The sequence below is a fragment of the Pseudomonas sp. ABFPK genome, assembly GCF_001586765.1.
GTDB lineage: Bacteria > Pseudomonadota > Gammaproteobacteria > Pseudomonadales > Pseudomonadaceae > Aquipseudomonas > Aquipseudomonas asiatica.
In genome coordinates this window covers 1-57,671 of the sequence record NZ_LQXW01000026.1, presented here as the reverse complement: position 1 = coordinate 57,671, position 57,671 = coordinate 1, and the positions used below count along the sequence as shown (strand labels likewise).

The following is a 57,671-nucleotide window of genomic DNA, read 5'->3' as shown; positions in this document are numbered from 1 at the left end:
ATCGCCGTGGTGATCGGCGACCTTTGCCAGAACAGCCTCACTACGGAATCCCGCATCCGCCAGCGTCTGGGCCGGCATTTCTCCGGTGTTGGCCTGAACTGCTGCCAGCATGCCCAGCAGCGCCTGACTGTCCGCGGCGCAGTTGGTCAACTCCGCCGCCACGATGATCTGGTGCTCGGCATCGACCGCTGTGTACCCGTTGTAGCTCTGCTCGGAGCCACCACCGGCGTGTTTCATGATCCGGCTGTCCGGATCGGTGAAGCTTTCCTGATCACGGTCATCCGGCACACCAAACTCGCGTTTGTACGAGCCACCGCCCTTGTCCGAGCCATCCGGATGGCGAGGCCGGCGGCCATCGTCTTCGCTGCGCCCCCGGGCCTGGTCCGCTTCACGCTGGCGCGCTTCCAGGCGCGCCTTTGCCGCCTGGATCGCCTCCAGGCGCTTCTCGCGGCGAGAAATCTCGGCAGGAATGTCCAGCTCCGGCTCGTTACGCTCCTGGTCGTCGGTAGCCTTGGCGCGATCAAGCAGCGCCTTGATCTCGCAATGCAATTCGTCCTCGGCCGGCTTCATGCGCTTATAGCTCATCGCCTTGTGGCGGCTGGCGTTGGCTTTTACCTTGGTGCCGTCGACCGCGATCGTGCCAAGCTTCACCAGCCCACATTCGCGCGCCAGTTGCACCACCTGAACGAACAAATTCTCAAGCTCGGTCAGGTGTAGGGCACGGAAGTCACTCAGCGTGCGGTGGGCCGGGAAGTTTCCAGCGGCCAGCACACGCAACGCGACATCCTCGTACAGCTTCCTGGCTAGTTTGCGCGAAGAGAAGACGCCGCTCGCGTAACCATAGATCAGCACTTTGACCATCATCGCCGGATGAAACGGCTGATTGCCCGGACCACCGCCGGCATACCGGGCGTGGAATGCGCTCAAGTCCAGCGTATCGACAGTCTCGCTGATGAAGTAGGCAAGATGCCCTTCAGGTAGCCACTCTCCCAGAGAAGGGGGCAGCAGATAGGATTGGTCGGGTCGGTAAGGAAGGTAACTGGCAGCCATCCCCGTATCGTCCTCGATCTTCCGCCGATTTGGCTTCTGCCGCGCAGGCTCCTAGGCCACCGTAGCTAAACATACGAGAAAAACCGCTTCTTGAGCGCTCTCTGAGACCACCTTGCCGACAACGCAGAAACGGTTGCGGAAAAATCGGCGTTTCCGGCGTACGCCACCCGACCTGGACGAACTATTGCGGACCTGGAACTGGAGTAGCGGAATTCCCCGGGGTTTCAGCGTCGCGCCACAGCGCCTCAGATAGATGCGGTAGCCTTTGGCGGGTCGTCATGCCGCGGACCACCCCCCCAAAAAATTCCACAATGCGGAATGGCGGAATTTTCTGGGGTTCCCGCTTACCCCCCCTATACCTGCACCGGCCTCTTCGCGGGTGAACCCGCTCTCATAGAACAACACATGACTCATTGGTTCGGCGAGGTTCTGTAGGAGCAGCCTTGTGCTGCGAAGAGGCCGGGGCTGACAAAGCCTGTCTATTGGCTGTACCGGCCTCTTCGCAGCACAAGGCTGCTCCTACAAAGGACGCGTCAGACGAGCGATATTGGTTCTCTGCGCGAAAGCGCAGCCCAAAGGGTTGGGCAATCTCCCACAGGAATTCCACTGACCTCAGGCTTGGTGAAACCCCTGTGGGAGCGGGTTTACCCGCGAAGAAGCCAACACGGATTCTACCCTTGGCATCTGGCACACCAGTTCCACATAAAAAGAATGCATTTGATAATGATTCGTAGTAGTTTCTCGGCGCTTGCCCACCCTACCCTCAGCGCCCTACTCCAGGATCGTACCGTCGATGCGTCGCACGTTCGTTTCGCTTTGTGTGCTTCATGCTGTCTCTCCGCTGGCCTTTGCCGAGCCTGAACCGCTCAGCGAACCCACCCAGATCGAACTCCAGGCCCTGAACATCACCAGCAGCGCCGACAGCGAACGTGCCGATGGCCCGGTCGAGGGTTACAAGGCTACCCGCTCGGCCAGCGCCACCCGCACCGACACTGCCCTGCACGAAACCCCGCAATCGGTCAGCGTGGTGCCCAAGGATGTACTGGAAGACACCGGCGCCACGCGACTGCAGGACGGCCTGGACTACGCCGGCGGCGTCGGCCGCGCCAACAACTTCGGCGGCCAGGGCCTGACCACCTTCACCGTGCGTGGCTTCACCACCGGCGAGTTCTACCGCAACGGTTTCCCGATCAACCGCGGCTACCCCAACGCCCCCGACGCCAACACCGTCGAACGCCTGGAAGTGATCCGTGGCCCGGCCAGCAGCCTGTACGGCCGTGGCGACCCAGGCGGCACCTTCAACGTGGTCAGCAAGCAGCCGCTGCCAGAGTCGAAAGTTACCCTGGGCAGCCAGTTCGATGACCAGGGCATGCACCGCGCTACCCTGGACGCCACCGGGCCGCTGAATCAGGACGGCTCGCTGGCCTACCGCCTGAACCTGCTGGGTGAAGGCGGCGAAAGCTTCCGTGACGATGTGGAAAGCGAGCGCTATGACGTGGCGCCTGTAGTCAGCTGGCAGGTCAACGACAGCACGAAGATCGTCTTCGAGGGCGACTTCATGCGCAACAACCATCCGTTGGACCGTGGCCTGACCCGCCTGCCCGGCCAGCTCGGCACAGCTTCGCGCGACACCAACATCTGGGAAAAGGGCAGCGACAACCTGCTGCACAACGACAACAACATGGCCCAGTTGCGTTTCGAGCACTTGCTCAACGACAACTGGACGCTGGGCGGTGGCATGCAGTGGCTCGACGGCTCGCTCAAGGGCAACGCCGTGGAGGCCAACGCATTGCAGGCTGACGGTCGCACGCTGGGGCGCAACTTCAACTACCGCAAACTGGAGTGGACCGACCGCGACTACCAGCTCAACCTCACCGGCCACTTCGACACCGGCGGCTACGCTCATACACTGCTGACGGGCATCGAGTACGAAGACTACGACTACAACTCGATCATCCAGCGCTCGGCCAGCGGTGCCGATAAGTACCCGATTGACATCTTCGACCCGGTACTGGGCCAGCCACGCCCTGCCCTGACCCGCACCACCACCCATGACAAGGAAAACCTGAAGACCTGGGCGGCATTCATCCAGGACCAAGTGGCCCTGACCGAGCGACTGAAGGCGCTGGCGGGTGTGCGCTTCGAGCGCTTCGAGCACGATTACGACGACAAGCTGCCGACCAACCGCGACTTCAGCAAGGGCGAAAACGGCGTCACCCCACGCTTCGGCCTGATCTACGACCTGACCGATACGGTTGCGGTCTATGCCAACACCGCGCGCTCGTTCAAGCCCAACACCGGCACGCCAAGCGGAGGCGGAGGCTTCGACCCGGAAAAAGGCAAGTCTTACGAACTGGGTGTGAAATGGGAGGCACTCGACCGCCAGCTGAGCATCGACGCGGCGATCTATCACATCGTCAAAGAGAACGTCCTGGCGCGCGACCCGAACGACCCCACCGGTACCTACAGTATTGCGGCCGGCGAAGTGCGCAGCCGTGGCCTGGACATCAATATCGCTGGCAACCTGACGCCGGAGTGGCGCGTGATCGGTGGTTATGCCTACGTGGACGCGGAAGTGACCCAGGATACGACCCTGCCCAAGGGCACACGCCTGGCCAACATCCCGCGCAACAGCTTCAGCCTGCTGAACACCTACGAGTTCCAGGATGGCCTGGCCAAGGGGCTGGGGTTGGGGGTCGGGGTGAAGTACGTGGATGATCGCGCCGGTCAGACGGCAGCTACGACCTACACCATGGAGCGCTACAGCGTGGTGGACCTGCTGAGCTTCTACAAGGTCAACGAACACGTGCGGCTGAACCTGGACGTGAAGAACGTGTTCAACAAGGGCTATGACGAAGGCGCGTTCAACAACTACGTCTACCCGGGTGCGCCGCGGACGGTGCAGGCTGGGGTTTCGTATACCTTCTGACCGTTCCTGGGGCTGCTTTGCAGCCCATCGCGGCACAAGGCCGCTCCTACAAGGAAACCGCGATCTCCTGTAGGAGCGGCCTTGTGTCGCGATGGGCCGCAAAGCGGCCCCCGGGGAGTCAGAACCCTTTGCTGTAGAACAGCGAGTACGATTCGATGCCGTCGTTAGGCTGCTTGAGCCCCGCGTTGGAGTAATGCATCGCGCGGATCCCCACCTTCTGCTCCCCCGGCAGTTTCAGGCCGAAGCCGATGCGGTCTTCGAAGTTGACCGACGAGCCCAAGCGCTGGTCGCCCACGTCGGTCTTGGAAAACGCCGCCAAACCAATGCCGGCCTCGATGTACGGGGTGTAGGTAAAACCGCTGAACTCGTAGGTGAACACCGGGCTGAACGACAGCGAGTGTGCACCACTGGCCTCACCGCCTTCCCAATAGGTGTAGGCCGCATCCCAGTATCCGGTCAGATGACCGGTGCTGCTTTCCAGCCATTTCTTGTCCCAGTCGAACGACAGGCCAATACGGTAGGTCATGTCACCTTGGCCAGTGGCGCCAACGGCGCCGCTTACCTGCGCTGCCTGGGCCAGATTCGCCCCGGCAAAGGCCAGCACTGCAGCAGCCAGCGAAGCTGCTAGACGGGTTTTCATCAATGACTTCTCCTGATGGTCTATACGGCAAGCGGGGGCTTGAGCCCCTCGATCTTATGCGGTGACCGGATGCATCCACACCGGTCACAGGAAGTAATACTTTTCTGATTATCGTCCAGATAAACAGAAAGTTGAAAGTGAATTGCCACCATTGGCTAATTACCCTGCGCCAGCATCTGCCATGCCGAGCAGCAGCACTCAGTCGTATTCCGCTTCTTCGTGCTCGCCCAACAGGCGCCTTTGCCTGGGTGTGGCCTCCTCCAGTACCTGCGGGTTGAAACGCCAGTTCAGGTATGGCGAAAACTTCTGCGCGACCATGCGCCGGCCATAGTGCACTTGAAGCATGTCGCGCTGGCGTGACTGGGTGCAGTTGGCCCCGCCGCTATGCCAGACATCGCTGCGAAACACCAGCGCGTCCCCGGCCTTGCACAGCACCGGCTGGGCCTCTCGGCCCTGCCAGTGTTGCTCGCCAGCCTGCGGTGGCCGTGCCGCGCGGTGGCTGCCGGGCACAATCCAGGTCGGCCCGATGTGATGGTCGATATCGCTGAGGTACAGCTGCGCAGTCAGGATCTGCGGGGGCTGGGTGAAGTCGCCGCGCTCGCTGAGCCAGTCGGGCAACTGCATGGGCAGATGGTCCAGGTGCAGGGCCATGCCGGGGTAGCCCGGGTGGCTGCGCCAGGCAGTCTGGCCGATCACATGGCAGTCGGTGCCCAATGCCGCTTCGGCCAGGGCAATCAGCGGCGGCAGGTCGAGAAAGGGTAACCACAGCGGGTTGCGGTTGAACACGCACTTGTAGTGTTCCAGTAGCCCCTGGTAATCCCAGTGGATGGGCTGCAGGTCATCGATGGCGCAGCGCAGCAAGGCGATACGCAAGGGCTCGAGCACACCGGGGAGCAACACATAGCCCCGCTCGTCCAACATCTCCAGCTGAAGATCCAGGCTCATGGCGATGTGCTCCTTTCAGGCAGGAGCACATCTGTACTCCTGCCCGGTTTTCCATCAACGCCAGTTCAGGTTCACGGTGGTGGGGGTCTTGCCATTCACGGTCACCAATTGCTGCACCGTCTCACCCTGGGCGTTGCCAGTCACTTTGTATTTGCCGGGAGGCAACTGCACGTACAGCAGCGGCCCGGCATCCGTAAGACTGAGCACGGGCTGGCCCTGTGCATTCTGGATGTCGACGGTAGCACCGCTCTGGAACTTGCCTTCCGGGCCGGTGGAGAGTTCTACGTGCAGGTCATAGCCCGGGGTCTTGCGCAGGGCGTTGGCTTCATCCTGGCCGATGCCGCCTTGCAGGTAGCGGACGCCGTTCTGCTCCTGCTGTTGCAGTTGCACGGCCTGCATGTCGATAGGGGCATTGAGGTCGGCGGCGGCCGCCAGGGTCCATGGCAGCGCCAGGGCGATCAGCAGCGCCGCGCCGAGGGCATAGTGATGGTTACGCATGGTACGACCCTCCTTTCGAGGATGGCTTACCTATTATCTGATCCTTCGGGCGTAACGGCGTTCGTGCTGATGCGTGGTCGTGTGGATGAAATTCGCTTCATCGGGGTAAATATTGCGCAGGAACATCATGTTGCACGGGCTTCCTCAAGCAGTTTCACGAACATGCTCAAACTGCGCGAAACGGTGCCACGTCGCCATACCAGCCAGGTTTTCAGGTAGCGGAAATCCTCCGACATCGGCCAGGCACTGACGGTGCTGCAACCGGGCATGTTGTCGAGCATGCTGCGCGGCATCATGGCCAGGCCGGCGCCGGCGCTGACGCAGGCCAGCATGCCGTGGTACGACTCCATTTCGTGGATCTTGCCCGGTACCGCCTGGTCCTGCACGAACCAGTTCTCGAAGTGATGCCGGTATGAACAGTTGGCGCGGAAGGCGTAGATGCTTTCGCCGTTGACGTCCTGGGCGCGGGTTACCGGGGCGTGGTTGAGCGGCGCGATGACCATCATTTCTTCCTCGAACACCGGCATGCCCTCCAGCGTCGGGTGCAGCACCGGGCCGTCGACGAACGCCGCTACCAGGCGCCCCGACAGCACGCCTTCGAGCATGGTCCCGGAAGGCCCCGTGGACAGGTCCAGGTCGACCTTGGGGTAACGCTGGTTATAGGCCGCCAGCAAGGCAGGAATGCGCACCGCCGCCGTGCTTTCCAGCGACCCCAGGGCGAAAGTGCCCTGCGGGTCCTCACCGGCCACTGTCAGCCGCGCCTCGTGCACCAGGTCAAGGATGCGCCGGGTGTACTCGAGGAAGTTCCAGCCTGCGGGGGAAAGGCGCAGGCGGCTCTTTTCACGTATGAAAAGCTCCACGCCCAGGTCCTCCTCCAGTTGCTTGATACGCGTGGTCAGGTTCGACGGCACCCGGTGGATATGCTGCGCAGCGGCACTGATGCTGCCCTGCTCTGCCACGGCCTTGAAGATCTCGAGTTGCACCAGGTCCACAGCCATTCTCCAAACGTGAATGTTTCGCTCATTATTATTCAGTTTTCATTAAAGCCATAGCCCACTAGTCTGGCGTCACGGATCAATTACAACGAGAGTGTCCCGCCATGAGTGCGATCAGCAGCCTGACCCACGCCATCTCCCTCGACCCGTACAGCGGCGAGCAGATCGGCGCCTACCCGTTCGACACCGACGCCGCACTGGAAGCGGCGCTGCAACGCGCCAAGGTTGGCTACCGCCAGTGGCGCCAGGTGTCGCTGGGTCAGCGCAGCGAGTACCTGCTCGCCCTGGCCAGTACCCTCGAAACCAAGGCCGAAGCCTTCGCGCAAATGATCAGCCGCGAAATCGGCAAGCCTGTCGCCCAGGCCCGCGGTGAGGTCAGCAAGTGCGTTGGCCTGTGCCGCTGGTACGCCGAACACGGCCCGGCCATGCTCGCCCCCGAGCCGACCCAGGTCGAGAAAGCCCGCATCGAATACCGCCCGCTGGGCCCTATCCTGGCCGTGATGCCTTGGAACTTCCCGGTCTGGCAGGTATTGCGCGGCGCCGTGCCGGCGATCCTGGCCGGCAACACCTACGTACTCAAGCACGCGCCGAACGTGATGGGCAGCGCCTACCTGCTGGGCGAGCTGTTCAAGGATGCCGGCCTGCCGGAAGGCGTGTTCGAAGTGCTGAACGTGACCCCGGACGGCGTCACCCGCGCCATCAATGACCCGCGCATCGCCGCCGTGACCCTGACCGGCAGCGTGCGTGCCGGCATGGCGATTGGTGCGCAAGCCGGTGCGGCGCTGAAGAAGTGCGTGCTGGAACTGGGCGGTTCCGACCCGTTCATCGTGCTGGCCGACGCCGACCTGGATGCCGCCGTGAAAGCTGCCGTGATTGGCCGTTACCAGAACACTGGCCAGGTCTGCGCTGCGGCCAAGCGCCTGATCGTCGAGGAAAGCATCGTTGACGAATTCACCCGCAAGTTCGTCGAGGCCACTCGCGAGCTGAAGGTCGGCAACCCGCTGGAAGAAGGTACCTACATCGGCCCTATGGCCCGTTACGACCTGCGCGACGAGCTGGATGGCCAGGTCCAGGCGACCATCGCCGAAGGCGCCACCCTGCTGCTGGGCGGCCACAAGGTCGATGGCGTGGCCAACTTCTACGCGCCGACCGTGTTCGCCAACGTCACCCCGCAGATGACTGCGTTCAAGCAGGAGCTGTTCGGGCCGGTGGCGGCGATCATCAGCGCACGTGATGCGGAGCATGCGGTGGAGCTGGCCAACGACAGCGAATTCGGCCTGGCCTCGACCATCTACACCGCCGACTACGCGCTGGCCGAACGCATGACCGCGGCGCTGGATACCGGCGGCGTGTTCATCAACGGCTATTGCGCTTCCGACCCCCGCGTGGCGTTTGGCGGGGTGAAGAAGAGCGGCTTCGGGCGTGAGCTGTCGCACTTTGGTGTGCGTGAGTTCACCAATGCCCAGACTGTGTGGCTGGACCGTAACTGATTGGCAATTGGGGCTGCGTTGCAGCCCTTCGCGGGCACGCCCGCTCCCACGGATTGGCGCATTACCTGTGGGAGCGGGCGTGCCCGCGAAGGGCCGCAAGGCGGCCCCAGGGCCTCAATCCCGAACCTGGTCCTTGACCCAGTCCAGCATCCCCCCCGGCACGATCAGTTCATGCCGCGCCCGCGAACAGGCGGTATACAACCCCGCCAGCATCCGCGCCCGTTCATTGCGGTTCCCCGCTACCTGCGGCGCTACCATCAGCTCCGGCGACACCATTACCCGGGCGAACTCCATGTTCTTCACATCGCGCACCCGCCCCAGGAACAGCTTGGGCGCCTTGTCCCAGCGGTAACGGCTCTTGGCCCTGGCAAAGTGCTCCGGTGTGTAGCCCTTGCGCAGCATGTTGGCCACGGCGACGAATGCCTTGTCGTCACCCTTGTCCTGCTCCAGCGCCTGCCAGCTGGCATAGCGGAACAGCATCGGGTGACGCGGCCGGGTGCCATGGCGGTACAACTCGATACAGTCTTCAACGAACAGCTCGAAATCCTTGCGCGCGCTTTTCAGCAGCACGAACGGCACGCCCTGGTGGGTCAGGCGCTGGAACCAGCCAAACAGGCCCCATTCATCATCGACGATCAGCGCCGTCGGCTGTTCCGGCACCGTTACCGCATCGAAAAAGCTGACCCGGGTGTAATGCTCGGCGCTGCCACTGAAGGCTGCCTGGATCGCCGCCGGGTGGGCATTGATCAGCGGGTTCAGCACGTTGTCCATCGCCGGCCCGGCCCGCAGTGAGTGGTCGATATAACGCTGGCGGATAAAGCCGCCATGGTGCGCGCTGAGGCCGTTGAGGTTCTGCAGCTCGTCACCCAGGGCAATGATCGACTGCGGGCTGCGGTCGAGCACGGCAAGCATCGGTGCCGACAGCTCGTGGGCCTCGTCGACGATGACATGGGTGTAGCGGCTGTCGATCACAAGACCGGTCAGCGAAAGCAGTTTGACCCGATGGTAATCGCGCACCGGCAACTGGATTTCCCGTGCCGACGGGCGAATCAGCTCCTGCCAGTACAGGCGTGCCTTTTCCAGCAACACTTCCTGGTCCAGCGGCGTGGTACCCGGCCCGGCCCACGGCAGGTGGTGCAACTGCAGCAGGGGGTCGGCGCTGTGGCAGAACGTGCGTACTGCGCGGATACACAAGGCAACCACATCGCGCGCGGCGAGCGGGCCGATGTCGGGGATGGCCAGCCAACGTACCACCTGCGCATCCTGCGGGCGCCACGACAGCTTGGTGCGATACGGGTCGCGCAGGCGCCAGCCATTGCTGGTGAGGTCGCGGTTGAGCAGTTCGTCGGCCAGCTGGCCGAAGGTCAGCGCGGTGTAGGCGGCGGCGTCCTTGACCCGCGCCTGCAGGGCGCGCAACTGGCCTTCGGTCAAGGCCAGCAACAGCGTGCGCTGGGGCTCGAGCAGGCGGGCGAACTGGTGAATCAGGAAGGTCTTGCCGGTGCCGGCAAAGCCCTGCACCGCCACCGACTCATCGATACCACTGAGGAATTCGCGCAGCAGGCGGTTCTGTTGGTCGCTGAGCATCAGGTCGCTGGCAAGGGAAGGCAGATACACCGGGTGCAGCGGTGTTGCCCGCTGGCGGTAGCTGTCGGCGAACTGGAAATTCCACTGGCCCTCGGCGTCCAGCAACTCCTCGGCCTGGTACTCCACCTCGGTCGACAGCAGTGCAATCCCGTTTTCGCCCAGCATGCCCAGGCCCATGGCGAAGGCTTCGCGATCGAAGTGCTGCGCCACCTGGCCCTGGAAGCGCCCAGGTGCGGCGCTTTCGACCTCGTTGGCAATGCGCACGATTTCGGCAAAGCGGCGTTCCTGCGCATCCGCCGAGGCGGTGGCGGGCTGGCGCGGCAGGTTCTGCACGAACAGCACGGCGGCGGCGGCGAGCACGCTGGCGGTGGTGAAGAAGTCGGTGGTGGGCTCGCTGGCGAGGCGGTCGGCCTGGTCGCTGGGCAAAGGCAGGTAGAACATCGGCACCTCGGGTGAAATCAGGGCGGCACGATAGCAATTTTTGCTGTGGAATGCTGGGTTGTGTATTGCCTGGCCCGGCCTCTTCGCGGGTGAACCCGCTCCCACAGGGACCTCACAATGCCTGGCACTGAGGTAATCCTGTAAGAGCAGCTATACCACCAAGCTACACCACCAGATTCAGCCCCTGCCCCGCTTCAAGGTCTCGCTGGGAAACTCCTTGAACAACTGCCGGTAACTCTCTGAAAACCTTCCCAAATGCCAGAACGACCAACGCATCGCCACCTCGGCCACGGTCACTCCACCGCCATGCAGCAGATCGCGCCGCGCACCGTTCAGCCGGCGCAGGCGCAACCAGTGCGCCGGCGGCATCCCGGTAAACGCCTTGAAGGCTTGTTGCAACTGACGCAAGGAAACCCCGGCAACATCCGCCAGTTCCACCAGGTTCAGCGTCTCCTCCGGGCAGTCGGCCGCCCACTCGCTCACCCGGCGCATGATCGCCCGCTCCTCGTCACGCCGGCCCAACGCCACGCCCTGCAGGCGCTGGCAGGCGTTGTCGAGGATGAACAGGCAGTCCTCCAGCAGCTGCTCCGCCAGGGCCTGCCCCTGCAGCGGGCAATCCGCCTGGCCCAGGCGGGTCAGCGTCGCGCTCAGCCAGCTGCCGAACAGCGCGTTCTGGCCGCTGCCCAGCGGCACCATGAACAACCCTTCCAGGCGCTGCGGGTCCAGCCCATGGCGGGCCAGGAAGGCCTGGTCGAACACGACCGCCACTTCCTGGTAGTTCTCCGGGGTGATCCAGATGTTGCGGCTCTGTTCGTTCAGCAGGTACAGGCTGTTCTCGCTGCGGTCGAAGCAGAACGCCAGCGAACCGCTGGGTGCGCGGAAAAACTGCTCCACCCGCGTGTTCAACCGCTCCTCGTATACCTCCACCCCGTCCAGCCCCAGGCAACGCAGCTCTCCGCAGAAATGCCCGGGCGACATCTGCCGGTACTGCTGCTGCCAGCCAGGGGTGGCACGTACTTGTTCGGTCACGTCGGTGGTGTGGAAAGCCTGGACTTGCAGGGCATTGGCGGTTGTCACGCTCGGTCCTAGTTGCACTCTTTTGGTGCATTCATTGCCGGAGAAAGTGGATAGATCAGCCATGCGGGCTGCGACCAAGATAGTCTCCAGCGCGTCACCTGGGAAGCGGGACGCCTTCGAAACCGTAGAACGGTTTACGCTGGCACGCTTGCTCCCACACCAAAACCCAACCAAGAGGTCTGTATGAACGCCCCCTTCGATCAGCTGTCCGCCTGGCTGAAAGAACACCGGATCACCGAAGTCGAATGCGTGATCAGCGACCTGACCGGCATCGCCCGCGGCAAGATCGCACCCACCGCCAAGTTTCTCCACGAGCGTGGCATGCGCCTGCCCGAGAGCGTGCTGCTGCAAACGGTCACCGGCGACTATGTCGACGATGACATCTACTACAACCTGCTCGATGCCGCCGACATCGACATGGTCTGCCGCCCAGACCCGAGCGCCGTGTACCAGATCCCGTGGGCGATCGAGCCGACCGCGATCGTTATCCACGACACCTTCGACAAGCAAGGCAACCCCATCGAACTGTCACCGCGCAACGTGCTGAAGAAAGTGCTCAAGCTTTATGCCGACAAAGGCTGGCAGCCGATCGTGGCACCGGAGATGGAGTTCTACCTGACCCAGCGCTGCGAAGACCCGGACTTGCCGCTGCAGGTGCCGCTGGGGCGTTCCGGCCGTGCCGAAAGCGGCCGCCAGTCGTTCTCGATCGATGCCGCCAACGAGTTCGATCCGCTGTTCGAAGACGTCTACGACTGGTGCGAGATCCAGGGCCTGGACCTGGACACGCTGATCCATGAAGACGGCCCGGCGCAGATGGAGATCAACTTCCGCCATGGCGACGCCCTGGACCTGGCCGACCAGATCACCGTGTTCAAGCGCACCATGCGTGAAGCCGCGCTCAAGCACAACGTGGCCGCCACCTTCATGGCCAAGCCGATCACCGATGAGCCCGGCAGTGCCATGCACCTGCACCAGAGCGTGGTCGACATCGCCACCGGCAAGCCGATCTTCGCCAATGAAGACGGCAGCATGAGCCAGCTGTTCCTGTACCACATCGGCGGTTTGCAGAAGTACATCCCCAAGCTGCTGCCGATGTTCGCGCCCAACGTCAACTCGTTCCGCCGCTTCCTGCCGGACACCTCGGCACCGGTGAACGTCGAGTGGGGTGAGGAAAACCGTACCGCCGGGCTGCGCGTACCCACGTCAAGCCCCGAGGCAATGCGCGTGGAAAACCGCCTGCCGGGCGCCGACGCCAACCCGTACCTGGCAATCGCCGCCAGCCTACTGTGCGGCTACCTGGGCATGGTCGAGCGCATCGAGCCCAGCGCACCTGTGCAGGGCCGTGCCTACGAGCGGCGCAACCTGCGCCTGCCGATCACCATCGAGGACGCGCTGCAGCACATGGAAGACTGCGAGACCGTGCAGCAGTACCTGGGCAAGCAATTCGTCCAGGGTTACGTGGCGGTCAAGCGTGCCGAGCACGAGAACTACAAGCGCGTGATCAGCTCCTGGGAGCGTGAATTCCTGATGCTAAGCGTGTAATCACCTTCCAGGGCATGCACTGGACCTGTAGGAGCAGCCTTGTGCTGCGAAGGGGCCAGTACCGCCACAGCAGATCTTTTGCCCTACCGGCCTGTTCGCAGCACAAGGCTGCTCCTACAAGGTGATGACTCACCTGTGGGAGCGGCCGCCATAAACCGAACGCCAAGAACAATACCAACGAGGTGTCCCAATGCGTCATCTGCAAGCCCTGATCCCCGCCGCATTCACCCTGCTGTTCGCCACCACTACCCAGGCCACTCCCTCGGTCAGCGTGTACAACTGGACCGACTACATCGGTGACACCACCGTGGCCGACTTCCAGGCAAGCAGCGGGATCAAGGTGGTCTATGACGTGTTCGACTCCAACGAAACACTGGAAGGCAAGCTGCTGGCCGGGCGCACCGGCTATGACGTAGTGGTGCCATCCAACCACTTCCTCGCGCGCCAGGCACAGGCGGGTGCCTTCCTGCCGCTGGACCGCAGCAAGCTGCCGAACTGGCAGCACCTGGACCCCAAGCTGCTCAAGCAACTTGAACAGAACGACCCAGGCAACCAGTACGCCGTACCCTACCTGTGGGGTACCAACGGCATCGGCTACAACATCGACAAGGTCAAGGCGGTCCTGGGCGTCGACCATATCGATTCATGGGCGGTGCTGTTCGAGCCCGAGAACCTGAAAAAGCTCAAGCAATGCGGCGTGGCGTTCATGGACTCGCCCGACGAACTGTTCCCGGCCGTGCTCAACTACCTGGGCATGAACCCGCGCAGCGAAAAACCGGCCGACTACGCCAAGGCGGAAGCCCGCCTGCTCGAACTGCGCCCCTATATCACCTACTTCCACTCCTCCAAGTACGTTTCCGACCTGGCCAATGGCGATGTCTGCGTGGCCTTCGGCTACTCCGGCGACGTGTTCCAGGCCGCCAACCGCGCCGTGGAAGCGAAGAACGGGGTAAAGATCGCCTACAGCATTCCCAAGGAAGGCAGCAACCTGTGGTTCGACCTGCTGGCCATCCCCAAGGACGCCAACAACCCCGAACAAGCCTTGGCGTTCATCAACTACCTGCTCGACCCCAAGGTGATCGCCAAGGTCAGCGCCACGGTCGGATATGCCAATGCAAACCCCGATGCCCAGGCCTACATGGACGCGTCGCTAGTGAACAACCCCGAGATCTACCCACCCCAGGACGTGCTGGACAAGCTGTACATCTCCAGCACGCCGAGCCCGAAGATCATGCGCGTCATGACTCGCTCCTGGAGCAAGATCAAGTCCAACCGCTGAGTCGAGAACGCCCATGTCTTTCACTACCCAACACACCGCTTCGTACTATGCCGCCACGGCACGCGATGCAGCGCCCTATCCCAGCCTGGACGGCGAACTGAGCGCCGATGTGTGCGTGGTCGGCGGCGGGCTGACCGGGGTCAATACCGCCCTGGAACTGGCCGAGCGCGGGCTCTCGGTGGTGCTGCTTGAAGGCCGGCGCATCGGCTGGGGCGCCAGCGGCCGCAACGGCGGCCAGCTGATTCGCGGCATCGGCCATGACGTCAACGGCTTTACCCGGCATGTCGGCCAGGACGGCGTGCAATACCTGAAACAGGCCGGCATCGATTCGGTAGCGCTGGTGGCCAGCCGCATCGCCCGGTACGGCATTGCCTGCGACCTGCGCTGGGGCTTCTGCGAACTGGCCAACACCCCTGCGCAGTTCGCCGCCTTCAAGGACGAACAGGACGATCTCGACGCACTCGGCTATCGCCCTGAAACCCGCCTGGTCAGTGCCGACCGGCTCCATGAAATCGTTGCCAGCTCCCAATACGCCGGCGGCCTGGTGGACATGGGCTCGGGCCATCTGCACCCGCTTGACTTGGTCCAGGGCGAAGCCCGCGCCGCCCACGGCCTGGGTGTACGCATCTTCGAGCAGAGCCCGGTGCTGCGCATCGAGCACGGGCCCTGCGTGACCTTGCACACGGCACGTGGCAGGGTGCGGGCAGGCAGCCTGGTGCTGGGCTGCAACGCCCACCTCGATGAACTGGAGCCACGCCTGAGCGGCAAGGTGCTGCCGGCCGGCAGCTACGTGGTGGCTACCGAACCATTGCCCGAGTCACTGGCCAGCAGCCTGATCCCGCAGAACATGGCGCTGTGCGACCAGAAAGTCGGCCTGGACTACTACCGCCTCACGGCAGACCGGCGCCTGCTGTTCGGCGGCGCCTGCCACTATTCCGGTCGCGACCCCAAGGACATCGCCGCCTACATGCGGCCCAAGGTGCTGAAGGTGTTCCCGCAGCTGGCCAACGTGCGTATCGACTACCAGTGGGGCGGCATGATCGGCATCACCGCCAACCGCTTCCCTCAGGTCGGCCGCCTCAGCCAGCACCCCAATGTGTTCTATGCCCACGGCTATTCCGGGCACGGGCTGAACGTGACGCACTGGACGGCGAAACTGCTGGCCGAAAGCATCGCGCTCGGCCACAGCCAAGGGCTGGACGTATTCAGCGCCGTGCCACACCTGACCTTCCCCGGTGGCAAGGCACTGCGCTCGCCGCTGCTGGCACTGGGGATGCTGTGGTATCGATTGCGGGAGGTGCTGGGTTGATGTGGCAGCGGGCTTGCCTGCGAATCGGAAGTTAAAGGAAATTTTTCAAAAAATTCCGTAATTCACTGTTTTTAAAGGGCTTTCAAAAAACAAGACAAAGGACTCAAAGAAGAACCTGTAACCCTTTGTTTTTAATAATATTCAGCAGCTTCAAAGCCGGTCCCGATGGGCGCGTCTCGCCCTGCTCCCATTTGCGTACTGTCGATGCGCTCGTGTGCAAATGCATCGCAAAGACCGGCTGGCTGAAGTTGAGTGTCTCGCGCAAACGGCGTATGTCCAGTGCGCTGAAATCTCGCACCGGTGCAGGGCATAGCGCTTCGTAATCCCGAAGCGTGACCTTGCCGATCGCTCCGGCCTCGTGCAGGGCGACAAGGTCCTCGCGTAACGATTCAATCAGTTTGCTGCTCACAACATACCTCCATCAGCACACCCGCCTGCAACGCCCGGCAGAGCGCTAGCGGTGATAAATCCAGAAAGACTTTGCCAGCGAATCGCAGTGCTTTCTGTTCCTCCAAGGTGATATTTGCCCTGTCACTTTGGGCAAAGCCATGCAGGAAAACACATCGATTGCCGATGCGGGCGGAAAGAAGGGTTCGATAACCGCCGCGCTTTCCCGCACCATGCGCTGCCACGCGTTTTTTGAACAACTCACCACCCAGGCTCGCATCGACCAGGCCTCTGCACATCTCGTCCACTGCTTTACACAGCACTTCGTCGCTGAGCCTGTGAGCGGCTTGCCAACGCGCGAAATCCTTGCGCTTGAAAATTTCCATCACCGAACCCCAACCATACCCTTAACGGGCATAGTTTTCCAAGAGCGGCAGAAACTGAAAAGCCAGCGAGGTCCCAAGACACTGTAGGAATTTGCGCGCCTGGGAACATTACCGCAGCCAATTCCCACTACAGATTGAACCAGCCCACTGGCCAACTGCCCTGCACCTGCTAGCGTTGTTCTGGCCGACCTATCATGGATGCATCTTCATCATGAAATCATTGCCCCGCATTACCCTGTTGTGCGCCGCACTGCTTACCATGGCCGCCTGCTCCAGCAATCGCGTGGACCCAAAGGACTACTCCGGCTTCCTCAAGGATTACAGCCGGCTGCAGGAAACCAAGAGCCCGTCGGGTGACCCGGTGATGCGCTGGATCGACCCCAAGGTCAACGTCAACCAGTACAGCCAGGTGTTCATCGAGCCCAGCCAGTTCTACCCCAAGCCGCAGCCGACGCCGGTCATCTCGGCGCAGACGCTGCAGGAAATCACCCGCTACTTCAACGAAGCGCTGCGCCGTGAAATGGGCAGCGTGGTACCGCTGGCCAAGGGCCCCGGCCCGGGCGTGATCGTGGTGCGCCCGGCCATCACTGCGGTGTCCACCAGCAACGAGGGTCTCAAGCCTTATGAGGTCATCCCTATCGCGCTGATTTCAGCCGGTGTGAACACCGCCATGGGCGGCCGTGACCAAGAGGTGGATGTCGGCGTGGAAGCTGCGTTCCTAGATGGTGCCAGCCAGAAAGTGCTGGCCCAGGTCGTGCGCAAGGGCACGGGGCAGGATCTGGAGAACAAGACCACGCAACTGACCCTGAATGACGTCAAGCCGGTGCTGGATGGCTGGGCCAAGGACATGCGCGCGAGCTTCCTGGAAGCGAAGCAGAAAGCCCGCTGATACCGACCGGACACGGAACCTGTGGGAGCGGCCTTGTGTCGCGAAAGGGCCGCAGAGCGGCCCCGGGATCTCAGCTCAGGCGTATGAATGGGGCTGCTTCGCAGCCCTTTCGCGACACAAGGCCGCTCCCACAAGACCGCGCTGACCGTTGCGGTGACTCAGCATTCGACGAAGGCAACGGCCAGGCCGCCGCGCGAAGTCTCCTTGTAGTTTGCATGCATGTCCGCCCCGGTATCACGCATGGTGCGGATCACCCGGTCGAGCGAGATGAAGTGCTCGCCATCCCCCCGCAACGCCATCTGCACGGCGTTGATCGCTTTCACCGCAGCAATCGCGTTGCGCTCGATACACGGCACCTGCACCAGGCCGCCGACAGGGTCGCAGGTCAGGCCAAGGTTATGCTCCAGGGCAATCTCGGCGGCATTTTCCAGCTGCGGCGGCGTAGCGCCCAGCACCTGGGCAAGGCCGGCAGCGGCCATCGAACAGGCCGAACCTACCTCGCCCTGGCAACCAACCTCGGCCCCGGAAATCGACGCATTCTTCTTGCACAGGATACCGACCGCCGCTGCCGCCAGCAGGAAGTCCACCACGTCCGCGTCGCACGCCCCCGGGTTGAACTTCATGTAGTAATGCAGCACCGCCGGAATGATGCCGGCCGCACCATTGGTAGGTGCTGTGACCATGCGCCCGCCGGCGGCATTCTCTTCATTCACCGCAAGGGCGAACAGGTTGACCCATTCCATGGCGCTGAGGGTGGAACCGATCACGTTGGGCTTGCCCAGCTCCTGCAGGCTGCGATGCAGCCGCGCCGCACGGCGCTTGACGTGCAACCCGCCCGGCAGGATGCCTTCATTGCGCAGGCCATTGTCGACGCATTCACGCATGGCACCCCAGATCCGCAGCAGGCCCTCGCGTACCTCGGCCTCCGGGCGCCAGGCGCATTCGTTGGCCATCATCAGCTGCGCCACACTCAAGCCATGGCCCTTGCACAAGGCCAGCAATTGCGCAGCGCTGTCGAACTCGTACGGCAGCACCACCGCGTTCGCTTCGACCGCTGGCGCATCGATCTCGGCTTGCTCGACGATAAAGCCACCGCCCACCGAATAGTAGGTCTGGCGCAACAGGCTGCCCTGCCCGTCCATGGCTTCCAGGCTCATGGCATTGGGGTGGTACGGCAGGTTCTCGTCGAGCAGCAGCATGTCGCGGCTGTACTCGAACGCTAGCGGGTGGCTGCCATCGAGCATCAGGCAGTGCTCCTGCATCACCTGGCCAATGCGCGACTCGATGGTGGCCGGGTCGATGCGGTCCGGCCACTGGCCCATCAGGCCGAGCAGGCAGGCGCGATCGGTGGCATGGCCAACCCCGGTGGCCGACAGCGACCCGTACAACCGCACCTCGACACGGCTTGCCCGGGCCAGCAGCCCCTGTTCGCGCAGGGCCTGGGCAAAGGTAGCCGCCGCCCGCATCGGGCCGACGGTGTGGGAACTGGACGGCCCGATGCCGATTTTGAAAAGGTCGAAAACACTGATAGCCATGCTAATGCCTGACCGTGCCCGGGTATGAAACCGCAGGACGGTTATCTGGAGAAATTGAGCGATATTGCGATTTTGCGCGATACTGCCGCGCTGGCTCACGGATGACCAACGAAACTTCCTAAGCAAGGTTTTAGTGGTACTAAACGATGCGACGACAACTCAATGGCCAGACGTACGTCTGGCTACACGTGTTCGCCTGTGCGGCCCGGCACTTGTCCTTCACCCGCTGTGCCGAAGAGCTGCACATTACCCCGGGCGCCGTCAGCCAACAGATGCGCCAGCTGGAGGAACGCCTGGGCTACCAGCTGTTCCTGCGTCGGGCACGTGGTGTGGAACTGAGCGCCGAAGGGCAACGCCTGGCACAGACGGTGACCGAAGCCTACGGCAGCATCGAAGCCGAACTGCTGCGCCTGGACGCGGGTGAAATCCGCGGCACCTTGCGCCTGCGCTCGATCCCGTCGTTCCTGGCCAAATGGCTCACGCCTCGCCTTCCGCGCTTTCAACAACGCTACCCGGACATCGAGCTGCGTCTGGTGGCCGAAGACAGTGCCCAGGCGTTGACCCCGGGCGATTTCGACCTGGCCATCGACCTGAACGATGGCAGCTACCCCGGCATGCTCTCGACACCACTGCTGGACGAGCAGATCTTCCCCGTGTGCTCCCCCACCTTGCTGCGCGGGCGCCCGCCGCTGCACGGGCCGGCGGACCTTGTGCACTACCCGCTGCTGCACGACATAACGGCCTGGCGCGGCAGTTCGGAATATGCCGAATGGGAGTTCTACCTGGAGGGCATCGGCGCCGCCGTCCTGGATGTGCGGCGCGGGCATACCTTCAATCGCAACCACCTGACCATCGAGGCGGCGATTGCCGGCATTGGCGTGGCGATTGCCCGGCGCACGCTGCTCAACGACGAACTGGAGCGCGGCGCACTGATCGTGCCGTTCGGGGTGCCTATCGGCAATCACAAGCGCTATGTAGTGCATTACCCGCCGGGCGGGCTGAACCAGCCGGGGGCGCGGGCGGTGCATGACTGGCTGGTGGAGGAAGCGCGGGGGTTCAGGGAGTTGCACCCGCTGAACAAGGACTAGGCCAACCAATTGCGGCTGCACGAAATCGCTCCCACAGAACAGTACATGAATCATTGATTCGGCAGGTCCTGTAGGAGCAGCCTTGTGCTGCGAAGAGGCCGGTACAGGCAACAGATATGTAGTGTCAGTACGGGCCTATTCGCAGCACAAGGCTGCTCCTACAAAGGACGCGCCAAGCGAGCGATATTTGTTCTCCGGCGACAGCGCAGCCACACCTGGGGAGGTCTCAATAAGCCTGCTTGCCGGTAAAGGCGCTAAGTGTGCGCACCAGAATCACGAAATCCAGCCACAGCGACCAGTTGTTGATGTACTCGATGTCCGAGTCCACCCGCTGGATCATCTGTTCGATATCCCTGGTTTCGCCCCTGAACCCACGCACCTGCGCCAGGCCGGTCATGCCAGGCTTGATATTGTGGCGAGCGAAGTAGTCGACGATGTCCTGCGAATACAGCGTGTCATGCTGCAACGCATGCGGCCGCGGCCCTACCAGCGACATCTCCCCGGTCAGCACATTGAACAACTGCGGCAGTTCATCGAGGCTGGTGCGGCGGATAAAGGCGCCGACCCGGGTCAGCCGTGGGTCATCCCTCTGCGCCTGCTTCACCACGCCATCTTCCGGCTGGTGGACATGCATGCTCCTGAACTTCCAGATACGGAACGCCTCCCCCGTCCAGCCGGTGCGCTCCTGACGGAAGAAAACCGGGCCTCGGCTATCGAGCTTGATGGCCAGCGCAACGGCCAGCAACACCGGCGATGCCAGCAACAGGATCAGCGCCGCCAACACCCTGTCCTCGAGGTTCTTCAAGAACAGGCTCATGCCCGTCAACGGTGTTTCCGACAAGGTCAGCACAGGTATGCCGGCAATTTCCCGCACGCTGTGATTGATCAGGCGCAACGAGAAGATATCCGGTACCCAGTTCACCGCAATGCATTTGTCGAGCAACTTGAGATACACATCGTTGATGACCTCGGAACCGCCCAGCGGGGTCACCAGGTACACCGTGCGAATGCCATGGCGGGCCACGATATCGTCGAGGTCGGCAATAAGCCCGAGCACCGGCATGCGCTGCTTTCCTTCGGCACTTTCGCGCCCCGGCTCATCGGCATTGTCGATCAGCACGCAACCCAGCACGCGTTCGCCGAACCAGGGGTTGTTGCTGATTTTCTGATACAGGAAGTTGGCCAAGTCACCGGCGCCAATGATCAGGGCGTTGTCCAGGCGTGCATGGGCGGTAAAGCGCTTTTGCAATTCGCGCACGGCAAAGTGCAGGAACAACTGGGCGATGTAGCCAATGATGAACAACTGCACGACCAGCAGTCGCGAATAGGTTTCGCTCTGTTTGGCCAGGAAGGCCATGACCACCAGGAAGCAAAAGGTTGCCGACCAGGCCTTGAACAGCCGGAAAGCCTTGATGGAAAGCCCGACGTTGGTACGGTAGATCGCATAGTGATCGTAGATGACTGCCAGTGCGCCAACCAGCAACAGCAGCATGATCACGTAATCGGAAGTGATGTAGCCGAACTGGTCGTAGATCAGGTACCACGCAATACCGGTGACTGCAATTCCATCGAGGCCGGCCTGAATGGCGTTACTTACGCTGCTTCTTCTCTGCAGTAAGGAACGACTGCTTCTGGGCTCTAAGACCATTTCAGACCTCATCAATCTGCGCGCAGCAAATGCCTTCCACCAACAAGCAAGCCTTGACAACGGCTCATGCAAAGCCCGTGGAGCAAAATCCTGCAGCCGCAAGCCATTGATCAAACTGTAGCAGCCATCCGCCATCAGCGTGCCCGGAATCACCGTTCGTGCGGATTCTGGCGCTCATACGGTGTGCCTGGCCGTCCGCCGTCGCGGCGGAACAGCAGGGTACGCACGAGGAACAACGGGTTGCCCACGACATAGCGAATGAACAAACGCTTCGGCTCGCGCAACAGCCGGTACAGCCACTCCCCACCCAACCGCCGCAACCACTCGGGCGCCCGGCTGACCTTGCCGCCGAGAAAATCCAGGATCGCGCCACCGCACACGATCAGGCACGGCCCCCCAGCGGCCGCCAGCCTTGCCGCCACAACCTCCTGCCTGGGCATTCCCATGCCCAGCACGATCAGCTCAGGTTGCGACTCCCTGGCCAGTTGCAGGTAGGTATCGACGCTGGCAAAGCCATCGTGGACCGACACCGGCACCACCCCGAACGTGGCTGTGCTGCGCTGCACGGCCTGGTCCAGGTAAGGCTGTCGGGTGCCCCAGAACGCAACCCGCCGCCCGCGGTAGGCAGCCAGAAGCCGAGGAATGAAGTCGGTGCCATTCATGTTGAGCCCTGGCTCAAGCCCCAGCCGACGATACAGGATCGCCAGGCCGGAACCGTCGCGCAGCAGCACGCCGGCCGCCGACAATGCCTGGTAGCAGGCGCCATCACGAACCACCAGGTTCATTGCATGGGCATTGACGAAACCCAGCACGGTCGTGGCTTCCGGGGCGCTGAGCCTGTCCAGCAGGCGCTGCGCGGCAGTGGCATCCGGCACCACTTCGAGCTTGCCGACAAGGGTGTTCCAGCGTTCTTGCCAATGAGCCATCAGTCTTCATCCCGTTTCGAACGTACCCATTCAACCTGTCGCTTGATCAGGAACCGCAAATACAAGGGGAGCTTCCTTGCAGCGTAGAACGGCGCGTACAGCAGCACGGAGAACGGGATCAGTTCGCGACAGAAACGCGCCCAGGCCACTGCGACGGCAAGGCCGAGCAAGGCCAGCGCGCAAAGGGCGATCCACGCAGGTGCCGCCAGGCCGAACAGCAGGTACGCCAGCCAGGCCACCAGGTTTAGGCCGAGCAAGGCCAGCACCAGCAACGCCAGCGGCGGCACCAGCAGGTCCAGGGTCATGGCCAGCAAGCTGCCGTTACGCTGGGTGATTGCCGCCAGCGCACGCTTGGGCGCATCGGCCAGCATCAGGCTCAGGTGCCCATGTTCCCAGCGGGTGCGCTGGCTGCCCAGGCCTTGCTGGCTGGCAGGGAAACGGCTGCTGACCACGGCCTCGGGGCAGAACACTGGCGGCTTGCCCTGCTGGCACAGGTCCAGGCCCAGCTTCACATCCTCCACCAGGTGCCCGTTGGCCAGGTCGATCAAGGCCAGGTCACGCCAGCCGAATGCCATGCCGGCGCCCATCAGCTGGCATGGCAGGCCCAGCCGCGCCCAACCACGCGGGCGCACCAGGTTCTTGACCCGCCAGGCGAACTCGGCAACCTGCACTGTCAACCCAGCCCCTGCCGGTGCGTACATCAGGTACAGCGCCTGCACCGGGCGAGCGACTTCTCGGTAGCGCCGCGCCAGGCGCTCGATCGCCCCCTCGCCGACCTGGCAGTCGGCATCCACCACGATCACCACCTCGGGCGGCTGGTTGGCCAGGTGGCGCACGCCGAAGTCCAAGGCGTAGCCCTTGCCGCGCAACCGTGCATCGTGGCGCTCCACCACTTCGGCACCCGCCTCGCGCGCCAGTTGCGCGGTGTCGTCAGTGCAGTTGTCCGCCACCACCAGCAAGCGGTCGCCAGGCCGCAACTGCGGGGCAATGCTCGCCAGCGTGGCACCAATTATCGAAGCCTCGTCGTGAGCTGGCACCAGCACTGCCACCTGCGGACGGGCGGTGTTGCCCATCGGCTGCGCGCGTGCAGGCAGGCAGGCCATCAGCACCTGCACCAACAGCAGCAGCACCGGCAACAGGACGATGGCCGCCAGCATGCCCAGTAGCCAAGCCAATACACTCATCATGCGGATGCCTTGAAATAGCTGGCCAGCCTGGCCGCCTCGGTATCGATGTCATGCCGTTGCAGGACACGCTGGCGTGCCGCCTCGCCCATGCGCTGCAGCACTTCGGCAGGTTGTGCCAGGCAATCGGCCATGGCCGCTGCCAGCTCGTCCACGGCGCCGGCAGGGAACAACCAGCCGTTTTCGCCCGGCCGCACCAGCTCGGGAATGCCTGCCACATAGGTGGTCAGCACTGGCCTGCGCAAGGCCATCGCCTCCATGATCACCACCGGCAAACCCTCGGCAAAGCTGGGCAGCACCAGCGCACGCGCCGCCAGGATTTCCTCGCGCACCTGTGCGCTGCTGATCCAGCCGGTGATGCGCACCTGCTGCTGCAAGCCATGCCGTGCAATCAACGCCTCGACCTGGCCACGCATTTCACCGTCGCCGGCCAGCACCAGTTCGAAGGCGATCGACCGGGCGGCCAGTACTCGCGCGGCCTCGAGCAGCAGCAGCTGGCCTTTCTGTTCGCACAGGCGGCCGACGCACACCAGGCGCGGCGCCGTGGGCACGCCAACCGGCGCCACCTCATGGAAACTGCGCTCGAGGCCGCAATGCACTACCTTCACCTTGGCCCAGTGGTCGTGTGCCACCCAGCGAAACAACTGGCTGCGCCCGTACGAGCTGACCGCCGCGACAAATGCGGCACGCCGCACCTTCTCGCCCATGTGCAGAAACTGCGGCTTGTCGAACTCCTCCGGCCCGTGCACGGTAAAGCTGTAGGCCGGCCCGCCCAGCACATTGGCCAGCATCACCACCTCGGTGGAATTGGTGCCGAAATGTGCATGCACATGTCTTGCCTCGCCAGCCTGCAACCATTGCAGTACCTGGCAGGCCTCGGCCAGGTAGACCAGGTGGTAGGGCCAGGCGCGGTCGGCCCGCAAGCCAACGCGCATGGCCAGCTGCAGCGCCTGGAAAAACCGGCGCGGCTGTGCCCGCAGCACTTGCCAGGCCGGTGCCAGCAAACCCTTGATGCCACGCTGCAGCACATAGCGGGTCTTGGCCCGTTCGCTCGCGTCGTCGGCATCCTGCAACTCGGCGTCCCACCCGCGCAGGGCAATACGCTGCACCTCTACCCCCTGGCGCTCCAGCGCCAGGATCTCGCGGCGGATGAAACTGTGGCTGACCTTCGGGTACTGGTTTATGAAGTAAGCAATGCGCATAGAAATCCAGATCAAGACCCGCGTAGTGAACATTCAGACCTGCCGCGGCAGGGCTGGCGATTACTTCAGGCTGTCGACTACCGGCGGCCGGCGCCCCGCCGATGGCACCTCGTCAGATGCATCCCCCTGTTCCCCTTGTAGCCCAAGGTTGTGACCGCTGCCTGGCAACACGGCCTGCAAGCGGGCGAAAACATCGTCGAGCAGCACTTGGCGGCGGCGGTACATTGCCCGTTTCTTCGCCGGAATATCCTGTTCCGCCCGCTGTACAGCAGCCAGCGGAAGGGCGAAGAAGTCAGCATGGTTCGATGCAGTAGCGCCGTGCTCCAGCCAGATCACATCATAATTGGCCGCCAGGTCGTGGCCTTTGTCGTTGCCAAAATACGTGTGCCGATGGTGGCGGCAGGCGTCACTGACGGCATACAGGTGCGCCACGCCCAGGGTCCTGGCCAGGCACTTCAATGCCTCGATCAGCAGGCTGCGAGGGCGCAACCCTTCGAAGTCCTTGGTCAGGTCGCGGTAGATGGCCAGTGAGGTTTCGCTGTCGATCCCCTTGTGGATGCCCTGCACGGCACCGATGAACAGGCAAAGCTCGCCCTGGCTGCGGCATAGGCTGAACGCCAGGGATGCCACGCGCAAGTCGCTCTGGAACAGGTTCAATACCAACTCGCCTTCGCGCTTGAACCAGATCGGCCGGTCCAAAACCAGACGACAACCCGGCGAATGGCTGGACAGCTCGCACAGCGTCAGGCTTTCGTCCCGCCCCAGCAGCAACAGCGCCGGAAACTGCCCGGCCAGCACTTCGAAGTGCGAAGCCACCACCTCCAGGCGCTGCGGGGCTTCCCAGCATTTGCTGAGATAAGGCCACTGCACGACACCGATGCAATCCACCCCTAGCCGCTGCAAGCCTTGCTGGCCCAACGCCGCCGTCATGCGCTGCAGAAAGGCATTCAGTTCAGGCCATTGCCTGGCAATCTGCAGCGCCAACCTGCACTTGTTGTTCAGCGCCCGCAACGAGTAGCCCGGTTGCAAGGTAAACACGCTTTTGACGATCGTGCCGAGCATCATGGGCCTCTCTCACTTGTACTCGATCAACGTCGATTTGCCGGCCGCGATGCGGTGGCGCAGGAACTTCAGTTGCCCGAGCATTTCCGGGAACTTGCCCAATACCAGAAACACCGCCTGTAGCCAGTTCTCCCTCACCGACTTGCCACCACGGCGGGCCAGGCGTACGGCCTGCAGCGGGTAGACCGCCAGCAACAGCAGGCCCCAGCCGCCCAGCAGCAGGCACGCCAGCACGATCACCACGGGGATGCCCAGACCCCACAGCCAAGCGCGGCGCGATTCGCGCAACCAGTGCCGCTCGGGCGGCTGACCATGCAGGTAAGCCCCTTCGGCATAGGCGTGGCCAGCGCGCAGACTACGCCGCCACCACTGGCTGAAACGGGTCATGCCGGCGTCGTGCAGGGTCATCTCGGCGTCCAGGCGCCAGACTTTCCAGCCCTTTGCCCGCAGGCGCACGCACAGCTCGGGCTCCTCTCCGGCAATCAGCTCGGGGCGAAAGCCGCCGACGGCGGCAAAGGCATCTGCTCGCATCAGGGCATCGCCACCACACGCCTTGGCCTCGCCAATGGGGGTGTCCCACTCCAGGTCACACAACAGGTTGTACACCGACCGCTGGGGGAAGCGCTCGCGTCGGCGGCCACACACCACGGCCACGTCGGGATGGTCGTCGAGAAACGCCTGCGCCGCGGCCAGCCAGCCGCCATCCACCTCGCAATCGCCATCGACGAACTGCACCCGTTGCAGCGACGGCAACCGCCGTTGCAAGGCGAAAAAGCCTTCGTTGCGCGCGCGTGCGGCAGTGAACGGGGTGTCCATGTCCAGCGCCAATACCTCTACCCCCAGGCTGCGGGCCAGGTGCGGTGAACCATCGGTAGAGCCGGAGTCGACGTACATGATCTTGTCGGTACCCTGTAGCAGCGAACGCAGGCAACGCTCCAGGCGCAGGCCTTCGTTGCGGCCAATCACCACCACACCGATGCCGCTCGCCATGGGCCTCACTCGACGGGCGCCGTGGCGGCCGGTTGCCTGGCCTTGATGATGGCCGGCACCCCCACCGCCAGCGAATTGTCCGGCACATCCACCAGCACCACGGCGTTGGCACCGATGATCACGTCGTTGCCGATACGGATGCTACCCAGCACCTTGGCCCCGGTGCCGATATCGACGTTGTTGCCGAACACTGGTGCAATCGGCTCATCGACGTTCTTCAGGCCCACCACTACCCCGTTGCGGATGCGGCAGTCATCGCCAAACCGGGCATAGCCGCTGACTACGATGCCGCCAAAATGGTCGATGACGAAGTTGCGGCCGATCACCACCTCGCACGGCAGCTCCACACCCGTGATGATCTGCACGAACTTGAACAGGACCTTGTAGATGAGCGAAAACAGTTTTCGCAGCAGTGCCGGGCGCACCCCATAGCGCCAGCGGCCGAAGCGGTACACCAGCAATACCCAGAAGCCCTGGGCGCCCCAGTCGCCACCATGGGCACGCAGGTCGGCACGTATATTCTCGAACATGGCTCCACCTACCTTGTCGGTTGGCTGGCGTACCGGGTCTTGAACAACAGAGACCAGGTCGCCCGGCAGTGACGCCAGCAGGCCTGTATTGCGCCCCGACCGCGTCGTTTCAACAGCGCCTTGAGTGCCAGTACCAGGTCGCCCAAGGTGACCAGCAGCATGTGCAGGGCAAGGCCCGCCAGCCCATGATGCTTGCGGAAGTACAGCAGCTCGCTTTCGATCTGGTATGACGAGATCTGCCGGCTGGCCGCCTCCAGTTCGGCCACCGATTTGGAGCTTTCCCCTCCGATGTGCACCACCGTGGTATGCGGGTAGAACACCACCTTCCAGCCTGCAGCCTTCACCCGCTTGCAGTGGTCGACCTCCTCGTAATAAAGAAAGTAGCGCGGGTCGAACAGGCCCACCTGGTCGAGCACTTCGCGGCGCACCAGGTAGAAGCAGCCAGGCAGCCAGTCGCACTCGCGGACCGAAGCGTGGTCCCAATCCATTTCGTCGACCATTTTCAAGCCCGGGAAGAAACGCCCCAACCCGGTACGCCCGACGAACACGTTGAACGGTGTGGGGAAGTAGCGGCAACTGGGCTGCAGGGCGCCGTCGCGTCCCTCCAGGCGTACCCCCAGCACACCGCACTCCGGGTGGGCTTCCATGTAGTCGAGGGTTTTCTGCAGTGAATCGGCGGCGACAAAGGCGTCGGTGTTCAGCAGCAAGGCGTACTTGCCCTTCAGGTGCGCCAGCAACTGGTTGTTGGCCCGGCCGAACCCCACGTTCTGCTTGTTGCTCAGCAGCAGCGCCTGCGGGCATACCTCGGCCATGCGCTGCAGCGAGTCATCGGCCGAGGCATTGTCCACCACAAGGTAGCTGGCCAGCCGTTCGCTGTCGGCCCGACGCAGTGCATCGAACATCGGCTGCAGCAGCCCGGCCGTGTTGAAGTTGACCACCATGACGTCCACAGGTTTGCTAGCCATTGTTGCCGTCCCCGAAGAAATACTGGCGCCTTTGCGCCATCAGCTGCGGCTCCAGTTGCGGGTCGTAGGCTCCATTGCGCTGCTTGACCAGGTCGATCCATGGGTAGGCTTCGCAACGTGCCTCAACCCGCTTGATCAACGCCTCGGTGGTGCATATGAACTCTGCAGGGTTGCCACCGAACACCGTGCCCGGCGGCACATCCTTGGTCACCACGGCACCGGCGGCCACGATCGACTCAGGCCCGATGGTGACGCGAGGCATGACGATTGCACCGTGGCCGATGAAGCAGTTGTCCTTGATGTCGATGAAACCGACCGAATCCAGGTGCTTGCCGAAGCGATGTTCGATCAGCAATACCACCCCGTCATGACCGATCAGGGTGCAATCGGACAGCCCCACACTGTTGCCGATGCGAACCAGCGAAGGGTCGAGGAACTTGCAGCCTGTATTGACATAGAAGTTGCTGCCTACCGAGTGGAAGTTGCCCCAACGGGCAAGGTAGGCCCCCCACTCAAGCCCCGAAGGCTTGCAGAACCTCCTGTAGAAGGAGCTTCCTCGCCCCGTTGCATGGACATAGTGCGCCACTGCCTTGCGTATCCATCCCTTCATTCTGCCAGCCTCGCAATCAAAGCCATCTGGACTGTCCCTGAGGCGCATCCGGTCTCGTTCTTGTGGGTGCTGACCGTCGCGCACTCAACCCGTTTACAACATGCATCACCCCACGGCGTCGCTGGCCGCGCTCAGCCTGGCATCGAGGTGGTCGGCCAGGCGTACCGCAAACTGCAGCAGCGGCATGGTCGGATTGCAAGCGCCGCCCGTGGCAAAGATGCTGCTGCCGGCGACATAAAGATTTTCGGTACCGAACACCTTGCAGTTGGTATCGACAACACCAAACTGCGCCGAAGACGCCATGCGCGTGGTACCCATGTGATGGGCATGTGGCGACAGCTTCAGCGGTATCGAGGTGTTGTAAACGAAGTCATTGAGCTTGATGTAGCCCAGGTCCATGGCAGCCCACTGCTTGGCCAGCTCGCTTCCGATGCACTTGACGGTGTGCCGGTCATCAGCGGTCAGGGCCCAGTTGACATTGACCTTGGCCACGCCCAGTGCGTCCTTCTCCTCCAGCAGCGAAATGCGGCTGTGCAGGTTGGGAAACTGCTCGATCATGGTGCTGATGACGCCATCACCGGGGCAGTTGAACTTGGCCACGAAGGCGATCTTGCTGGCTACTCCCATGTCGCAGGCCAGGTTCTCCAGAAAATGCTTCACCTCGGCAGTACGACCATAGGTTTGCACATCAGCCAGCAAGGCGGCCCTGACGTTGCCCTTGCCTGCCTTGTACTCCTCAACGAAGGCATCGGTGGTGTAGTACTCGCGCGGGTCAGGGGCCAGCCCCGAGTTGAGGATGAAGGTGCCCAGGTCAATGTTCAGATGCTCCATGAAACACCCGCCGACCAGCCCGTCCTTGCTCACTATCCCCGCCGCCGCCAACGACTCGCTGTTGAGCAGTTGCCGGGCATTCTCGATGGCACCTGTAGCGAGTACGAAGTTTCTTGCAACCAGGCGCTGGCGATTGCACTCGTAATCGGAAAGCACGACTGCAGCCAGGTGACCGGAGGCCTGGTCGAACTCCAGGTTCACGCAATTGCAGTTGATGAATACGTCCAGGCCCTGGGTCTGCTCCAGGGCCGTGGCGTACTTCTGCGCAAAGCGCGTTGGCGGGCTGAGCAGAAAGCGGTCCGGTTCGAAGTCACCGCCGTCGAGGCCATCATTCAACGCGCGAAAGTTTGCCCCTGGCGGCAGGTCGACGATATCCATGGCAGCAGGCAGGTAGCCTGCGATCTCCGAATAAGGAATGGGCCAGCCAGGCAAGCCGCCAATGGGGGGAACTGCGAAGTCCGAGGGGCTGAACGGCCGGCAACGGCCGGCCCAATGGTTGGATGTGCCGCCCAGGTAACGCAGGCGAGCTTCCCCGGCATACAGCTCCAGGCCAGTGGATGCACAGGCGTACAAGGCTTGCGAGTTCGCCGAGTACTCGCGCCCGCCACCTTCGGCAAGCAGGACGCTCCAGCCGGCGGCGGCCAGGCGCAGGCCCAGGGTGATACCGGCCGGGCCGGCGCCGATGATGCAGACATCGTAACTGTCGCGCAGCGCCTTCTGCTGCTGATAGTCCCTGATCATGCGTGCTCGTTCCGGAAGTAACGGGACGGCAGTACCCAGCCGTTGATCACCACGAACCCAGGCCTGCCAGCAGGTTGGCTGGCGACGGCTGGCGTAGCAGCGAACACCACACCACCTACACCCAGCAAGACACAACTCTGGAGAAACCCCCTACGACCCAATTGCGCAGTACAAAACGTAAGTTTCCCCATGATCCAATGACCTGCACCTTAGAAAGTTTCACCCGACAAGCCGAATTACAGCCAGTTGAAAAAGGCTGTCAGCAGCGCCCCGCAAAGCGCCCCGACCAGTAGCATCGGCAGTACCACCAGCTCACGCCTCAGGCTGAACATATCCAGCTTGCGATTCACGTACACGATCAACACAAGGGTTGGCACGGTATGCAGGGCAACCCCCCAGATCGCCCAGTCAACGCCACCGATCGCCAGCAACAGTGGCAGCCCCCCCCACAACGAGACCAGGCGGATGATGTTATCCATGGCCTGGTACTTGGTCAGGCCCAGGGCAATCCACACCTGATGAGCCAAGGTATAGCGCAATGTGAGGAACGACAGCGAAAGAATGGCCATCATCGGGCCAGCTTCACGGTAGCGATCGTCGTACAGCCAACCGATCAGCAACGGGCTGGCGGTCAGGAAGCCGCCACAGATGAACAGCACCAGCAGGTCGACCAGCAGGCGGAAGCGGTAATACAGCGCCTTGAGGCGCTCCTTGTCATCGGCCCGTGCCGCTTCGCTGAAGGCGGGCAGCGCCACCGCGCCGAAAACCTTCATCAGCGCGGTCTGCACGGCACCCAGGATCAACACGGCAATCGAGTACACACCCAGTTGTGCCGCCGTCATGCTGGCGCCAAACCACATGCGATCACCGTACATGGCCAGCACGCCGACCATCGACGACAACAGGATCCAGCGGCCGAACACGATCAGTTCGGTCAGCGCGCTGCGGTCCCACTGCAGGCGGTTGTCATGCCCCTCCAGGGCGGTGTGACCGAGCAGGGTCCAGGCCACGGCAGACACCAGGCCGGCGATCACCAGTGCCCACACTGAATGGGTCAGGTAGCCCAGCACCAGCATCACCACCAGGCCGACCGCCTGCGAGGCCAGGTCCACCAGCACCACGCGCTTCTGTTGGAAAGTCCGTACCGCGACATCTATCTTGGTGGACTGGAAGCCCCAGATCACCGCCGACAGCCCGGTTGCCGCCAGCACCATCGGCAACACCGGTGCGGCATAGGTGGAGTCCGCCGGCCACAGCTCGGCGAGCTGGGCGAACCAGGCCCCCAAGGCCAGCAGCAAGGTCAGGGCAAACAGCACGAAGCCGCGGATGATCTGCACGGTCCATGCAGTATTGAGAAAGTCCGGGTCGTCACCGCGATGGCTCTGGATGATGTTCTGCCGCAGGCCGACATCGGACAGTAGATGCAGGAGTACCGAAACGGTGGTGGCGATGACCATCACCCCGAACATTTCCGGCAGCAGCAAGCGGGCCATTATCAGGTTGCCGCCAAGGCGCATCACCTGTGACGCCACTTGTGCAACCAGGTTCCATGACCCGGCCCTCAGGGCCCGCTTGCGCAGGCTCGCGGTGGCAGACACATCAATCGACGGCATGAGAGCAATCTCTGACTGACTGGCTAAAAGGTCACTATAGTTTCAATCAGCCACGACGCTAGCCGTTGCCCACCGATGCAAAGGTGCACATAGCCAATGCCTGAACATTTTCGTGCGTTGATCGTCATCCTTTTTCTGGCGAGCGTGGTCTTCCTGCTGGCGCGGCGGCCTGCCACCGACCTGATTCCGCTGAGCGACTTCAAGCGCCGACGCAACCTGTGGTTCCTGCTTACCCTGCTGGCCTTCTTCTCGCACAGCTTCTGGCTGTACCTGGGTGCTGGCGCCGTCATCCTGTACATCGCCGGGCGCCGCGAACACAACCCCATGGCGCTGTTCTACATGCTGCTGTTCCTGATCCCGCCAGCTTCGGTGCAGGTGCCCGGGTTTGGCGTGGTCAATTACCTGGTAGACATCAATCATATCCGCCTGCTGACCCTGTGCGTGCTGTTGCCGGCGGCGCTGGCCCTGCGCCGGCAAGGCGACACCCTGCGCTTCGGCCGCACCTGGCCCGACAGGCTGTTGGCGGCCGGCCTGCTGCTGATGAGCGTGCTGTACCTGCGCGAGACCACCCTGACCGACACCCTGCGCCAGACGCTGTACCTGTTTGTCGACGTGTTACTGCCGTATTACGTGGCCAGCCGTGGCCTGCGCCAGATCAGCGATTTCAAGGACACCCTGCTGGCCTTCGTGCTTGCCTCATTCGTTCTGGCCCTGATCGGCGTGGCCGAGTACGTGCGCCACTGGCTGCTGTACAGTGCCCTGGTCGACGCCATGGGCGTGCCGTGGAGCATGTCCGGCTACCTGAGCCGTGGCGGTTCGCTGCGCGCCAGCGTCACCACCGGGCAGGCGATTGCCCTGGGCTATGTGATGAGCGTGGCCATCGGCCTGTTCCTGTTCGTCCAGGGTTACGTGCGCCGCCCCCTGCAGCGGGCCCTGGGCGCCCTGCTGCTGGCCGCAGGGCTGTTCGCGCCACTGTCCCGCGGCCCGTGGATCGGTGCCGTGGTCATCGTGGTGGTGTTCATCGCCCTGGGCAAAGGTGCGGTCAGGCGCCTGGCGCTGCTCGCTGCGGCCGGCATGCTGGCCCTGCCCTTGCTGACCATCGTGCCCGGTGGCGACAAGGTACTGGACATGCTGCCGTTCATTGGCAACCTCGAGAAAGAGAACATCACTTACCGCGAACGGCTGATGGACAACTCGTGGATCGTCATCCAGCGCAACCCGTTGTTCGGCTCGTTCGACTTCCGCAACACCCCGGAAATGCAATCGATGATCCAGGGTGACGGCATCATCGACATCGTCAACACCTACATAAACCTGGCACTGCGGGTCGGGCTGGTCGGGCTGGGCCTGTTCGTGGCGTTCTTCGCTGCCGTACTGCACGGTATCCGCAAGGCCATGCGCAGTTTCCCCGACAAGGACGACGAGCGACGCCAGCTCGGCCGGGCATTGCTGGCGACACTGATCGGCATCCTGGTGATCATCTTCACCGTCAGCAGCATCACCTTCATCCCGGTGGTGTACTGGACTGTCGCCGGACTGGGCGTGGCCTATGTCCAGATGGTTCGCAAGCTGCACAACAGCCAGGCCATCGCGCTGGCCGACCCCGCCCTTCAACCCAGGTGACACCTATGAACCTGCTCCCCCTGCGCCGCTGGGGTTTTCAAACCCTGCTGCGGGTTTCGGCCATCGCCGGGCTGGCCTCACTGCCGCTCGCCGGCTGGGCCTCAGCGTGGCAAGTCAGTGTCGATGAACAGAACGGCCTGCCCTTGGTGACCCGCGGTGGTGGGCCAGTGATGAAAGCCAAGTTCGACTTCTGGGCGGCCAACTGGAGCTGGACCGGTTTTTCCACCACGTTCAAGGTAGTCGGCCCCGACCACTACATGCTGCAGGGCAAGAACAAGGAACTGGACTTCGATCTGGCGGCGGATATCCGCAAGGAGCAGGCGCAAACCCTGGGCTGGGCCTTCGACCTCGAGGCCCACAGCCGCCAGGCCGGAGTAATGGGCGGTGGCATGGTGTTCGAGTTCGACCCTGCGCAAATTGCCGGGGGCATGGGTGCACCGCAGCTGCTGCCCGGCAACCGTGGCTGGTCATGGGGCAAGGCTGACCAGGGCCGCCGCATCGAAATGCGCTTCGACCCGCCGCTGGCCAAGGTGTATTTCGAGCGCGGCAACCCGTCCGAACTGCGTGCGTTCATTTACAGCGACCCGATCAACGCTGGTCGGCAGCAGATCAAGGCGGTGCTGAACATCACCGGCGACATCGACCTGGGGCCCACGCCCAGCGAACGCTTCGGCCTGGCCGACCCCGCCGGTTGGCCCGACGACCAACTGGACTGGCGCACCTCGCCCGTGGACCTGTCATTCCTCAACGCCCCGGAAAAGCCTGCCGGCAAGCATGGCTTCGTCAAGGCTGTCGGCGAGCAGCTGATGTTCGAAAACAACACCCCAGTGCGCTTCTGGGGCACCAACCTGTCCGCCTATTCGCTGTTCAAGAGCCCCGACGAAGAAATCCGCCAACAGGCCAAGCGCCTGTCGGCACTGGGGTTCAACCTGGTGCGTTTGCATCACCACGACTCGCCCTGGGTCAGCCCGAACGTGTTCGGCGACGGCACCCTGGTGCGCGATACCCAGCAGCTCAGTGCCGAATCGCTGCGCAAGCTCGACTTGTGGATCAAGGCGCTCAAGGACGAGGGCATCTATATCTGGCTGGACCTGCACGTGCAGCGGGCGCTTACTGCCAATGACAATATCGATGACTTCAAGGAGCTGGCCAAGGGTGAGAGCCATGTCGACCTGAAGGGTTACGCCTATGTGAACCGAAGCATCCAACAGGCGATGAAACGCTTTGCCGAGCAGTACCTGACTCATGTGAATGAATACACCGGCCTGGCTTACAAGGACGACCCCGCCATCGCTGCCGTGCTGCTCACCAATGAGAACGACCTCACCCAGCATTACGGTAACGCCCTGATGCCGAACAAGGATGTGCCGCGCCATAGCGAGCGCTACATGGAAGCGGCCAAAGCCTTCGCCAAACAATATGACCTGCCCACCGACCTCACCTGGCGCGCCTGGGAGCATGGCCCTTCGAAGCTTTTTCTCAACGACCTGGAACAGCGCTTCAACACCGACATGATCACTCACCTGCGCGGCCTCGGCGTGAAAGTGCCGATCGCCACCACCAGTACCTGGGGCGGCAATGGCCTGAGCGCGCTGCCGGCACTGACCACAGGCGATGTCATCGATGCCCATGGCTACGGTGCCAATGGCCAACTGGAGAAGAACCCGTTGACCAGCGACGGCGTGATCGACTGGCTCGCTGCCGCCCAGGTAGTCGGCAAGCCGCTGACCGTCACCGAGTGGAACGCCGAACCCTTCCCGCTACCCGACCGCCACTCGCTGCCGCTGTACGTGGCCGGCACCGCCGCCCATCAGGGCTGGGACGCCATGATGCAGTACGCTTACAGCCAGCAGGCCTTCAACCCTGGCTGGCGCACGGCGGATAACTGGCACGCGTACAACGACCCGGCGATGATCGCCACCCTGCCCGCTGCCGCCCTGCTCTATCGCCGTGCGGATGTGAAGCCGGCCACTACCCGATACGTGTTCGCGCCGACGCCCGCCACCCTGTACAACCAGGAGATCACCCCGCGCAACTCGCCACTGCTGCGCACGGCCATGGAAAAGGGCCAACTGCAGATCGCCCTGCCACAGACGCCGGAGTTACCCTGGCTGAAACCCGCCGCCATCCCTGCCGGTGCGCAGGTACTGCAGGACCCGGAGCAGTCCTTGCTGCCGGCCGACGCCACGGAAGCGGTCAGCGATACGGGTGAACTCAAGCGCAACTGGCAACAGGGCATCTATACCATCGATACACCGCTGACCCAGGCCGCCACCGGATGGCTGGGAGGTCGCTTGATCAGCCTGGGCGCCATCCAGGTGCAAGCACGAACGCCGTACGCCAGCGTCGTGCTGCAAAGCCTGGACGGCAAGCCCCTGGGCCAGTCGCGTGAACTGCTGCTGTCGCTGGGTACCCGGGCCGTGCCCAAGGCCGATGACAAGACACCGTTCAACGTAGAGCCGTTTGCCGGCACCTTGAACATCAAGGCGCCTGCTGGCCTGAAGCTGTTCGCCCGGGATGCACAGGCACAGTTGAAACCCTTGCCGATGGCTTACCAGGATGGACGCTACAGCATCACGTTCGACGGCAAGTACATGTCCAACTGGCTGTTCTTGAAATAGGGCATATGGCCATCTACCCTCACAACAGTCCTGTAGCTGAAAAGCGCAGCTGTACAACAGCAGAGTCCAGGAGGCATGGATGAAGTTTCTGGTTGTCGGTGGCGCAGGCTACATTGGCTCGCACATGGTCAAGCACCTGCTCGGTACGGGCCATGAGGTGGTGGTGGCGGACCTCGTCTCGCCCGGCCCCGGCGTCCAGTGGGCGAAACTGGACATCGCCGACGAGCCCGCCCTGGATGTGCTGTTCGGTGTTTGCCGCTTCGATGCCGTGTTCCACTTTGCCTCGTTCATCCAGGTGGGCGAGTCGGTCAGCGTGCCCGGCAAGTACTACCAGAACAATGTCGCGGCCACCCTTTCCCTCCTGCAGGCCATGGTGAATGCCGGTATCAGGCACCTGGTTTTTTCTTCCAGCGCAGCCGTCTACGGCAACCCGCAGTACGTGCCGATCGACGAAGCGCATGCCAAGGGGCCGATCAACCCGTATGGGTTGAGCAAATGGATGGTCGAGCAGATTCTCGAGGACTTCGACCGGGCCTATGGCTTGAAGTCGGTATGCCTGCGTTACTTCAACGCAGCGGGCGCAGACCCGGAGGGCCAGCTGGGAGAGCGTCATGACCCGGAAACCCACCTGATCCCGCTGATCCTGCAGGCCGCTTCGGGCCGCCGTGATGCGGTAACGGTATTTGGCCGCGACTACGACACGCCGGATGGCACCTGCATACGCGACTATGTGCATGTGGCCGACCTGGCGGCGGCTCATGCACTGGCGGTGGATTACCTGCTGGCGGGTGGCGAGCGAACCGCGTTCAACCTGGGCAACGGGCTGGGCTTTTCGGTGCAGCAGGTGATCGATACGGCCCGGGCGGTGACTGGCCGGCAGATCCGCACCCTCGACGCCCCCCGCCGCCCCGGCGACCCGCCCCGGTTGGTGGCGGATGCTGGCAAGGCCATGCACATGCTGGGCTGGCGGCCGGAGTTTGCCTCGCTGGAGTCGATTGTGCGGCATGCGTGGCAATGGGAGTTGCAGTACCCCTGGGCTCGCTACCCCACCCGCTGAAAGAGTGCGCCATACCTGTGGCAGCGGCCTTGTGTCGCGATGGGCTGCGAAGCAGCCCCAGAATACCGAGACTCAATAATAGGTTCGAGGCTGCTCGTCAGCTTTGTTCAATACCGTTCCCACCAGGTTCACCCTTGCCAGGTGATGCAGGCAATCCTCGATCTCCTTCCTGTTGTTCATACCGTTGGCCACCACCAGCAGCACACAGTCGAACTTGGGTATCACGGTGATCGCATCGTCAGAACTGAGCAATGGCGGCAAATCGAAAATGCAGATGCGCGACTCGTAGCGGTTGCGTAGTTCGCTGATCAGGTTGTTCACTTTGGGCGACGACAGCATTTCGGTGGACAACGGCACCGGCACCCGCGTGGGCAGCACCACGAACCGAGGCAAGGTCGGGTTGACCAGACAGTCCTGCAACTCGGCCTTGTCCGTCAGAAACTCGTTCAACGCCTGGTCCATGGGCAGGCCCAGGCTGCTGCCGACCTTGGGTCGACGCAGGTCGAAGTCCACCAGCAAAGCGGTCTTGGTGGTGTGGTGGGCGATGCTCATGGCCAGGTTGATCGCCAGCACCGTCTTGCCCGCTTCAGGGGTTGGCGAGGTGATGGCCAGGGTTCGCCAGCCATTCTCGTCCATGGTCCTGAGCACTTGCGTGCGCAGCAGGTCGATCGGCCCGTTCATGTTGGAGTTCTTGTTGTAGGCGACGATACGGTGACGCTCCAGGTGCTCCGCGCGCAGCGGCACCACCTTGGTGTTCACGTAGTCGAACTGGCCAGGCACTTCCGCCAGTGCCGTACCAGGGGCGGGTGACAAGGCCTGGGGGGTACCCGGGGTAACCTGGTGAAGATTATTGCCGACAGCCTGCTTGGTCCTGTCCATCACTGCTTCCCTATGCAAACCGAGACATGACTTTGAACAACAGCACATCCAGTGGCATGTAGAACACGTGCACCAGCACTACCATGATAGCCGCCAGCGCCAGTGCCGCCACGATCAGCCAGTTGCGCCAACGCTTGCGCCTGGCCACATCGGCCTTGGTATCGATGTATGGCAGCGCCACCAGCACCCGCCTGCCCAGCAGGTTCTCCAGTGCACCGACGCCGCGAATGCGCTGGTTGAACATCTCCAGCAGCATCACCAGCGCACCGCCACCTGCCGGTGCCAGCACCAGGCCCAGCGCAGCGATCTTCTTGCGGTTGGGCTTGATCGGTTTCTCGGGCATCAGCGGTGGTTCAAGCAGTACAAAGCGCTCGGCCTTGTTCTCCTGTTCCAGGCTTTCGGTAATCTTCGCGCCCATTTCCTTGGCGCGGATTTCCTCGTACTTCTTGCGCGCGTTGTCGTGGTCACGCATCAAGGTCACCAGGCCACGCTCGACCTGCGGCGCCTCGAGGATCTCGGCCTCGTAGCCTTCCATCTTGCGGGTCAACTCGCGCTTTTGCTCGGCCAGCGAAGCAATGCGCTCCTGTGCCGCGCTCATCTTGGCGCGCACGCGGGCGACATCGAGGCCGACCGTGGAGGCCGCTGCCGTGCGATTGCCACTGGCTTCGAGCGCCTGGATCCTGCGCTTGACCGCCACCACATCGGGGTGGGCTTCCTTGTAGCGGCTCAACAGCCGGGCATATTCGGCCTTCAGGCTGGGCAGGTCCTGGGGCTGCTCGGCACCGGCCGCCCTGGGGCCTTCGCCGGCCTTGGTTGCCAGCCCGGCATTGGCCGCGGACAGTTCCAGCTCAAGGTAACGCAGTTCTTCCTGGGCGGCCTTGTAATCACGGTCGACCTCGCGGAACTCCAGCTCCGACCGTGACAGCATGTTCATGCGCAAGGTCTGGTGCTCGGGCAAGGCGTTGGCGTGGGCCTGCTTGAAATCCGCCAGCTGGTTTTCCAGGTTGGCCAGCTCGGCACCCAGCTTGTTCGCCTCCTGGGTGAGGAACTCGGTGGTTTCGTTGGCCCGCTCGGTACGCTGCTTGAGGTTCTCGTTGAGGAACAGCGTCACCAACTCGTCGGCGACTTCCTTGGCCACCTCGGGCTGCTTGTGCTCGAAGGACACATTGAACGCCACGGTCGCTTCACCCCGCCCGCGCACGTATGTGGTAAGGGTTTCGACGACGATGGCGCTGCGCATGTGGTCGATCTTGTCGCTATCGCTGAAGCGCTTGTCGGGAAACAGGTTGTACTTGTCGATGATGCGCAGCAGGTTCTCGCGGGTCATCACCCGCTGGCGAATCACTTCGATGCGTTCATCGGCAAAGCTGGTGTTGTTGGTCGACACCAGCTCAGGGGAAATTTGCTGCGATTCCACCAGGATGGTGCCGGTCGATTGGTAGATCGGCGGCACCATCACCGCGACTGCGACGGTCGTGGCCAGGATGACTACGATGCTCACCCCCAATAACAGGGCCCTGTCCTTGATTATGGCAATGTAATCTCTGAGGGAGAGCTCGTAGTCAGACTTCATGGGGCCACCTGCCTGAAGTTCAGATGTCGGGGTACCTGTACGTCAACGTCAAACCCACGATCGTAGCGTTCGCATCAGCTTCGTTATCCTGCTGCCGTTCCTTGTACATCAGCGACAGGCGCAGGTCCCAGTACGGCGAAAACTCGCGGCTGGCCCACACGCTGTAAGTCTGCAGGGTGTTGGGGGTCTGCCCTTTGCTGTCTTGCCAGGCAGCGTCCGCGCCCACCCGGGTCAATTCGCTGACGGCGTAACTCCACACACCGCGCACCTGGTCCAGCTCGGCGAAGCCGCCTTCGGCGCTGGCTACCGTGCTGCGTTCGGCGGTGAAGCTGGCGACGGCGCGCGCACCGGTGTAAAGCAGCGCAACCCCACCCTCCCCGCGTCGGCCACCTTCGTCACCGGAAACCTCGGTGACACCCACATGCGCATCGGCGCTGAGGCTTTCGGAAAACTGGTACTTGACCCCGACCGCGGGGCTGTAGCTGTTGGACGCCGTCGCCGTCTGGTCCTCCTCGGGCTCATAGCGCCGGGCACCAAAGCGGCTGTACAGATCAGCCCGCTCGCTCCAGGCGTAGGTCCAGGTGAACACGTTGCCCAGTTCTTCGTAACCCGTCAGCGTACTGATGTCATAACGGGCACGGTTGTACGTGGTTTCGTTGCTCAAGGTGCTACGCTCGGTAACCGCCTGGCTCCAGTTGCCGGTCAGCGTATACAGCTTTTGCGTGCCATCGGTGGTGACCACACCGGTATCCAGCACCGTTCCCGACAGCGTCGAACTTTCGTTGTAACGCGCCAGCAGGCCAAACCGCCCGCGCTCGGTCTGACGCTGCCAGCCCAGGCTCACGTCAGGGTCCTCACGGTTGTCGACCACCGCCGTGTCGGACGAGCGCAATACATTCATGCCCAGCCCCAACCTCAGTTCGTCCCGGTCGAAGGTACCGATCAGGGTGTAATCCGGCGCGATGATCGTGCGCGTTATGCCCTTTTCACCCGACGACAGCAGCAAGGGGTTGCTGTCATGTTCGACGGATGTCGGTACCACTACCGTAGACTGCCAATTTGCTGCCAAGACCGTGTTCGTAAACGGCAACACCAAGATTGCCGTTGCAATACTAGTTGTTCTGAGAAGAGGCATTAAGTGTTCTTATTAAAGGCAAGATCAAGGGACGACCAGCGTATCGCCAGCCTGAAGTTGGATGTTGGTGGACATATCCCGGCCAGACACCAGGTCTCTATATCGCACGGGCAGGATTTTTTGGGAAGCGCCAGTGCCTCGCACCACTTTGATTTCGCTTTCATCTGCAAACTTGTCCAGGCCGCCAGACATGCTCAGGGCCTGCAACACTGCGGTAGGGCCCGCCATCTGTACCGGCCCGGGCTTTATCACTTTGCCTTGTACATAGACCAGGTTGCCGGCGATGCTCTTGACGACAACGCTGACGTTCGGGTCGGGGAGGAATTTCTCGAGTTTGGCAGCCACTTGTTTTTCAACGGTCGTCACATCCAGCCCGGCAACATCGATGCGACCTGCCAGGGGGAACGTGATACTTCCATCGGGAAGTACGGTGGCTTCCTGGCGCAGGCTATCTTCCTGCCACACCGAAACCATCACCACATCGCCGGGGCTGAGCAGGTAGGTAGCACTGCTCGGGTCGGCCTTACCGGCACCAGACCACACCATCAGCATGCAGAACGCGGCAAACATTGAACGCACCATGAGGGTCCCTCCGGCCGAAAAGGCCCGACAAAGAGCACTGAATGAGAACAGCACACCAACTCTCGCTCCGCTTCGCGGCATACGCCAACCGCGATAACCTCGATCTTTACGAGGCCTTGCCTTGACGCTGTGCAGCCTGGGCTTTGCTGCCTGCAACCGTGGACCTGCACGGGCTACTGGCAATATAGCAACGGCTGGGGAATTGACAAGCGAGGCCCCGGGCCGCTGGCGTCAAGGTTAGAACCCAGGCTGGCGGATTCAGATCTTTCTCCTGTTGGCGACAGCTACAAAGCCAACGACAGCAAATGCAAAGAACCACCCTGCCGTTGAAACAGGGACGATACTGTTCTGAATGATATACATATCCGCGGCACGCGCTGCGCCACTTAACAGCGCCAGCAAAGACATCGATTTGATAATCAGAGCCGTGCGCATACGCCCTCCTGAAGAGGAAAATCAACTGTTTGTTGGCGTGGTGTTCGGGAGTTGTTTCACCGTTGAGATGAGCTTATGAACACAATGACATTGCGTCAACGATTCGACACTATAATAAAATTCAATGGGCGCCGGACAATATAGTCAAAATATCGACGCGCAAATTGAGCATAGGGCGCTGCATTGGTGGCGCCATAGTTTCATCGCTGAGAAAGGCAAGGCCGTGGGGTGCTTTGGCGCCCCGGCATGTTATTCGTCTGTGTGATGCACCACGACCAGCAACTGCGCCGGCAGCGGCCCCACCGACCTTAGCCGGTGTGGTGTCTGGGCATTGAAATGCAAGGCATCGCCTTGCTCCAGCAGTACCCGCTCGCTCATGAAGTCCACTTCCACCTGGCCGGCGTGGACGAACAGGAATTCTTCGCCCAGGTGCTCCTTGAACGTAGGGTCGCTGAACTCGGTCGGCGGCTGGATCAGGAACGGCAGCAGGCTGCGCTGCCCGACCTGGCTGGTGAGGGCCGAGTACCCCGGCCCTGCCCCGTCACCCACCAATGCCTGGCGCTCGCCATGGCGTACCAGGCTGTAGCGGTTCTGGCCGGTCTGCTCTTCGGCGAACAGTTCTTCGACATTGACATTCAGTGCCCGCGCCAGCTTCAGCGCGGCGGCGATCGAGGGGGTGTTCAGGCCACGTTCGACCTTGGACAGGTAGCTCTTGGTCATGCCGGTCTTGTCGGCCAGCAACTCCAGGGTCATCCCCAGTTTCTTTCGCAGCAGTTTCAATCGGATAGACATGTGACGCGGATTTCCCAGGCGAAGGCAGCCCGGCCATCATACGTGGACTGCCAGGGAAATGCTGGGGCTGCTGTGCAGCCCCCGACTTTACGGCATCACCGGCGGCACGTACTGCAACGTCGTACCCAATGCCCACAGCAACACCAGCACCAGCGGCACGTGCACCAGCAACTGCACGAACGAGAAGCCGATCAGGTCGCGTGCCTTGAGCCCCAGTACCCCCAGCAGCGGCAGCATGTAGAACGGGTTGATCAGGTTCGGCAAGGCTTCTGCGGCGTTGTAGATCTGCACTGCCCAGCCCAGGTGGTACTGCAGGTCATTGGCCACCAGCATCACGTACGGGGCCTCGATGATCCACTTGCCACCACCCGATGGGATGAAGAAGCCCAGCACCGCCGAGTAGACGCCCATCAGCACGGCATAGGTGTCATGCGTGGCGATCTGGGTGAAGAACAGTGAAATGTGGTGGGCCAAAGTCTGCTCGTCGACGCCCTTCACCTGGGTGAGAATGGCAGCGATCGAACCATACAGCGGGAACTGGATCAGCACCCCGGTGGTGGTCGGAACCGCACGCGCCACCGCATCGAGGAAGCTGCGCGGGCGCCAGTGCAGCAAGGCACCGAGCATGATGAACAACAGGTTGTAGGTGTTCAGCCCGGAAATGGCGGTAATCGCCGGTTTGGTGGCGAACTCCTGGTACAGCCAGCCGGCGGCCAGGGCCACCAGCAACAGGATCAGGATGGGGCTGTGTTCCAGCCACTCGCCCGGGCGGGTGCGCTGGGGTGCCGGTGGCGCGGTGAAGCTGGGGTCGACCCCGCAGTCCTGGGCGCTGCGCGCGCTGTTCGGGCCCGGCGCCGTGGCGTAGGCGATCACCAGCGAGACCACTACCAATGCCGCCAGCATCACGCCGGACTGCCAGAGGAAGATGGTCTCGGTGAACGGGATCACCCCGGTAATCGACAGGATCGACGGTGGCAGGCTGGCCGGGTTGGCCTGCAGTTGCGCCGCCGACGAAGACAGGCCCAGCGCCCACACGGCGCCCAGGCCCAGGTAGGCGGCGGCGCCGGCGGCGCGGTAGTCCATCTTCAGTTCGGTGCGTCGGGCCAGGGCGCGCACCAGCAGGCCGCCGAACACCAGCGACAGGCCCCAGTTGAGCAGCGATGCCAGCATCGAGATCAGCGCCACCCAGCACACGGCCGAACGGCCATTGCCGGGGATGCGCGCCAGGCGGTCGATCAGGCGCGCGGCGGGCGGCGAGCTGGCCACCACATAGCCGCCGATGACCACGAAGGCCATCTGCATGGTGAAGGGGATCAGGCTCCAGAAGCCATCGCCAAAGGCCTTGGCAGTGTCGGTCGGCTTGGCGCCCATGGCCAGGGCGCCGATGCACACCAGCAGTACTGCCAGGGCGGCAAACACCCAGGAATCGGGGAACCAGCGTTCGGCCCAGTTGGAGCAGCGCAAGGCAAAGCGCGCGGAACGGCTGTCTTGGATTTCAGCGGCCACAGTTCAATTCCTTTTATTGGTTTTATCGGATACATCAGCAAAAACGCAAAACCCCTGTAGGAGCAGCCTTGTGCTGCGAAGCGGCCAGTACAGACAACACATCTCGTGCATGCCTGCGCTGGCCGCTTCGCAGCACAAGGCTGCTCCTACAGGGGCGTGACGCTAGCGATCTTAGAAGGTCATTTCCTTCACATCATCCGGCACGATCAGCTTGCCGGCGGTTTTCTCGATGATTTCCTCGATGCTCACCCCAGGCGCGGTCTCGCGCAGGATGAAGGCGCCGTCTTCGATTTCCAGGTAGGCCAGGTCGGTCAGCACCTTGCGAATGCAGCCAGCACCGGTCAATGGCAGGCTGCACTGCGGCAGCAGCTTGGACTCGCCGTCCTTGGAAGCGTGGGTCATGGTGACGATGATGTTCTCGGCACCGGCCACCAGGTCCATGGCGCCGCCCATGCCCTTCACCAGCTTGCCCGGGATCATCCACGAAGCGATGTTGCCTTGCACATCCACTTCGAAAGCGCCGAGCACGGTCAGGTCGACGTGGCCGCCACGGATCATGGCGAACGACTGCGCCGAATCGAAGATCGAGGCACCGCGGCGGGCGGTGACGGTCTGCTTGCCGGCGTTGATCATGTCGGCATCGATGGTGCCTTCGGTGGGGAATTCGCCCATGCCGAGCAGGCCGTTTTCCGATTGCAGCATCACATCCATGTCGGCGGGTACGTAGTTGGCCACCAGGGTCGGAATGCCGATGCCCAGGTTTACGTAGTAGCCGTCCTTCAGTTCACGGGCGACGCGTTGCGCCATCTGTTCGCGGGTCAGTGCCATGGTCAGGATCTCTTTGTTGTTCTGGTGGATGGCGCTCAGGCCTTGACGGTGCGCTTTTCGATACGCTTTTCGAAGGTGCCGACGATGACGCGATCCACGTAGATGCCCGGGGTGTGGATCTCGCTGGGCAGCAGCACGCCAGGTTCGACGATCTCTTCCACTTCGACCACGGTGATCTTGCCGGCGGTGGCCGCCAGCGGGTTGAAGTTTTGCGCGGTGTTGCGGTACACCACGTTGCCGTAGTGGTCGGCCTTCCAGCCCTTGACGATGGCGAAGTCGCCGGTGATGGATTCTTCGAGGATGTACTTGCGGCCGTTGAATTCGCGCACTTCCTTGCCGTCGGCAACCGGGGTGCCGTAGCCGGTGGCGGTGTAGAAGGCCGGGATGCCGGCGCCACCGGCGCGCATTTTCTCGGCGAGAGTGCCTTGCGGGGTCAGCTCCACTTCCAGCTCGCCGCTCAGCAGCTGGCGTTCGAACTCGGCGTTCTCGCCCACGTAGGAAGCGACCATCTTGCGGATCTGCCGGTCTTCCAGCAGCACGCCCAGGCCAAAGCCGTCGACACCGCAGTTGTTGGAGACTACGGTCAGGCCCTTGACGCCACGGCGCTTGATTTCGCTGATAAGGTTTTCAGGGATACCGCACAGGCCGAAACCACCAGCCAGTACCGTCATGTTGTCGGTCAGGCCTTCGAGGGCCTGTTCATAGGTTGCAACGCGCTTGTCCAGTCCGGCCATGCTGATCCGCCTTTTGTAGTTGTTGAACCGACGAGGCTGTCGGTGAGCGTGTGGGGACATCTTCACCGCAAGCGACTGATTTGTTAATTTTGTTTTCATCATCGATTGATAACTTTTGCAAAACAACCAACAGGCCTGTCATGAACGTCAAGCAACTGCGCGCCTTTGTCGCTGTGGCCAAATACCAGAGCTTCGCCCAGGCCGGTGAACACCTGCATGTCTCGCAACCGGCACTGAGCCTGACCATCAAGGCCCTGGAAGAAAACCTTGGCGGCGCCCTGCTCAGCCGCACCACGCGCAGCGTCAGCCTGACTGCCGAGGGCGAGGTGCTGCTGCCGCTGGCACGGCGCCTGCTGGCCGACTGGGACGACACCGAAGAAATGCTGCGCCAGCGTTTCACCCTGCAACTGGGCCGGGTTTCGGTGGCGGCCATGCCGGCCTTTGCCGGCAACCTGCTGCCCCACTCGCTGAAGGTATTTCGCCAGCGTTACCCGAAGGTCAACGTCACGGTGCACGATGTGATCAACGAACAGGTGCAGGAACTGGTGCGCCATCGCCGCGTCGAACTGGGCATCGGCTTCGAACCGGACAACATCGATGGCCTGGATTTCCACCCGTTGTACATGGACCGTTTCGTCGCCGTGGTGCCCGCCGATTCGCCCTTGGCGCAGCTGCCCCAGGTCAGCTGGGCACAGTTGCTTGCCGAAGACTTCGTGGCCCTGCAACGCCCTTCGGCGGTGCGCCTGCTGATGGAGCAGAACGTGGCCGCCCGCCACGGCAAACTCGCGGTGGCTTTCGAGAGCCATCAGTTGTCTACCGTCGGGCGCATGGTCGCCAGTGGGCTGGGGGTCAGTGCCGTGCCGGCACTTTGCATCAATCAGATGCAGGAGCTTGGCGCCCGCTGCGTGCCCTTGGTCGAGCCCACGGTCGAGCGCCGCATCGGTGTGATTGCTCTTAGCGAACACAAGCTTTCCACGGCAGCGCAAGCGCTGCTCGAGGTACTGCTTTCCAATACCCGCATCCCGGAGGTGACATGCGTTACGTGAAACTGGCAGGTTCGAGCGTTCCGGCCATCGGCCAGGGCACCTGGTACATGGGTGAAGATCCGGCTCGCAAGGCGGCCGAGGTGGCGGCCCTGCAACAGGGTATCGAACTTGGGCTGAGCCTGATCGATACCGCCGAGATGTATGCCGAAGGTGGCGCGGAAGAAGTGGTTGGCCAGGCCATTGCCGGGCGCCGCGACCAGGTGTTCCTGGTCAGCAAGGTGTATCCGCACAATGCCAGCCTGCGCGCCATGGCCGCCGCCTGCGAGCGCAGCCTCACCCGCCTGGGCACCGACTGCATCGACCTGTACCTGCTGCACTGGCGCGGCCAGCATCCACTGGAGGAAACCGTCGAAGCGTTTGAGCGCTTGCGCGAGCAAGGCAAGATCAAGCGCTGGGGTGTTTCCAATTTCGATGTCGACGACCTGCGCGAACTGCACAACCCCGATTGCGCCACCAACCAGGTGCTGTACAACCCGGCCCAGCGTGGCATCGAGTTCGACCTGTTGCCGTGGTGCGAAAAGCGTGCGCTGCCGACCATGGCCTACTGCCCGCTGGCCCAGGCCGGGCGCCTGCTGCAGCACCCGGTGCTGGCGGAAATCGCCGAGCGCCATGGGGCCACGGTGGCCCAGGTCAGCCTGGCGTGGGTGACACGCAATGACGGGGTGATAGCCATCCCCAAGGCCGTGACGCCCGAGCATGTGCGGCTGAATGCCGCTGCGGGTGCGCTGACCCTGACCGGCGAAGACCTGCGGGCGATCGACCGGGCGTTCCCGGCACCGACGCGCAAGCAGCGGTTGGCGATGGTGTAGCGAAGAGAACTGAATTCGCAAGTAATCCTCGTACCCTGTGGGAGCGGCTTTAGCCGCGAAGAATTCAACGCGGTGCATGGCACCGGCTGCGCCGGTGTTCGCGGCTAAAGCCGCTCCCACAGGGACCGCGCAAAAATCAGGGTTTTGCGTGAGATGCCGGGGATCAATGGAAGTCCCGGCTGCGTACATCCAGCCCTTGCAACAACGGGCTCACATCCTCCAACCGCCGTGCTATCAGGTGGCGCACGCCATTCTCCTGCTCCAGCCGCCCGCTGACCTTGAGCAACTGCGCCCCCACCAGTGCCCGCCGCTGCCGTTCGGCAAGCGCCCGCCACACCACCACATTGACCATGCCGTGCTCGTCCTCAAGGGTGACGAAGGTCACGCCGCTGGCGGTCTGTGGCCGCTGGCGGCCCACCACCAGCCCGGCCACGGCAATGTTGTCACCATGCCCGACATCTTGCAGCTCGCGCGAACTGCGACAGCCCAGGGCCCGCAGGCGTGAGCGCAACAAGGTCAGGGGATGCGGCCCAAGCGTGGTACCCAGGGTCTGGTAATCGGCCATCAGGTCTTCTGCCACACTGGGGACGGGCAGTTCGACGGTACGTTCCGGCAAGGCTTCGATATCGGCGAACAAAGGCAGCTGCGGCTGCACCGCCGCCACCTGCCAGCGCGCCTGGTGCCGGTCGCTGGCCAAGGCGCGCAACGCGCCGGCATCGGCCAGGTGGGCGCGGGCACGCGAATCGAGCCCGGCACGCAGGCACAGGTCTTCGACATCGCGCCATGGCCGCTGCGTCCTCGCCTGCTCCAGGCGCCTGGCATCAGCCTCGGCAAGGCCGCGTACCAGGCGCAAGCCCATGCGAATGGCCAGCACCTCGCCAGGCTCAGGCTCGAGCGTGCAGTCCCAGTCACTGTGGCACACATCGACCGGCCTGACCTCGATACCCTGGCGCCGGGCCTCTTGCAGCAACTGGTCGGGGCTGTAGAAACCCATGGGCCAGCTGTTGACCAGCGCGCAGGTGAAAATCGCCGGTTCATGGCACTTGAGCCAGCTGCTGGCATAGCACAACAAGGCAAAACTGGCCGCGTGCGATTCCGGAAAGCCATAACTGCCAAAGCCCTTGATCTGCTCGAAGATGCGCTCGGCAAACGCCAGGTCATAACCATTGCGCAACATGCCCTGCACCAGCCGCTCGCGGTGCGGTTCCAGGCCGCCGTGACGCTTCCAGGCGGCCATGCTGCGGCGCAACTGGTCGGCCTCGCCCGGGGTGTAGTCGGCCGCGACCATCGCCAGCTCCATCACCTGCTCCTGGAACAGCGGCACACCCAGGGTGCGCTCGAGCACTGCCTTCAGTTGCGGCGAGGGATAGGTCACCGGTTCCTGCTTCAGGCGCCGGCGCAGGTAAGGGTGGACCATGTCGCCCTGGATCGGCCCGGGGCGGACGATGGCCACCTCGATGACCAGGTCGTAGAACTTTTCCGGCCGAAGCCGCGGCAACATGGCCATTTGCGCGCGCGACTCGATCTGGAACACGCCCATGGTCTCGGCACGGCTGATCATCGCGTAGGTAGCCGGGTCTTCGGCGGGGATGGTCGCCAGGGTCAGGTGCTGGCCACGGTGGCGTTGCAGCAGGTCGAAGCAACGGCGCAAGGCGCTGAGCATGCCCAGCGCCAGCACGTCGACCTTGAGCAGGCCGACCATGTCCAGGTCGTCCTTGTCCCACTGGATCACCGTGCGCTCCGGCATCGCGGCATTCTCCACCGGCACCAGCTCGTCCAAGGGTTGCTGCGAGATGACGAATCCGCCCGGGTGCTGTGACAGGTGCCGAGGGAAGCCGATCAGTTCGCCGGCCAGCACCAGCACCCGGCGCAGCGAAGGGCTGCCCGCCTCGAAGCCGGCCTCGGCCAGGCGCTGGTCGTCGGGTATGCGATCGCTCCAGCGGCCACAGCATTTGGCCAGGGCGTCCACCTGGTCGGCGGGCAGCCCCAGCACCCGCGCCACATCCCGCACCGCACCGGCGGCATGGTAGGTGTTGACCACCGCAGTGAGCGCCGCCCGGTGCCGGCCATAGCGGCGGAACACATACTGGATCACCTCCTCGCGCCGGTCGTGCTCGAAGTCCACGTCGATGTCCGGCGGCTCGTTGCGCTCGCGCGACAGGAAGCGCTCGAACAACAGGTGGTGTTGCATGGGGTCGAGCTCGGTGATGCCCAGCACGAAGCACACCACCGAGTTGGCTGCCGAGCCCCGCCCCTGGCACAGAATGCGCTGGCTGCGGGCGAAGGCGACGATGTCGTGCACAGTCAGGAAGTAGCTTTCGTAGCCCAGCTCCTCGATCAGCGCCAGCTCCTTGGCCAGCACATCCCGCACCTTGCTGCTCGGCCCGTTTGGCCAGCGCGACGGCAAACCCTGCTGGCACAACTCGCGCAACCAGCTCGCCGGGGTATGCCCCTGGGGCACTAGTTCGCAGGGGTACTGGTATTTCAATTCGCTCAGCTCGAACTGGCAGCGCGCAGCGATGGCCAGGGTCTCGGCCAGCAAGTCGGCGGGATAGAGTTCGCCCAGTTGCGCCTGGCTGCGCAGGTGCCGCTCGCCATTGGCAAACAGGAAGCGCCCGGCCTCGGCCACCAGGCAATGCTGGCGAATGGCGGTCATGCAATCCTGCAGGGCGCGGCGACCGCGCACGTGCATGTGCACGTCGCCACAGGCCACGGCGCGGATGCCGACCCTGGCCGCCAGGCTACGCAAGCGTTCAAGGCGCAAGGTATCGTCACTGCCGCGGTGCAGGTGCACGGCCAGCCACAGGCGCTCACCGAACACGCCGTGCAGCCACTGCCCGGGGGTGGCATCGCCGCTGTCATCGGCTACCCACAATGCCAGCAGGCCTTGATGGTGCTGCTGCAGGTCATCGCGAAACAGTTGGTACTCGCCCTTCTGCGCCCGCCGCCGGGCCCGGGTGATCAACGCGCACAGGTTCTGGTAGCCGGCCAGGTCCTGCACCAGCAGCACCAGCCTGGGGCCGTCCTGCAACTGCACTTCACTGCCCACGATCAGCCGCAGCTGGTGTTCCTTGGCCGCCTGCCAGGCACGGACGATACCGGCCAGGGTGCATTCGTCGGTGATCGCCAGCGCCTGGTAGCCCTGTTCACGCGCGCGCCGGAACAGCTCGTCGGCGCTCGACGCGCCGCGCTGGAAGCTGAAGTTGGACAGGCAGTGCAGCTCGGCATAACCCGGGGTGTTCATGCGAACCAGCCCTGCAGCCACAACGGGCCGGCCTTGCCCAGGTCGCGGTAGGCCCAGCCGCGCAGGCCGTCACGGGTTTCGATACGGTAATAGTCGCGGCGCACATCGCCGCCATCCCACCAGCCCGATTCGATGCGCTCGGCATGGCCTTGCAGGCGATAGCCGCCTTCGTCCAGCGCCATGGGGGCCGACAGCAGCCAGCCAGGGCGGCTGCCAGGAACGACCGGCATGCTGCCCTGGGCACCCTGCTCTACCGCTTGCCAGGCGCATTCGGGGCGATGATCGGCTGCCGCGCTCAGGCCCTTGACCGCCTCATCCCCCAGGCGGGCGCGTAGCCGTTCGCGCAATTGTTCCCAAGGTTGCGCCTGTTGCGCACGCGGGTCGAACAATGCCTGGTGTTGCGGCACGAAGGGTGGCAGGTCCTCGGCAACCAGCCGCAGGTTGCGCACAGGTGCGGGAATGCGTAGCGGCTCCAGGCGCCCGCGCGCCAGTTCGAACAGCATCGCAGCATCGCGTTCGGCGGCCAGCAGGCCCACCTTCAGCAAGGTATCCGGCCCTTCGGCATGCTCCAGGTGCAGGCAGAAACGCTGCACGCCACAGTCACGCCCGGCGAGGAACGCGGCAAGGTCGTTGAGCATGCGCCGCAGCGGGAACAGCAGGGCCTGGTGTGATTCGACGTCGAAGTTCAGCTCCAGCCGGGTCTCGAAACGGTCCGGGGGATGGTAAAAGCCCAGCCCCAGGTTGCGCAGGCCGAGCAACTGGTCAAGGTGCAGCTGCACCTGGGCCGGAAAGCGCCTGGCCAGGCTGTCGCGGGGCAAGGCCAGCACCTGGCTCAACTGGCGCAGGCCCATGCGGGCAAAGGCCTCGGCAGCCTGCGCAGGCAGGCCGATACGCTCGATGGGCATGCCCAGCAGCGCCGCACGGGTGGCATCGGCATCCATCACGGCCAGGCCATCGTGAGCATTGGCAAGCATGCGCGCCGCCACCGGGTTGCTGGCCAGGACGATGCGTTGGCGCAAGCCCAGCTCCGCCAGCTCCTGGCGCAGACGGGCCTCGAACAGCGGCCAGGGGCCGAACAGCTGCAGGCTGGAGCCCACCTCCAGCAACAGCGCCCGTGGGTAGTGCAGGCTGACCTGGGCACTGAAGCGGTAGGCCCAGGCTGCCAGCAACTGCTGCACCTGGTCGATGCGCCTGGGTTCGGCTTCGACGCAGCTGAAGCCATCGGCCAGCGCACGCGCCGCCGTCAGGGTTTGCCCGGCCCGCAGGCCGAGCGCGGCCGCCGCCGGGTTGACGGCCTGCAGCACGCGTCGCTGGGTCGGCCCGCCAAGCAGCACCAGGGGGGTATCGGGGTCGTCACGCTCACGCAGGACCGTGTCCAGCGCCAGCTGCGGAAGCAGGATGCAGGCCCAGAGCATGTTGCATCAGCCCCGCCCCGGGCAGGCGATGGGCAGCGCCGGTGGCATGCCACCACGGCTTTTCAGCACGCGCCATTGTGCCGGGCGGGTGTCGACGGCAATGCGCAGCGCCGCGGGTGAAGGGTTGTGCGCCGCCTGTTGCGGCCGGCAGGCGAAGGCCAGCGCCTGCCCGGTTTCGGCAGCCACCTGCAAGCGCCGCAGGGCGCGGTCATCGGCACGTTCCGGCCAGCACAGCACCGCCGCGCAACTGCCGGAGCGCAGGCACTGCTCGGCGGCCCACAGGGCATCGGCAGGTTCGGCGTCCACCTGTACCAGCCAGCGCAGGTCCACCCCCGCGGCCTGCCAGGCCGGGGCGTAAGGAATGAATGGCGGTGCCACCAGCACGATTCGGCTGGCTTCAGCGCTCAAGCGGGCCAGGGTCGGCCACAGCAGCTGCAATTCGCCACAGCCGGGGCTGGCCAGCAACAGTTCGCTGAGCGCAGCCGCCGGCCAGCCACCTTCCGGCAGGCATTGGTCAAGGGCGGCATGGCCCGTGGGCTGCAGGCCGAGCGGCCGCGCCTGGGCCTGCCGACCGCGCCATACCCGGCGCTGGTCGAGCAACCTGTCGAGGTCGACCACCGCGCCCATCAGTCACGCCTCAGCAAGCCGCAGAACACGCCTTCGATGAAGAACTCCTGTTCAGGCCGCACATCGATGGGCGCATAGGCCGGGTTGCGTGGCAACAGCCGGTAATTGCCACCCTGGCGCTGCAGGCGCTTGATGGTCACCTCGCCGTCCAGGCGGGCGACCACGATCTGGCCATCGCGGGCGTCGGCCTGCTGGAGGATGCCGACCAGATCGCCATCGAAAATGCCGTCGTCGATCATCGAGTCGCCACGCACCTTCAGCAGGTAGTCGGGGGTACGGCGGAACAGGCTGGGGTCGAGCAGCAACTGCTCGTGAATGTCGAGGTCCGGGCCGATGGGGGCGCCTGCCGCCACCTGGCCCAGCACCGGCACTTCGAGGATTTCCGGGCGGCGCAGCCGTTCGGCCAGGCGTATGCCCCGCGCCTGGTTCGGCGTGACGTCGATGTAGCCGGCCTGGCACAGGGCGGTGATGTGCTTGCGCGCCACGCTGCGCGAGGCAAAACCGAAGCGCGTGGCGATATCGGCCAGGCTCGGCGGCTGGCCGTGGTCGGCGATGCGCTCACGGATGAACTCGAAGATGGCGCGGCGTTTTGGGGTAAGATTGTCCATGGAGCACATTTGTACTCTTTTCGGAGCACGCTGAACAGCCCCCTTCGTCGACGGCTTGGCGGCTGCGTTCAATAGCTGGGCTGATACTCCAGGGAAAAGGCTGATGCGTTTGGATGGCGAAATGGGTTTACCCCTGTTTCACCCAGCCACAGGTGCATGCTCGGCCATCAACTCGATCATCCAGTCGATAAATACCCGCACCTTGGCGCTGACATGGCGATTCGGCGGGAATGCCAGGTACATCGGCATTGGCGCCATCTGCCAGTCTTCAAACAGCGGCAGCAGCTCGCCGCTGGCCAGGTGCGGTCTGGCCATGTACTGCGGTAGCCAGATTATCCCCAGGCCAGCCAAGCCGGCGGCAAGGTACGCATTGCCGTCGTCGACCATCAGTTGCGAGCGGCCTTGGGCTTCCATGCGCTCCTCGCCCCGCTGCATCGCGTAGGGCAAGGCTTTGCCTGTACGAAACCAGAGGAAGCCGACGGTGTTGTGTCGGCTCTCTTCTAGCTCACGGGGATGCACCGGCGTACCGAAGCGCTGCAAATAGCCGGGCGCGGCATAGATGCCGAGTTTCAAATCGCCCACGTGCCTTGCCACCAGGGATTGATCGGTGATCTCGCCGCCACGCACCACGCAGTCGACGTTTTCACCAATGATGTCGACGATACGATCGCTCACGCCCACAGTCAGCTGAATCTCTGGATAGCGTGCAAAGAACCCTGGCAAGGCTGGTATGAGCAGCATTCGCGCCAGTGGGCTGGGGACATCCACTCGCAGCCGCCCGCGTGGTGTCATCGACGCGCTGGACAAACTGGTCTCGGCGTCGTCCATGTCGACCAGCAGCCGGACGACGCGTTCGTAGTAGGCCGCACCGTCGGCGGTGACATTCACCTTGCGTGTGGTGCGGTTGAGCAGGCGCACACGCAGCCTCGCTTCCAGTTGCTGAACGAGCTGCGTCACGGTGGTCTTGCTCATGTGCAGCGTGGCTGCCGCCTTGGTGAAGCTGCCGGTTTCCACCACGCGGACAAATGCCTGCATTGCATCGAAACGGTCCATTCCACGTCTCACTCGCGCCTGGATTGTTTGGATTATACAAACAGTCATGGCCAGCGCTGCCCGTTTATTCAGGCCGGCGGCCTTTCTTATAGTGGCTTCACCCTAATCAACGGGCCGCCAGGGCCCCGAACGAGGTATGCAATGTCCAGCAAACGTGATGTCGTCTTCCCGCCTGATCGCCATGCTTTGTATGAGCTCCACCGCTACTCGCCAGCGCTTCGTTCCAACGGTTTTCTGTTCGTTTCCGGCCAGGTAGGTAGCCGCAAGGACGGCTCGGCCGAGCCGGACCTCGCGGCGCAGGTTCGCATGGCCTTCGCCAACCTCAATGCGATCCTGGCCGAAGCCGGCAGTAGTTTCGAGGATGTGGTTGACACGACCATCTTCATGGTCGACCCCGACTCGAAATTCGAAACCATCTGGGAGGTGGCGGCCGAGTATTGGGGTGAGGCTCCCTACCCGACGGTGACCGCTATCGGCGTGACCTGGCTGTCGGGCTTCGACTTCGAGATCAAGGTGATCGCGAAACTGCCGCAATGATGCTGAAGGCTTATATGGCTGGTCCGGCAACCTGAATGCGGAGGACGTCTGCCAAGGCTGCCGTACTCCAGTACACTCAGGAAGTCGCGTAGGTGACGTGACTCCAAAGGCAAAGAATCTCCCTTCTGGCCCGCCCATGATTTTGGACCTGGATACCCAATGCTGACTGCCCTGCTGTTCGACCTCGACGGAACCCTCACCGACACTGACACCTTGCATCTGCAGGCCTTTCGCCAACTGCTGCGCGAGCATGACGGCCGCGAGCTGAGCCAGGCGCAGTTCGATGCCCAGGTCAGCGGCCGCGCCAACGGCGAGCTGTTCGCCGAGCTGTTTGCCGGTGCCAGTGCCGAGCAGTGCCAGGTGCTGGCCGACCGCAAGGAGGCGCTGTTCCGCGACATGTCGCCGGCTCTTGAGCCGATGCCGGGCCTAGTGCGCCTGCTGGAACATGCCCAGGCTCGTGACATCGGCATGTGCGTGGTGACCAATGCACCGCGGCTGAACGCCGAGCACATGTTGAACGCCATGGGCCTGGGCCAGCGTTTCGCGCACGTGCTGGTGGCCGAGGAACTGGCACGGCCCAAGCCGGACCCGCTGCCTTACCTGACCGGGTTGCAGCGGCTGGGTGCCGAGGCCGGGCAGGCACTGGCCTTCGAGGATTCGCTGCCGGGGGTGGCAGCCGCGAGTGGCGCGGGGATCTTTACCGTGGGCGTGGCCACTACGCAGACGCCGGAGCGGTTGCTGGCGGCGGGGGCCGGATTGGTGATCGATGATTTCAACGACCCGGCGTTGTGGGCGTTGATCGAGCGTCGGGCTTGAGGTATGTGGTGGATTTGAGATCGAGCGCCGCCCGCGCGGCGCTTCGCAGCACAAGGCTGCTCCTACATCTGTTTCGAACCAGTATCGCCTGTTCCAATGCACGCGACCGCCTTGTTTGCCCGGCACGATATCGAGGTGGACGCCAAGGGACCGCGCGCTTTCGCCTCAGGAATAACTGGCCCGAAACAGATGTAGGAGCAGCCTTGTGCTGCGAAGCGCCGCGCGGGCGGCGCTCGATCTCAAATCCACCATAACCCCCAAGCCGCACACCCCAGGCCCCCATGCTGATCGACGAAGAACTGACCCTCAAGAAGCTGGAAACCTTCCTCGCCTTCATGCGCACCGGCAACCTCGGCCGCGCCGCCGCGGAGCTGGCCACCAGTGCTGTCAGCGTGCACCGCGCCATCCACTCGCTGGAAAGCGCACTGCGCTGCCCGTTGTTCAAGCACGAAGGCCGCCAGCTGATCCCGCTGGAAAGCGCCTACGTGCTGGAAAAGAAAGCCCGCCAGCTGATCCAGGACGCCGAGCAGATGGTTCGCCTTACCCGCGAGGCCGCCGGCTTCTACGCCGAGCGCTTCCGCCTGGGTGCGCTGTACTCGCTGACGGTGAAAACCGTACCCAAGCTGGTCATGGGCCTCAAGCTGCGCCGCAGCGAACTCAACATCGACCTGACCCTGGGCTCCAACGTCGACCTGCTGCAGCGCCTGAAGAACCACGAACTGGAGGCCATCCTCGTGTCGCTCGACGAAAGCGTCAGCGACCCGGCCTGCGAGCAGTTGCCGCTGTTCTCCGACGACATCTTCCTTGCCGTCCCCATCGATTCACCCTTCGCCGAGCAGGCCGAGGTGGACCTGGCCGACCTGGCCGACTCCACCTTCATCACCCTGACCCAGGGCTTTGCCACCCACCGCGATGGTGCCCGGGTGTTCCAGCAGGCCGGCTTTGAACCCAAGGTAGCCATGCAGGTGAACGATATCTTCACCCTGCTGAGCATGGTCAGCTCGGGCGTGGGCTTTGCCTTGCTGCCTGGGCGGATCGCAGCGGTGTATGAAAACCGGGTCAGGCTGATTGCCCTGAAGCCGCAATATCGCTTGCAGCAGCATATTGGCGTGGTGTTCCTCAAGGCGCGGGAGCGGGAGCCGAACCTGCTGGCGTTGCTGGCGGAGTGCCGGATATACAGCCTGGAGCGCTGAGGGGACTCGGACACAGCTTCTTTTGTTGTTTGCTGCACTGGCCTCTTCGCGGGCTCGCCCGCTCCCATAGAACAACACATGACTCATTGGTTCGGCGAGGTTCTGTAGGAGCAGCCTTGTGCTGCGAAGAGGCCGGTACTGACAAAGCCTGTCTGTTGCTTGTACCGGCCTCTTCGCAGCACAAGGCTGCTC

General features: G+C 63.2%; 50 protein-coding genes (1 of these 50 running past the window's edge). 15 read left to right on the top strand and 35 right to left on the bottom strand.

From position 1 onward, the window contains the following. Nucleotides 1-1,050, bottom strand: the 5' portion of a protein-coding gene (locus tag WM94_RS17955; RefSeq protein ID WP_004152397.1) for an IS1182-like element ISKpn6 family transposase. The gene continues 270 nt to the left of window position 1, outside the view; only the first 1,050 of its 1,320 coding nucleotides appear in the window; it begins with the start codon at nt 1,048-1,050; its stop codon lies off the left edge, out of view. A gap of 793 nt (nt 1,051-1,843) precedes the next feature. Between WM94_RS17955 and WM94_RS17950 the strand changes: the two genes are divergently transcribed. Beyond that, complete coding sequence (locus WM94_RS17950) at nt 1,844-3,979, top strand: TonB-dependent siderophore receptor (protein WP_061551841.1); 2,136 nt, start codon at nt 1,844-1,846, stop codon at nt 3,977-3,979. A 118-nt stretch (nt 3,980-4,097) separates the two neighbouring features. Here WM94_RS17950 and WM94_RS17945 read toward each other — a convergent pair whose 3' ends face one another. The 4 genes from WM94_RS17945 to WM94_RS17930 all read right to left on the bottom strand — a co-directional run bounded on the left by WM94_RS17945 (nt 4,098) and on the right by WM94_RS17930 (nt 7,054). Then, nucleotides 4,098-4,619 (bottom strand): acyloxyacyl hydrolase, encoded by a 522-nt coding sequence (locus tag WM94_RS17945; protein WP_015270391.1) that lies wholly within the window; start codon nt 4,617-4,619, stop codon nt 4,098-4,100. 198 nt (nt 4,620-4,817) lie between these two features. Then, nucleotides 4,818-5,564: a phytanoyl-CoA dioxygenase family protein gene (locus tag WM94_RS17940; RefSeq protein WP_061551840.1), complete on the bottom strand. Its 747-nt coding sequence runs from the start codon at nt 5,562-5,564 to the stop codon at nt 4,818-4,820. A 54-nt stretch (nt 5,565-5,618) separates the two neighbouring features. Then, nucleotides 5,619-6,062 (bottom strand): hypothetical protein, encoded by a 444-nt coding sequence (locus tag WM94_RS17935; RefSeq protein ID WP_054573257.1) that lies wholly within the window; start codon nt 6,060-6,062, stop codon nt 5,619-5,621. Nucleotides 6,063-6,187: 125 nt separating this feature from the next. After that, a complete protein-coding gene (locus WM94_RS17930; RefSeq protein ID WP_061551842.1) occupies nt 6,188-7,054 on the bottom strand; it encodes a LysR family transcriptional regulator in 867 nt (288 codons plus the stop codon). Nucleotides 7,055-7,161: 107 nt separating this feature from the next. On the opposite strand from WM94_RS17930, the gene WM94_RS17925 reads away from it, so the two are divergent. Beyond that, entirely contained in the window at nt 7,162-8,547 is a 1,386-nt protein-coding gene (locus WM94_RS17925) for an aldehyde dehydrogenase family protein (RefSeq protein WP_013972689.1), read from the top strand. 114 nt (nt 8,548-8,661) lie between these two features. Here the strand turns inward: WM94_RS17925 and WM94_RS17920 are convergent, their stop codons facing one another. Then, nucleotides 8,662-10,572 carry an ATP-binding protein gene (locus WM94_RS17920; protein WP_061551839.1) on the bottom strand — a complete coding sequence of 637 codons (1,911 nt, stop codon included), beginning with the start codon at nt 10,570-10,572 and terminating at the stop codon, nt 8,662-8,664. Nucleotides 10,573-10,749: 177 nt separating this feature from the next. Continuing rightward, nucleotides 10,750-11,649 (bottom strand): helix-turn-helix domain-containing protein, encoded by a 900-nt coding sequence (locus tag WM94_RS17915; protein ID WP_061551838.1) that lies wholly within the window; start codon nt 11,647-11,649, stop codon nt 10,750-10,752. 183 nt (nt 11,650-11,832) lie between these two features. Between WM94_RS17915 and WM94_RS17910 the strand changes: the two genes are divergently transcribed. The 3 genes from WM94_RS17910 (at nt 11,833) to WM94_RS17900 (ending at nt 15,779) form a co-directional block, all read left to right on the top strand. Continuing rightward, nucleotides 11,833-13,191, top strand: a complete 1,359-nt coding sequence (locus WM94_RS17910; RefSeq protein ID WP_013972693.1) for a glutamine synthetase family protein — start codon at nt 11,833-11,835, stop codon at nt 13,189-13,191. Between the two features lie 190 nt (nt 13,192-13,381). Next, nucleotides 13,382-14,470, top strand: coding sequence for a polyamine ABC transporter substrate-binding protein (locus tag WM94_RS17905; RefSeq protein WP_061551837.1), 1,089 nt, complete (start codon nt 13,382-13,384; stop codon nt 14,468-14,470). A 13-nt stretch (nt 14,471-14,483) separates the two neighbouring features. Further along, nucleotides 14,484-15,779: an FAD-binding oxidoreductase gene (locus tag WM94_RS17900; RefSeq protein WP_061551836.1), complete on the top strand. Its 1,296-nt coding sequence runs from the start codon at nt 14,484-14,486 to the stop codon at nt 15,777-15,779. Between the two features lie 103 nt (nt 15,780-15,882). On the opposite strand, the gene WM94_RS17895 is transcribed toward WM94_RS17900, so the two are convergent. Both WM94_RS17895 and WM94_RS17890 read right to left on the bottom strand, forming a co-directional pair. Continuing rightward, on the bottom strand, nt 15,883-16,188 hold the full coding sequence (locus WM94_RS17895) for a DNA-binding transcriptional regulator (RefSeq protein WP_061551835.1): 306 nt from the start codon (nt 16,186-16,188) through the stop codon (nt 15,883-15,885). Further along, entirely contained in the window at nt 16,169-16,552 is a 384-nt protein-coding gene (locus WM94_RS17890) for a type II toxin-antitoxin system RelE/ParE family toxin (protein WP_061551834.1), read from the bottom strand. The genes WM94_RS17895 and WM94_RS17890 overlap by 20 nt, the downstream gene beginning before the upstream one ends. A gap of 211 nt (nt 16,553-16,763) precedes the next feature. Here WM94_RS17890 and WM94_RS17885 point away from each other — a divergent pair, with 211 nt between their 5' ends. Beyond that, nucleotides 16,764-17,441: a DUF3313 domain-containing protein gene (locus tag WM94_RS17885; protein WP_039613626.1), complete on the top strand. Its 678-nt coding sequence runs from the start codon at nt 16,764-16,766 to the stop codon at nt 17,439-17,441. Nucleotides 17,442-17,599: 158 nt separating this feature from the next. Here the strand turns inward: WM94_RS17885 and WM94_RS17880 are convergent, their stop codons facing one another. After that, on the bottom strand, nt 17,600-18,976 hold the full coding sequence (locus WM94_RS17880; RefSeq protein ID WP_061551833.1) for an L-serine ammonia-lyase: 1,377 nt from the start codon (nt 18,974-18,976) through the stop codon (nt 17,600-17,602). Nucleotides 18,977-19,122: 146 nt separating this feature from the next. Here WM94_RS17880 and WM94_RS17875 point away from each other — a divergent pair, with 146 nt between their 5' ends. Further along, a complete protein-coding gene (locus tag WM94_RS17875; RefSeq protein ID WP_061551832.1) occupies nt 19,123-20,064 on the top strand; it encodes a LysR substrate-binding domain-containing protein in 942 nt (313 codons plus the stop codon). Between the two features lie 226 nt (nt 20,065-20,290). Here WM94_RS17875 and WM94_RS17870 read toward each other — a convergent pair whose 3' ends face one another. The 11 genes from WM94_RS17870 to WM94_RS17820 all read right to left on the bottom strand — a co-directional run bounded on the left by WM94_RS17870 (nt 20,291) and on the right by WM94_RS17820 (nt 32,366). After that, nucleotides 20,291-21,712 (bottom strand): undecaprenyl-phosphate glucose phosphotransferase, encoded by a 1,422-nt coding sequence (locus tag WM94_RS17870; protein ID WP_061551831.1) that lies wholly within the window; start codon nt 21,710-21,712, stop codon nt 20,291-20,293. A 149-nt stretch (nt 21,713-21,861) separates the two neighbouring features. Next, on the bottom strand, nt 21,862-22,638 hold the full coding sequence (locus tag WM94_RS17865) for a WecB/TagA/CpsF family glycosyltransferase (protein ID WP_061551830.1): 777 nt from the start codon (nt 22,636-22,638) through the stop codon (nt 21,862-21,864). After that, a complete protein-coding gene (locus tag WM94_RS17860) occupies nt 22,638-23,825 on the bottom strand; it encodes a glycosyltransferase family 2 protein (RefSeq protein ID WP_061551829.1) in 1,188 nt (395 codons plus the stop codon). Before WM94_RS17860 ends, WM94_RS17865 begins: the two co-directional genes overlap by 1 nt. Further along, nucleotides 23,822-25,024, bottom strand: a complete 1,203-nt coding sequence (locus WM94_RS17855; RefSeq protein ID WP_061551828.1) for a glycosyltransferase — start codon at nt 25,022-25,024, stop codon at nt 23,822-23,824. The genes WM94_RS17860 and WM94_RS17855 overlap by 4 nt, the downstream gene beginning before the upstream one ends. A 60-nt stretch (nt 25,025-25,084) precedes the next feature. Next, a complete protein-coding gene (locus WM94_RS17850) occupies nt 25,085-26,089 on the bottom strand; it encodes a VirK/YbjX family protein (protein ID WP_061551827.1) in 1,005 nt (334 codons plus the stop codon). Between the two features lie 9 nt (nt 26,090-26,098). Next, nucleotides 26,099-27,076, bottom strand: a complete 978-nt coding sequence (locus WM94_RS17845; protein WP_061551826.1) for a glycosyltransferase family 2 protein — start codon at nt 27,074-27,076, stop codon at nt 26,099-26,101. Between the two features lie 5 nt (nt 27,077-27,081). Then, nucleotides 27,082-27,606, bottom strand: a complete 525-nt coding sequence (locus tag WM94_RS17840) for a serine O-acetyltransferase (RefSeq protein WP_013972705.1) — start codon at nt 27,604-27,606, stop codon at nt 27,082-27,084. A gap of 8 nt (nt 27,607-27,614) precedes the next feature. Beyond that, nucleotides 27,615-28,571 carry a glycosyltransferase family 2 protein gene (locus tag WM94_RS17835; protein ID WP_061551825.1) on the bottom strand — a complete coding sequence of 319 codons (957 nt, stop codon included), beginning with the start codon at nt 28,569-28,571 and terminating at the stop codon, nt 27,615-27,617. Further along, nucleotides 28,564-29,181 (bottom strand): acyltransferase, encoded by a 618-nt coding sequence (locus WM94_RS17830; RefSeq protein ID WP_024087161.1) that lies wholly within the window; start codon nt 29,179-29,181, stop codon nt 28,564-28,566. Before WM94_RS17830 ends, WM94_RS17835 begins: the two co-directional genes overlap by 8 nt. A 105-nt stretch (nt 29,182-29,286) precedes the next feature. Continuing rightward, a complete protein-coding gene (locus tag WM94_RS17825; protein ID WP_061551824.1) occupies nt 29,287-30,753 on the bottom strand; it encodes an FAD-dependent oxidoreductase in 1,467 nt (488 codons plus the stop codon). A 236-nt stretch (nt 30,754-30,989) separates the two neighbouring features. Further along, complete coding sequence (locus tag WM94_RS17820) at nt 30,990-32,366, bottom strand: oligosaccharide flippase family protein (protein ID WP_061551823.1); 1,377 nt, start codon at nt 32,364-32,366, stop codon at nt 30,990-30,992. A gap of 96 nt (nt 32,367-32,462) precedes the next feature. Here WM94_RS17820 and WM94_RS17815 point away from each other — a divergent pair, with 96 nt between their 5' ends. The 3 genes from WM94_RS17815 (at nt 32,463) to galE (ending at nt 37,667) form a co-directional block, all read left to right on the top strand. Beyond that, entirely contained in the window at nt 32,463-33,989 is a 1,527-nt protein-coding gene (locus WM94_RS17815; protein ID WP_061551822.1) for an O-antigen ligase family protein, read from the top strand. A 5-nt stretch (nt 33,990-33,994) separates the two neighbouring features. Further along, complete coding sequence (locus WM94_RS17810) at nt 33,995-36,610, top strand: cellulase family glycosylhydrolase (RefSeq protein ID WP_061551821.1); 2,616 nt, start codon at nt 33,995-33,997, stop codon at nt 36,608-36,610. Nucleotides 36,611-36,689: 79 nt separating this feature from the next. Beyond that, on the top strand, nt 36,690-37,667 hold the full coding sequence (galE, locus tag WM94_RS17805) for a UDP-glucose 4-epimerase GalE (protein WP_061551820.1): 978 nt from the start codon (nt 36,690-36,692) through the stop codon (nt 37,665-37,667). Between the two features lie 72 nt (nt 37,668-37,739). Here galE and WM94_RS17800 read toward each other — a convergent pair whose 3' ends face one another. From WM94_RS17800 to WM94_RS17765, 9 genes are all read right to left on the bottom strand, one after another. Next, a complete protein-coding gene (locus WM94_RS17800) occupies nt 37,740-38,546 on the bottom strand; it encodes a CpsD/CapB family tyrosine-protein kinase (RefSeq protein WP_061551819.1) in 807 nt (268 codons plus the stop codon). A 10-nt stretch (nt 38,547-38,556) separates the two neighbouring features. Further along, nucleotides 38,557-40,119, bottom strand: a complete 1,563-nt coding sequence (locus WM94_RS17795) for a Wzz/FepE/Etk N-terminal domain-containing protein (RefSeq protein WP_061551818.1) — start codon at nt 40,117-40,119, stop codon at nt 38,557-38,559. Nucleotides 40,120-40,138: 19 nt separating this feature from the next. After that, on the bottom strand, nt 40,139-41,254 hold the full coding sequence (locus WM94_RS17790) for a hypothetical protein (protein WP_024087164.1): 1,116 nt from the start codon (nt 41,252-41,254) through the stop codon (nt 40,139-40,141). A gap of 24 nt (nt 41,255-41,278) precedes the next feature. Next, nucleotides 41,279-41,836 (bottom strand): polysaccharide biosynthesis/export family protein, encoded by a 558-nt coding sequence (locus WM94_RS17785; protein WP_015270418.1) that lies wholly within the window; start codon nt 41,834-41,836, stop codon nt 41,279-41,281. Nucleotides 41,837-42,094: 258 nt separating this feature from the next. Then, a complete protein-coding gene (gene eppA, locus WM94_RS30475) occupies nt 42,095-42,271 on the bottom strand; it encodes an EPS-associated small membrane protein EppA (protein WP_177342409.1) in 177 nt (58 codons plus the stop codon). 249 nt (nt 42,272-42,520) lie between these two features. Next, nucleotides 42,521-43,063, bottom strand: a complete 543-nt coding sequence (locus tag WM94_RS17780) for a helix-turn-helix domain-containing protein (RefSeq protein ID WP_015270419.1) — start codon at nt 43,061-43,063, stop codon at nt 42,521-42,523. Nucleotides 43,064-43,150: 87 nt separating this feature from the next. Beyond that, complete coding sequence (locus WM94_RS17775) at nt 43,151-44,569, bottom strand: short-chain fatty acid transporter (RefSeq protein WP_039613643.1); 1,419 nt, start codon at nt 44,567-44,569, stop codon at nt 43,151-43,153. 171 nt (nt 44,570-44,740) lie between these two features. Further along, nucleotides 44,741-45,397 (bottom strand): CoA transferase subunit B, encoded by a 657-nt coding sequence (locus WM94_RS17770; protein WP_003260585.1) that lies wholly within the window; start codon nt 45,395-45,397, stop codon nt 44,741-44,743. A gap of 35 nt (nt 45,398-45,432) precedes the next feature. Continuing rightward, nucleotides 45,433-46,131, bottom strand: a complete 699-nt coding sequence (locus WM94_RS17765; protein ID WP_015270421.1) for a CoA transferase subunit A — start codon at nt 46,129-46,131, stop codon at nt 45,433-45,435. Nucleotides 46,132-46,271: 140 nt separating this feature from the next. Here WM94_RS17765 and WM94_RS17760 point away from each other — a divergent pair, with 140 nt between their 5' ends. Both WM94_RS17760 and WM94_RS17755 read left to right on the top strand, forming a co-directional pair. Further along, the gene (locus WM94_RS17760) at nt 46,272-47,177 is read left to right on the top strand and encodes a LysR family transcriptional regulator (protein WP_061551817.1); all 906 of its coding nucleotides are present in this window, start codon (nt 46,272-46,274) and stop codon (nt 47,175-47,177) included. Next, entirely contained in the window at nt 47,165-47,986 is an 822-nt protein-coding gene (locus WM94_RS17755) for an aldo/keto reductase (RefSeq protein WP_013972723.1), read from the top strand. Before WM94_RS17760 ends, WM94_RS17755 begins: the two co-directional genes overlap by 13 nt. A gap of 163 nt (nt 47,987-48,149) precedes the next feature. On the opposite strand, the gene WM94_RS17750 is transcribed toward WM94_RS17755, so the two are convergent. The 5 genes from WM94_RS17750 to WM94_RS17730 form a co-directional block, all read right to left on the bottom strand. Next, nucleotides 48,150-51,230, bottom strand: coding sequence for an error-prone DNA polymerase (locus tag WM94_RS17750; RefSeq protein ID WP_061551816.1), 3,081 nt, complete (start codon nt 51,228-51,230; stop codon nt 48,150-48,152). Further along, entirely contained in the window at nt 51,227-52,645 is a 1,419-nt protein-coding gene (locus WM94_RS17745) for a DNA polymerase Y family protein (RefSeq protein ID WP_061551815.1), read from the bottom strand. The genes WM94_RS17750 and WM94_RS17745 overlap by 4 nt, the downstream gene beginning before the upstream one ends. A 6-nt stretch (nt 52,646-52,651) precedes the next feature. Further along, nucleotides 52,652-53,272, bottom strand: coding sequence for a translesion DNA synthesis-associated protein ImuA (imuA, locus tag WM94_RS17740; protein ID WP_041505915.1), 621 nt, complete (start codon nt 53,270-53,272; stop codon nt 52,652-52,654). Further along, nucleotides 53,272-53,889, bottom strand: a complete 618-nt coding sequence (gene lexA, locus WM94_RS17735) for a transcriptional repressor LexA (RefSeq protein WP_025339260.1) — start codon at nt 53,887-53,889, stop codon at nt 53,272-53,274. The genes imuA and lexA overlap by 1 nt, the downstream gene beginning before the upstream one ends. 129 nt (nt 53,890-54,018) lie before the next feature. Then, nucleotides 54,019-54,933, bottom strand: a complete 915-nt coding sequence (locus WM94_RS17730; protein ID WP_061551814.1) for a LysR family transcriptional regulator — start codon at nt 54,931-54,933, stop codon at nt 54,019-54,021. A 141-nt stretch (nt 54,934-55,074) separates the two neighbouring features. Between WM94_RS17730 and WM94_RS17725 the strand changes: the two genes are divergently transcribed. From WM94_RS17725 to WM94_RS17715, 3 genes are all read left to right on the top strand, one after another. Then, nucleotides 55,075-55,470 (top strand): RidA family protein, encoded by a 396-nt coding sequence (locus WM94_RS17725; RefSeq protein WP_061551813.1) that lies wholly within the window; start codon nt 55,075-55,077, stop codon nt 55,468-55,470. A 159-nt stretch (nt 55,471-55,629) separates the two neighbouring features. After that, entirely contained in the window at nt 55,630-56,286 is a 657-nt protein-coding gene (locus tag WM94_RS17720) for an HAD family phosphatase (protein WP_061551812.1), read from the top strand. A gap of 281 nt (nt 56,287-56,567) precedes the next feature. After that, nucleotides 56,568-57,479, top strand: a complete 912-nt coding sequence (locus WM94_RS17715) for a LysR substrate-binding domain-containing protein (protein ID WP_061551811.1) — start codon at nt 56,568-56,570, stop codon at nt 57,477-57,479. Nucleotides 57,480-57,671: the final 192 nt, after the last annotated feature.

Coding starts and splice junctions, on each gene's coding strand:
- WM94_RS17845 (WP_061551826.1), bottom strand. CDS start 27,076: ATGGCGAGCGGCATCGGTGTGGTGGTGATTGGCCGCAACGAAGGCCTG.
- WM94_RS17760 (WP_061551817.1), top strand. CDS start 46,272: ATGAACGTCAAGCAACTGCGCGCCTTTGTCGCTGTGGCCAAATACCAG.
- WM94_RS17860 (WP_061551829.1), bottom strand. CDS start 23,825: ATGATGAGTGTATTGGCTTGGCTACTGGGCATGCTGGCGGCCATCGTC.
- WM94_RS17770 (WP_003260585.1), bottom strand. CDS start 45,397: ATGGCACTGACCCGCGAACAGATGGCGCAACGCGTCGCCCGTGAACTG.
- WM94_RS17750 (WP_061551816.1), bottom strand. CDS start 51,230: ATGAACACCCCGGGTTATGCCGAGCTGCACTGCCTGTCCAACTTCAGC.
- WM94_RS17855 (WP_061551828.1), bottom strand. CDS start 25,024: ATGCGCATTGCTTACTTCATAAACCAGTACCCGAAGGTCAGCCACAGT.
- galE (WP_061551820.1), top strand. CDS start 36,690: ATGAAGTTTCTGGTTGTCGGTGGCGCAGGCTACATTGGCTCGCACATG.
- WM94_RS17830 (WP_024087161.1), bottom strand. CDS start 29,181: ATGAAGGGATGGATACGCAAGGCAGTGGCGCACTATGTCCATGCAACG.
- WM94_RS17925 (WP_013972689.1), top strand. CDS start 7,162: ATGAGTGCGATCAGCAGCCTGACCCACGCCATCTCCCTCGACCCGTAC.
- WM94_RS17875 (WP_061551832.1), top strand. CDS start 19,123: ATGCGACGACAACTCAATGGCCAGACGTACGTCTGGCTACACGTGTTC.
- WM94_RS17840 (WP_013972705.1), bottom strand. CDS start 27,606: ATGTTCGAGAATATACGTGCCGACCTGCGTGCCCATGGTGGCGACTGG.
- WM94_RS17720 (WP_061551812.1), top strand. CDS start 55,630: ATGCTGACTGCCCTGCTGTTCGACCTCGACGGAACCCTCACCGACACT.
- WM94_RS17890 (WP_061551834.1), bottom strand. CDS start 16,552: ATGGAAATTTTCAAGCGCAAGGATTTCGCGCGTTGGCAAGCCGCTCAC.
- WM94_RS17790 (WP_024087164.1), bottom strand. CDS start 41,254: ATGCCTCTTCTCAGAACAACTAGTATTGCAACGGCAATCTTGGTGTTG.
- WM94_RS17815 (WP_061551822.1), top strand. CDS start 32,463: ATGCCTGAACATTTTCGTGCGTTGATCGTCATCCTTTTTCTGGCGAGC.
- WM94_RS17765 (WP_015270421.1), bottom strand. CDS start 46,131: ATGGCCGGACTGGACAAGCGCGTTGCAACCTATGAACAGGCCCTCGAA.
- imuA (WP_041505915.1), bottom strand. CDS start 53,272: ATGGGCGCGGTGGTCGACCTCGACAGGTTGCTCGACCAGCGCCGGGTA.
- WM94_RS17920 (WP_061551839.1), bottom strand. CDS start 10,572: ATGTTCTACCTGCCTTTGCCCAGCGACCAGGCCGACCGCCTCGCCAGC.
- WM94_RS17945 (WP_015270391.1), bottom strand. CDS start 4,619: ATGAAAACCCGTCTAGCAGCTTCGCTGGCTGCTGCAGTGCTGGCCTTT.
- WM94_RS17785 (WP_015270418.1), bottom strand. CDS start 41,836: ATGGTGCGTTCAATGTTTGCCGCGTTCTGCATGCTGATGGTGTGGTCT.
- WM94_RS17820 (WP_061551823.1), bottom strand. CDS start 32,366: ATGCCGTCGATTGATGTGTCTGCCACCGCGAGCCTGCGCAAGCGGGCC.
- WM94_RS17795 (WP_061551818.1), bottom strand. CDS start 40,119: ATGAAGTCTGACTACGAGCTCTCCCTCAGAGATTACATTGCCATAATC.
- WM94_RS17870 (WP_061551831.1), bottom strand. CDS start 21,712: ATGGTCTTAGAGCCCAGAAGCAGTCGTTCCTTACTGCAGAGAAGAAGC.
- WM94_RS17865 (WP_061551830.1), bottom strand. CDS start 22,638: ATGGCTCATTGGCAAGAACGCTGGAACACCCTTGTCGGCAAGCTCGAA.
- WM94_RS17730 (WP_061551814.1), bottom strand. CDS start 54,933: ATGGACCGTTTCGATGCAATGCAGGCATTTGTCCGCGTGGTGGAAACC.
- WM94_RS17725 (WP_061551813.1), top strand. CDS start 55,075: ATGTCCAGCAAACGTGATGTCGTCTTCCCGCCTGATCGCCATGCTTTG.
- WM94_RS17900 (WP_061551836.1), top strand. CDS start 14,484: ATGTCTTTCACTACCCAACACACCGCTTCGTACTATGCCGCCACGGCA.
- WM94_RS17910 (WP_013972693.1), top strand. CDS start 11,833: ATGAACGCCCCCTTCGATCAGCTGTCCGCCTGGCTGAAAGAACACCGG.
- WM94_RS17905 (WP_061551837.1), top strand. CDS start 13,382: ATGCGTCATCTGCAAGCCCTGATCCCCGCCGCATTCACCCTGCTGTTC.
- eppA (WP_177342409.1), bottom strand. CDS start 42,271: ATGCGCACGGCTCTGATTATCAAATCGATGTCTTTGCTGGCGCTGTTA.
- WM94_RS17745 (WP_061551815.1), bottom strand. CDS start 52,645: ATGCTCTGGGCCTGCATCCTGCTTCCGCAGCTGGCGCTGGACACGGTC.
- WM94_RS17950 (WP_061551841.1), top strand. CDS start 1,844: ATGCGTCGCACGTTCGTTTCGCTTTGTGTGCTTCATGCTGTCTCTCCG.
- WM94_RS17885 (WP_039613626.1), top strand. CDS start 16,764: ATGAAATCATTGCCCCGCATTACCCTGTTGTGCGCCGCACTGCTTACC.
- lexA (WP_025339260.1), bottom strand. CDS start 53,889: ATGTGCTCCATGGACAATCTTACCCCAAAACGCCGCGCCATCTTCGAG.
- WM94_RS17715 (WP_061551811.1), top strand. CDS start 56,568: ATGCTGATCGACGAAGAACTGACCCTCAAGAAGCTGGAAACCTTCCTC.
- WM94_RS17835 (WP_061551825.1), bottom strand. CDS start 28,571: ATGGCTAGCAAACCTGTGGACGTCATGGTGGTCAACTTCAACACGGCC.
- WM94_RS17810 (WP_061551821.1), top strand. CDS start 33,995: ATGAACCTGCTCCCCCTGCGCCGCTGGGGTTTTCAAACCCTGCTGCGG.
- WM94_RS17880 (WP_061551833.1), bottom strand. CDS start 18,976: ATGGCTATCAGTGTTTTCGACCTTTTCAAAATCGGCATCGGGCCGTCC.
- WM94_RS17800 (WP_061551819.1), bottom strand. CDS start 38,546: ATGGACAGGACCAAGCAGGCTGTCGGCAATAATCTTCACCAGGTTACC.
- WM94_RS17755 (WP_013972723.1), top strand. CDS start 47,165: ATGCGTTACGTGAAACTGGCAGGTTCGAGCGTTCCGGCCATCGGCCAG.
- WM94_RS17825 (WP_061551824.1), bottom strand. CDS start 30,753: ATGATCAGGGACTATCAGCAGCAGAAGGCGCTGCGCGACAGTTACGAT.
- WM94_RS17780 (WP_015270419.1), bottom strand. CDS start 43,063: ATGTCTATCCGATTGAAACTGCTGCGAAAGAAACTGGGGATGACCCTG.
- WM94_RS17850 (WP_061551827.1), bottom strand. CDS start 26,089: ATGATGCTCGGCACGATCGTCAAAAGCGTGTTTACCTTGCAACCGGGC.
- WM94_RS17935 (WP_054573257.1), bottom strand. CDS start 6,062: ATGCGTAACCATCACTATGCCCTCGGCGCGGCGCTGCTGATCGCCCTG.
- WM94_RS17940 (WP_061551840.1), bottom strand. CDS start 5,564: ATGAGCCTGGATCTTCAGCTGGAGATGTTGGACGAGCGGGGCTATGTG.